Here is a 45,587-nt window from a genome sequence, read left to right as displayed (position 1 = left end):
TGCAAGGTCAAGAACAACTTCAAAGGTGGCTACGCCTGCAACGTCAGGAGCAACGTCAAAGGTGGCTGCGCCTGCAAGGTCAAGAACAACTTCAAAGGTGGCTACGCCTGCAACGTCAGGAGCAACGTCAAAGGTGGCTGCGCCTGCAACGTGACAACAGCTAAAAAATCAGCGAGAAAATTGGTGTTATGACGGAAGTATTTTTTAAAAATCTTTCCTTTCCGGTCATTGTGATTAAGTTGCAGTAGATGTTGTCATTGCAGATGCAGCCACCTTTGACACTGTTCTTGACGTTGCAGATGCAACCACCTTTGACGTTGTTCTTGACCTTGCAGGCGCAGCCACCTTTGACGTTGCGGTTGTTTTTGAATTGGTTCTTGACGTACCCGTCATGGACGCTGCCAAGTATTTCAGCTGTCAGTCGGGAATTGTTGGAAGACATGTTTGAGCGAAGCGAGTTGGTCTTTCAACCCGACTGGCGGCTGAAATGCTTGGAAACCCGAAGGGCAGCGTCAGTTGCGGTCGCCTTTTCTTTGGTTACTGTTCTTTTGGCGAAGCAAAAGAAAGTAACTAGCTGTCGGGCTACCCCCGACCAGCATCCACGGAGTAATAACCGTGTCAATAAACCAAAGCCGTCGACTAACACTATCCACCTAACGCCATATCAATCAACCACCCCTCTCATTAAGCACCGCCACAGCAGCCAACTCCTTCCCCTCCAAAAACTCCAAAAACGCCCCACCAGCAGTAGAAATATAATCAATCCGATCTGCAATCCCAAAAGCATTAATCGCAGCAACAGTATCCCCACCCCCAGCAATCGAATAAGCCGGCGACGCCGCAATCGCCTCCGCCACCACTCGCGTGCCGTCCGAAAACGCCGCAAATTCAAACACCCCAACCGGCCCATTCCACACAATTGTTCCAGCGCCCTGCAACGTCTTTGCCAGCGCTGCCGAGCTATCAGGGCCAATATCAAAAATCAGATCATCCTCCGCGACATCTCCAATTGCCTTAATCGTCGCAATCGCATCAGGTGAAAACCGTTTAGCACATACCACGTCACTTGGCAGTGGCACCGCCGCTCCTCGCGCCTGCATTTTGGTGATGATGGAGCGTGCTTCATCCACCAGATCAGGTTCCGCTAATGACTTGCCAATTGCCGAACCTTGCGCCAAAAGGAAAGTATTAGCAATACCGCCGCCGACAATTAACAGGTCCACCTTCTCAGCCAACGCATCCAAAATCGTCAGTTTGGTAGAAACTTTTGAACCGGCGACAATTGCTACGAGCGGCCTTTTGGCGTTCGCCAGCGCAGTGGTCAGGGCATCCAACTCTGCCGCCATCAAAGGTCCGGCGCAGGCGATCTTGGCGTGGTGCGCCATGCCTTCTGTGGTGGCTTCGGCTCTGTGCGAAGTGCCGAAGGCATCATTGACATAAATATCGCAGAGTGCCGCCATGGTTTTTGACAACGCTGCGCCGTTGCTTTTCTCACCAACATTACCGCGACAGTTTTCCAATAAAACGATCTCGCCATCCGCTACCGAAAACTCTTCACTAATCCAATTTTTCACTAATCTGACGGATTGGCCCAAATACTTGCCCAGAGACTCAGCCACCCGCGCGAGTGATTCGATGGGCTTTAGTTCGCCCTCAGTCGGCCGTCCCAAATGCGAGGTCACCATCACGCGAGCGCCAGCTTCTGCCGCGAAACGTATTCCCACTAACGCAGCGCGGATACGGGTGTCGTCCGTTATATTGCCCGCATCATCAATCGGAACGTTTAGATCGGCGCGAATAAATACGCTTTGCCCGGATAGCTGAACGGGTGAAAAATCGGTCAATTTCTTGAATTGCATAATGCGATATTCTCCTTGCGAATGTCTTGGTTAGACCATCCGGCGCTTCTTTGAGAGCGTCGGATGGTGCAGCTGCAAACGCTACCGCGACTATCTGACCATCTCATTTACTTCACTTACACAAAGTGAAGCCGGATTGGTGATTTGCTGGGCTAATTGCAATAACGAATCGATCAAGCCATCACACTCCAGCGCATCCAATCCTGCTGGCCCTGGATAGCCGTAACGGACAACGTAGACTCGAATATCCGCAGCGCGGGCGGCAGCGACATCGACACCAGAATCGCCGACCATTACCGCATTTTCCGGGCGCGTCTTCAAATAGTCGCAAGCGTGCAGAAGCGGCTCTGGTGCGGGTTTCATGGTCGGCAGTGAATCGCCGCCGACCAGAATGTCAAAGTAGCCATCAAGTCCGGCAATCTGCAATAACGATTCGGCCAGTTCAAAAGGCTTATTGGTGATACAACCCAATTTGTATCCGGCCAATTTAAAAGCGGTTAAACCTTCCCTGACCCCAGGAAAAACAAAACCAAAATGACCATTTGTCTGCCTGTAATGCCGATAAAAATGTGCGATTAAATCCTCTTCCGAAAAATCGACGATACCCTTAGTTTCTCGCACCCGACGAACAAGGTTCGGCACTCCCTTACCGATAAAATCGCACACTGTCTGATATGGCAATGGCCCGACCTGCAGATCGCCCAGCATGCGGTCGACCGCTGCAAAAATATCCGGTGCCGTATCCACCAACGTGCCATCAAGGTCGATCAGGGCCGTGCGTTGAGATGTATTAGTGCGTCCCATCATGTGCTCCTCATGACGGACATCGCACAGTCAACCATGCGCTCCGCGGTCAGTTTAAAGTGGTCATACAATTGTTCAGCGGGTGCCGACTCACCGAAGGTATCGATACCCATGGCGATGCCCCCTTCTCCAACGACAGCGCGCCAGAACCAGGTGATGCCGGCTTCGATGCTGACGCGTGGAATGCCGTCTGGTAGAACGCTCTTTTGGTAACCGCTATCTTGCGCATAAAATACCTCAACACATGGCATCGACACTACGCGAACTGCAATCCCATCTTGACTTAAACGCATCGCTGCCGCGGCAGCAATCTCTACTTCTGAGCCGGTCGCAATAAGCACAACTTGTGGCGCTTTAAGGTCCGCTAGCGACTCGCTCAATATATAACCGCCGCGAGAGATGTCGCCGATTTGCGTCGCATTGCGTACAAATGGTGTCAATGCCTGCCGCGAGAAAATCAGACAGGTCGGACCATCCGTACGTATGATCGCGGCTTGCCACGCCACCGCAGTTTCCACGCCATCGCACGGTCGCCAGAGTCGGTTATTGGGAATTAAACGCAAGCTGGCAGCGTGCTCAATCGGCTGATGCGTTGGACCATCTTCACCCAATCCGATAGAGTCATGCGTGAGCACATGAATTACCCGTTGCTTCATCAATGCAGCCATCCGAATCGCATTGCGCGAGTAATCGGAGAACGTCATAAATGTACCGCCGTACGGAATAAATCCACCATACAATGCCATGCCGTTCATCATCGCAGCCATGCCGAACTCGCGCACGCCATAACTCAGATAATTACCAATGCCATCGCTTTGATGATTGACCCACACCGATGCTTTGACATTGGTAAGGTTCGAGCCGGTCAAATCTGCCGAGCCACCAAAAAACTCGGGCAGCGTCGCACTAATCGCTTCAAGCACAATTTGCGAAGCTTTACGCGTTGCAATTTTCTTGTGAAGTTCGCCTTGCGTATTAATAAGCCGATCAAATACCGCACCTAAATCTGCGGGCAACGTTCCCGCTATCCGGCGATTCAATTCCGACGCCAATGCCGGATGTTCCGCTTGATACTGCGCAAACTGAACGTTCCATTCAGCCTGCCGCGCTTGACCAGCGGTGCGCGCATCCCACGCTGTCGCCATCTCGTCCGGAATCTCAAACGGCGCAGCAGTCCAGCCTTTTGCTGCGCGCATCGCCGCAATCTCCACAGCCCCCAATGGTGCGCCATGTACATCGTGACCACCGGCTTTGTTCGGTGCGCCCATTCCGATGATGGTTTTACAGCAAATCAAAGTTGGTTGACTACTCTGCGATTTAGCCTGACGAATGGCCCGATCAAGCGCCTCCACATCGTGACCATCGACTGCGGCAATCACATTCCAGCCATAAGCAGCGAAACGTTTTGGCGTGTCGTCAGCAAACCATCCTTTGACGTTACCATCGATAGAAATCCCGTTATCATCGTAAAAGCAGATCAACTTTCCCAGACCCAGCGTGCCGGCTAGTGAGCTGACTTCGTGACTGATGCCTTCCATCAGGCAACCGTCACCAACGAAGACGTAGGTATGATGGTCGATGATCGCGTGGCCGGGACGGTTGAAATTAGCGGCCAGCATTTTTTCTGCCAGCGCCATGCCAACCGCATTCGACAAACCCTGACCGAGTGGACCAGTCGTTGTTTCTACACCAGGAGTGACATCCACCTCGGGATGACCGGGCGTCTTGGCATGCATCTGGCGAAACTGTTTCAATTCCTCTATCGGCAAATCATAGCCAGTCAAATGCAATAATGCGTAGAGCAACATCGAGCCATGGCCATTGGACAAAACGAAACGGTCGCGATTAAGCCACTTTGGATCAGCCGGATTATGACGTAGATGGCGACGCCACAGAACATCTGCTATTTCCGCCATTCCCATCGGCGCACCGGGATGGCCGGACTTGGCTTTTTCCACCGCATCGGCGGCTAAAAATCGTAAAGCATCCGCTGGCGTTGCCGTCGTTACCGCTAATTTTTCTGGAGCGTTCATGTTGGTCCCCGGTCAGAGTAAACTTGCTGCGCGTTTTTTACGTTCCATCATACGCAGGATGAATGGTGTGAATATCAACTGCATCGCCAACTCCATCTTTCCGCCAGGTACAACGATCGTATTGGCACGCGACATAAACGAGTCATGCACCATATTGCGCAGATACTGAAAATCGATGCCCTTTGGATTGGCAAATCGAATCACCACCAAACTCTCATCAGGTGCAGGAATTTCCCGCGCGATGAAAGGATTCGATGTATCCACGCAAGGCACGCGCTGAAAGTTGACATGTGTATGCGAAAACTGCGGGCAAATATAATTCACATAATCCGGCATACGGCGCAGGATCGTATCGGTCACAGCTTCTGTTGAATAGCCACGCTTCGACTTGTCGCGCCATAATTTTTGGATCCATTCAAGGTTGATGACGGGAACAACACCAATCAGCAAATCCGGATGTTGGGCGATATTGACTTTCTCGGTCACCACCCCGCCGTGCAAACCTTCGTAAAACAATAAATCATTGTTGGGATCCAAATCTTCCCAAGGCGTAAAAGTGCCTGGCTCTTGTTTGTATGGTGCTGCTTCTTCTACGTCGTGCAAATACTTGCGACGCCGTCCGTTACCGGTTTTTGCATAGTTCGAAAATAGCGCTTCGAGCTCAGGAAAAAGATTGGTGTCAGGGCCGAAGTGACTGAAATTATTGTCACCACTCGCCTCGGCAGCAGATAGTTTTACTTTCATTTCCTGACGATCATAGCGATGAAAACTATCGCCCTCGACGATCACCGAACGGACGTTCTCACGACGGAAAATATTCTCAAAAGTGCGCGTGACGGACGTCGTTCCCGCCCCCGAAGAACCGGTAATCGCAATGATTGGATAGCGTTCGGACATGGTGATCTCTCAAAGTATTGGTGAGAATTACGTGATGCGGGTGCGGGGAAAATCCCTGCTATACATCAGAATAGTTGCGCTGCGGCTAAGTAAAAAAAATGAAACCGCACTATCGATAACTATTAAGCAGGAACCCGAAACAAACTGCGCTCATTGAATAACGGACTCGACAGCTCGTCCCTCACTGGCGCATGGTGATAAGCCTCTATCCGCTCGACCTCATTACGCGATCCAAAAATGAGACCAATACGCTGATGTAAAGAGGTCGGTTCAACTGACATAATCGCTTCACGCCCGGTGCTGGCTCTGCCACCCGCTTGCTCCATGATGAAGCCGATTGGATTGGCTTCATACAGCAGGCGCAAACGACCGGATTTACTCGGATCTTTGGTATCACGCGGGTACATGAATACGCCACCGCGCATTAAAATACGGTGCGCTTCCGCGACCATTGAGGCGATCCAGCGCATATTGAAATCTTTATCGCGCACACCGCTCTTACCGGCAACACATTCGTCGACGTAACGTTTAATCGGTTCTTCCCAAAAGCGACTGTTGGATGTATTGATCGCGAATTCATTGGTGTCGGGTGGGATTTGCAAATCCGGATGGGTGAGCATGAATTCACCCAGGTTAGGATCAAGCGTGAAACCGCTTACGCCAGTTCCAACCGTCAACACCAACATCGTTGCGGGGCCATAAATTGCGTAACCCGCAGCAACTTGTTGCGATCCGGGTTGCAAGAAACTGTCTTCGGTAACATACTCAATACCGTCCGGTGCACGCAGCACAGAAAAAATACTCCCCACCGCGACGTTGACATCGATGTTGGATGAGCCGTCCAGCGGATCAAATACGAGAAGATATTTTCCCTTTGGGAATTGCTCTGGAATCTGATACGGAAGTTCCATTTCTTCAGATGCCATTCCCGCCAATTGACCGCCCCACTCCGTCACATGCAAGAAGGTATCGTTGCTCATGACATCCAGTTTCTTTTGCGTCTCGCCCTGTACATTGACCGAGGCGCTCGTGCCATCAGATCCTGCAGCGTTACCTAGTACGCCACCTAACGCGCCAAAAGCAACCGCGCGCGCAATACTTTTGCAGGCCAGCGCGACGTTCAAGATCAAGCTATTGAAATCGCCGTTGGCTTCCGGAAATTGACGCCGCTCTTCAATTAAGAATTGGGTCAGTGTCGTGCGATGGTGGGTTAAAGGCATGCCGGTCTCCTATATATACTTACATTATTTTTTTAGATACGATTGTATTTGTAGTTGCATCAATTTTTACATCATCCGTTCTGCATTAAGCTGTGAACGCAGTTGCTGCATGATGGTGCGATAACCTTGATCAGCATCCGGCGCGCCGAACACGGCGCTGCCTGCGACGAATGTGTCTGCTCCCGCACGCTGAATCGCAAGGATGTTGTCTGCCTTGACGCCGCCGTCGACCTCCAGCCAGATCTCCTGACCACCAGCAGCCAAATGGGCATTAATGCGTGCACGCGCTGCTTTGAGTTTGGTGAGCGTACTGGGAATAAATTTTTGCCCACCGAAGCCCGGATTGACGCTCATCAATAGAATAATGTCAATTTTATCCATGACGTAATCCAGCACATCCAGGGGTGTCGCTGGATTAAAAACCAATCCAGCCCGACAACCGTGCTCGCGAATCAAGCTCAATGTACGATCAACGTGACGACTCGCCTCTGGATGGAATGTAATAATATTCGCGCCCGCTTTAGCAAACAGCGGTATCAACGCATCCACCGGCTCGACCATCAAATGGACGTCAATAGGTATCGTCACATGTGGGCGGATGGCTTCGCACACCATCGGTCCCATGGTCAGATTTGGTACGTAATGATTGTCCATCACATCAAAATGAATCAAGTCTGCTCCTGCAGCTTCAATGGCGCGGACTTCCTCGCCCAGTCGCGAAAAGTCTGCGGACAAGATTGATGGTGCAATACGAAGTCCCTGCGTTGTCGACATGGAAGAGATGTGTGGAGTAGTCATGTTATGCCGCTTCAAATAGAGTGCCGTAATGCCAGCGGCGCAGTGCCGCCAGGTCGACCCAACGCTGGTCGGCGCCGGGAACATGTTGATGCATGGGTTGATCCGGATCGCCAAGATGCGGCACTATCAGCAATGCGCCTGCAAACTGCTGACCAGCGGTAAAAGTACTCGGCGTGATCAACGTAGGAATCCCAGCCGCAACGGCTGCACGCAGCCCGTTCTCGGAATCTTCGAAAGCCAGACAATCAGCGCCGGGCAACCCAAGCGCTTCCAGCGCAGCCAGATATACATCCGGTGCAGGCTTTTTATTTTTGACCGTCGAGGCATCGCAGACCGCGACAAAGAACTGTCGCCAATCGTCGCCTAAAGACGTCCGCAATAGTGCATCGATGTTGGCCGGTGTGGTGGTGGTAGCAATCGCCATCGGCATACCCGCTGCGTGCGCCTCATGTATCAATCGCAAGATTCCAGGCCGTAAAGACAATTTGCCGCCACTCACCAGCGCTGCATAATGTTGCGTCTTAATGGCGTGTACGGCGTTGATGGTTTCCTGCACTTTGTAACCACTGGATTCGTCGGGGTCGATAATATTCCAGTAGTGCAGCAATCTTTCCTTACCGCCGGTCACGTCAAGGAGGCCGGCATAAAGTGATTCATTCCAATGCCAGTCAAGCCCGACTTCAACAAATGCCGCATTGAAGGCATTGCGGTGAGCGGTTTCGGTATCGGCTAACGTACCGTCCACATCAAAAATTAGCGCGCGTAGTGTCCCTGCGGTACTCATGCTGCTGGCAGTTTCGGCGGCTGCAACGTTATTTGGAATAGTTACCTGCGACTGCGTTTGCATTGTTAGTGCTCCTTTGTGTCAATCAGCGAAGGTCCCTGCGCAAATACGCGGCTTGCCAATAAATCGGGAGCGGTAATAGTGGTCAACGTCACGTCATTCGCTGCAGAGTCGGCATCGTTCATCAAGCGCGAAGCATGTCGCAAACGTGCACGATCCAGCGCATTACGTACACTGCGGGCGTTAGCAAAATGCGGCAACAACATACGACGATTCAGATAGTCAGAAAAGACTGCAACCGCCTCATCATCGAACCGATACTGCATCGTCTGCAACATTAGATCGGCAATCTGGGATAGTTCTCCCGTACTGTAATCAGGAAAATCGATGTGATGAGCAATGCGCGACGACATGCCAGGATTGGACTCAAAAAATTTATCCATCCGGTCTTTATAACCGGCCAGAATCACCACCAGATCATCGCGACTATTTTCCATCACCTGTAATAAAATTTCGATTGCTTCCTGCCCGTAATCACGCTCATTTTCAGGGCGATAGAGATAGTAAGCCTCGTCAATAAACAACACACCGCCCATCGCCCGTTTCAGCACTTCCTTAGTCTTAGGTGCGGTGTGACCGATATACTGGCCGACCAGATCGTCGCGTGTGACGGCGATCAGATGACCTTTTCTGACGTAACCCAGGCGATGCAATATCTCCGCCATTCGTAAGGCAACGGTGGTTTTACCCGTACCGGGATTGCCCGAAAAACACATATGCAGACTCGGTGCCCCCGCCGAAAATCCTCGTTCTGCGCGTAGCTTGTCGACTAGCAACAAGGCGGCAATATCGCGAATACGCTGCTTGACAGGTGCAAGACCAATCAATTCGCGATCCAGTTGCGCTAACAATTCGGTAATACCAGAAGCTGCCAATGCTTGTGCAAAGGGGTTTCCTGATGCGACCGGATCAACTGGCACGGCAGATAAGATATTCGGCGTTTGCATAATTCACTCGCTCTTAAAAAAATAACGGACTAGTACCGCGCACCTTCCGGCTTGGCTTGCACCGCATAACTCTCAATGCTGTAACGAATCGTCCGCCCCGCTTCCTCGTGCCGCACCAATCTGAAGCCAGGCTCGACTTCAGGACGATTGACGATGAACGCCATCACCAGCGACTCTACACCCTGACTCGAATCAAACGCCGTCAGGCGGATGTAATACTGGGGAAACGTCTTCCGACAATTGGTCAGTTCCTGCATAATGCCTGCCGGATCACGCAGATCAAACATCGGCGGTCCAAACATTTCCCAATAGGTGTTGCGTGGATGGGGATCGTCGGTATATTCAACCGCTAACGCCCAGCCTTTTTCGAGACAATAATCGATTTGCTTAGTGATTTGTGCGTCGGTCAGATCGGGCAAAAATGAAAATGTGCCTTGAGTAATTCGCATGATGATCCTCTTCAATTCTATAATTAACGTGATGCGCGGATGAACGATTTTTTACCGTAAATTCAGGTTTATGAAACCGAAGCAGTCGGTGCAAAATCAGACGTATCGGTTGATGCATAGTTGAATGAAATCTCACCCCATGTATCAAGCGCCGCTTTCAATGGTGTACACCACTTGGCTGCATCACGCAGGATTTGTGGTCCTTCATTTTTGATATCGCGGCCTTCATTACGCGCCAATACCATCGTCTCCAACGCCACGCGGTTAGCAACTGCGCCTGCCTGGATGCCTTGCGGATGACCGATCGTACCGCCACCGAACTGCAATATCACATCATCGCCAAACAGGTCCAGCAACTGGTGCATTTGTCCCGCATGAATGCCGCCGGAAGCGACCGGCATCACCTTGCGCAATGAGCCCCAATCCTGATCAAAAAATATTCCGCGCTCCAAGTCCATCTTGGTCTGTGTATCGCGGCAAATATTGTAATAACCCTGCACGATCATTGGATCGCCTTCAAGCTTGCCAACTGCTGTACCTGTATGCAAGTGATCGACACCGCACATACGGAGCCATTTTGCAATCACGCGGAACGAGACGCCGTGGTTCTTCTGACGTGTATAAGTGCCATGACCAGCACGATGCATGTGCAGCATCATGTCGTTCTGACGACACCAGTAAGACATCGATTGGATCGCAGTCCAGCCGACTACCAAATCGACCATGACGACCACCGATCCCAACTCCTTAGCGAACTCGGCACGACGATACATTTCTTCCATCGTTCCAGCAGTGATATTCAGGTAATGACCTTTGACTTCACCGGTTGCTGCGGTGGCGCGATTGACCGCTTCCATCACGAACAGAAAACGATCGCGCCAATGCATGAACGCTTGCGAATTAATGTTCTCGTCATCCTTCATGAAATCGAGTCCACCCTTTAAACCTTCGTAAACAACGCGGCCGTAGTTACGTCCTGACAAACCCAATTTAGGTTTGGTCGTCGCACCGAGCAAAGGGCGTCCAAATTTATCCAGGCGTTCACGCTCAACGATGATCCCGGTCGGTGGACCTGGGAAGGTTTTGATATAGGAAACCGGAAACTTCATGTCTTCCAGACGTGCTGCTTTTAACGGTTTGAAACTAAATACATTACCGATAATCGACGCGGTAACGTTGGCAATGGAACCGTCCTCAAACAATGACAAATCGTAGGCGACCCAACAAAAATATTGACCAGGATTGTTCGGTACCGGATCAACCCTATACGCTTTGGCACGATACATATCACAAGCGGTCAGGCGATCAGTCCATACGACGGTCCAGGTCGCAGTCGATGATTCCCCGGCGACTGCGGCAGCGGCCTCAATCGCATCAACGCCATCTTGTGGCGTGATACGGAAGAGGGCCAGGATATCTGTTTCCTTCGGCACATAGTCTGCATCCCAATAACCCATTTGGGCGTATTTCAAAACACCTGCTGAATAGCGCTTCTTTGAATCCATGATCTGACCTGCGTCGTTGCTTCCCATCGTGCTCTCCTCAGTTGGGCCGATACCCGTTTAACAACCTCAGGACTTTGTGTAAGTCCTTTTTAAGTGTCACCAAAAAATCGTGCAAATCAGGTGTATCGACGCAGGCATCACGCAGGTACGACAAGAAATTTCAACAACATCTACACGAGACTTTGGTTGCACTTGCCTATGGACTTCACTATATAAAACGACTAGCATCAGGTCTAATAAATAAAACTAAAATGTGCATCAGAAAATACTTATAGGTAAATCTTAATTCGAGGTTTTTTATGCGCCGCTACACTCTTCGTCAGCTGGATACTTTTCTTTTGGTCGCACGCGAACTATCGGTCTCCGGCGCGGCAGAAAAAATGCACGTCACGCAGCCTGCGGTATCGATGCAAATGCGGCAACTTGAGGAAGCCATCGGCATCCCGCTGTATGAACAGATTGGTCGCAAGATTCGCCTGACGGATGCGGGCCAGGATTTCCAACAATATGCGATTGGGGCCATTGCACAATTGAAACAACTAGAAGATGCGATGGCAGAAAGGCGTGGCCTCAAGAAGGGACGCGTGGAACTGGCAATCGTCAGCACGGCGAAGTATTTTGTGCCGATGCTATTGGTATTGTTTCGCAAAAAATTCCCTGCAATTGAAGTCGTACTGCAAATACACAATCGTGAAAGCATCATGAATTTGCTTGCGCGCAATGAGATTGATCTGGTAATCATGGGCCATGCGCCGGATACGCTGGATTGCACCGCCAACATATTTGCTACCAACCCGCTAGGTGTTATCAGCGCACCGCAGCATCCGCTGTCGCGCAGACGAAATGCGCCGCTGTCTATCCTCGAACACCATGAATTTGTCGTACGAGAAAAAGGCTCGGGAACGCGCCAATTGATGGAACGCCTGTTTGCGGAGTACAAGATCAATCCACCCATCGTGATGGAAATGCCGAGCAATGAAACGATCAAACAGGCGGTCATGGCGGGCATGGGACTGAGTTTTTTATCGTTGCGGACGATCCGGCACGAACTGGCATCCGGGCATTTGGTTTTGTTGGATATTGAAGGATTACCGATTGTGCGACACTGGCACGTGACGCATTTAACGTCAAAAAGGCTCTCACCAGCGGCCCACGTATTAAAAACATTTCTGATCGAAGAAGCAGCGCCGTTAATCAATCTTTGGGCTTAATCTCGATGGAGCACCAACGGCGTTGCGCCGTCCAACCATGTTATGTGGTGCGACGTTCAATACCCGCCGCTGAGTTGATTTTGCGTCGGCCCGATTTTAGCTCATTGAAAATGACTACAGGAAAACATTGCTTAGTTCCAACTGAGTTACAGACTAAGTTAGAACCCGAGCTGCGCAATTTATTCAATGCAACATCGAACCAATATTATGGCCGTAATATGCGTTGAAAAATGCCATCCCGATCAATCAGCAGATGCTTGAAAGCGGCCAAAACATGCAGCACGACCAGTGCCGTAAATACCGCACCTGCCACATAATGGATAAGGCCAAAAAGATCGCGCAAACCCGGATCTTCCCAGCCCCATTTAGGTAGAGGAATGCCAAAAAACTTCACACCATATTTGTTGAACGACGACGATATATAACCACTCGTCGGCTGCACAATCATGCATAGATACAACAGGCGATGACTCCATTGCGCAGCGCGTGCTTCCCAGCGCGGCATGGCGTTCGGCAACGGCGGCGCACGGTGTGTAAGACGCCAGGCCAAACGTATCAATATCAATACGCCGGTCATCACTCCGATGGATTTATGCAGGTTAAAATAAAACGCGCGCCCCGGCGTGCCTTTGGGTACATTGATCATGTAATAGCCCAATATAAGCATCCCGATGATTAACAATCCAACCAGCCAATGCAGGGCGATCGCAGGCAAGCGGTAACCGGCTAACCTGCCGCCGAACGTGCCTCTTGACCTGTCGTTAGACGCGTACTTGGTTGGCGTGGTCATCTGATAGCGACGCCCCAAGGTAATTCACCGACAGGGATTTCTTTACTCACCAGATTGGTATCGGTATCAATGACTGATACCGAGTTAGAGCGACCGTTGGCAACATACAATTTTTTGCCATCCGGTGTGATCGCCATATTCCACGGACGTTTGCCGACCGGAACAGTCGCCACCACGGTATTGGTCGCAGTATCGATGACCGACACTGTATAGTCTTTTCCGTTCGAAATATAAACACGTTTGCCATTTGGAGCCATGGTGACGCCGTTCGAGAACGTGCCAGCCTTTACCTGCGCGATCACTTTGTGGGTCGCAACATCGACTACATAGACCATGCTTTCAAGTTCCGCTGCGATGTAAGCACGCGTGCCGTCGGGCGTGAAGGCGATGCCGCGAGGACGTTTTCCGAGCTTGACCAGATCAACTTGCTCACGCTTGGTCATGTCAATGATATCGATCGAGTCTGCCTCTTCAGCGCTGACATAAAGCCATTTACCATTCGGGCTAAATTCCGCATGTTCCGGATTCTTACCCTTCGTCTTGATGATGAATTCTTGTTTGTTTGTCGCCGTGGAAATGAAATTCACCGAGTTGGTAATTTCACTTGCTGCCACGATCCAATCACCAGCCGGTGAAATCCCCACACCTTCAGGCGACTCTCCGACTGCTACAGAGCCGACAACTGCTCGGCTACCCAAGTCAACGATTGATAACGAATTGGTCGGTTGGTCACTGACGTATAAGGCTTTTCCATCATGGCGCACTGCCAGACCGCGTGGCTTGGTGCCTGCCTTGATTTCGCCAACGACGGTATCGTTGGCGGTATCAATAATAGAAATAGTGCCCGATTTTTCGTTAGGTACGTAAGCAAAAGGACTGGCGCTGGCAATGCCTGGCAACAGTCCGAGTGAAAAAACTGATAACACTGCACCGATCAAGATCGCGCCACGCACCGCGCCGAAAGCGGCGCCAGAAGTATGCGATGCACAGATAGGAAGACCATTGAGGGCAACGCTTGAAGAATTTTTACGCAGAAAATGACACTTCATGATGGTGATACCTTTAAAAGAATTTAGCAGAATAATCAGATGGAAGATTCAGACGACTTTGACATGAAGCCGCCATTAGCTCCACGAGTATCTCAAACCGATCCAACCACCACGCGGTGCGCCTGGGCCGATAAATTGCTCGTTGGAGATACTGCCACCGTCAAACGAATGCCCTGGCCCATTGAAAAAATTTTGACCGATAACGCCAAAATTTGCATATTGACGATTAAATAAATTATCTATCCGAGCAAAGATTTGCAATTGCTTGGTAAGCGAATACGTGGTGTCAAGATTAACCATTGTGTAGCCAGGAATCTTGCCGTTCGTATCCTGATTATTTTCGTCGCCACGCGCATAAACATTACTGCGGTAGACCACATTAGTACCAATGTTCCAGCTTGACGTTGGTGCATAGTCAAAGCGCAGCTTGAGGGTATTTTCTGGAATACCCGGCAACTTGTTGCCGCGATTGACGGTGATAACACCCGCTGCACTGGCGCTTGAATTACTGGCGCTGTGCTCGTCGAAGCCGGTCTGATAGGTTGCATCGATATAGCTATAACTCGCTGTCACGCCGACTGGTCCGACCATCGTATGGGCTGCAACTTCTGCTCCTTGCCGACGGGTCTTGCCCACATTTTGAAAGTATCCGGTGCTGGCAGATGCGCCGCTGCTGCTGATAAATTGGATGTCGTTATCCAGTGCGGTTCTAAATATCGAAGCACTCCAGCTGGATACGGGACCCAATTTTCCACGTAGACCAAATTCACCCGTTCTGGCGATAACCGGCTTTAATGCAGGGTCGGCGATGAAATCGTTCGGTAACGAACAAGGAGCGTTTGGATCGGCGCAAGCCAGTTCGATCGCAGTTGGGGTGCGCATGCCTTCGTTATAGGTGGCGTAGGCAGTGATCGCCGGGCTCGGATTGTACGTCAGGCCAACGCCGGGATTAAAACGAGTAAACGTATTTTTCCCGTTCAATAATGGCTGATTACCCGTTTGATCACTAATATTCACCCGTGCATAGTTATAGCGACCAGAGCCGGTCAATGACCATTGGTCGTTGAGCGCTAATGTATCGGAAATAAAAATGGCGAGATTGCTATTATGGGTTTTGGCGTCAGTTCCAGACATAAAGGCGTCCAGACCAATCGTATCCCGGCTAGCAGTGAAATCAGCATCCTGTCTTGATTGCTTGAAGCGTGAATTAGCAAAATCGCCGGATACACCAACCACCAGTTGGTTATTCATGTTGCCCAGCTTACCCAAATAACTTAGTTGCGCCCCGAAACCATAACTGCCTTGGTCAATGACCGAACGGGTATTATTAGCCGGCACCGGATTATTAACGGCGTCGTAGTCCCCATTGACGTTACTACTAATATTATTGTTATGGTAGTTTTTATAATACGCATTGGTCGACAACTGCAATTTTTCATTGAAGAAGTGGCTCGCCGACAAATTCCAAAGCTGCGCACGGTTGATGTTTTCGTCCGGGAAGGTATAGGCCTGACGGCGATTATTTAAAAATGCGCGCGGGATAGTTTGCGTACCCTGCAAGTCATTGTCAGCCGCCGTCAAACTGAGCGCGACCCTTGTGTCAGCGTCCTGATAACCGAGCTTACCGAAAAATTGCTTTACGCTACTCGGATTGTGATCGCCCCACCCTTTATCTTTTGAGTCGTTGGCAGTCAGAAAATAATCGATATTGCCAACCGTTCCGCCCTGCTCCACTTCTACCGTCTTGCGACCGAACGATCCACCAGAGACTTCGACCTGACCGCCCGGGTTATTTCGACCATCTTTGGTTGTGATCGCGAGCGCACCGCCGAGCGTATTTAAGCCAAATACCGGGTTCGAACCCGGCATTACTTGCAGGTTCGCAATAGCTGATTGTGGCAACAAATCCCAATTGACAACATCGCCAAACGGCTCATTGATACGCACACCGTCCTGAAACACAGAAAGACCTTGTGGCGTGCCTAAAAGTGGCGATGCGGTGAAGCCACGATAATTGACGTCGGGCTGGTACGGATTGCCTTGCGCCGAATTGATCGTGACGCTATTCAGGTTTTGCTCCAAAAATTCGGTGATATTGCCAGCGTGTTGACGCGTAATCTCTTTTCCCGCGACTGTTTGTATATTTGCGGCAACGTCGCGCAATGGCAAACCGAGGCCAGGAAGCGGCGTGGTTCCGTTAACAACAATCTCGGATAACTTCTCATCGGCTACAACTGCACCACCAGCGGCAAAAACGGGGCCTTGTAACATCAGCAGGACGCTGCCGAGTGCAAGTTCACTTGCGCCGGGTAAAGATTTCCAATGCGCCATCTTTTAATCTCCTATTTGTCTTTTTTTTAGTTGTGTTTTCGACCCACAATTGTATAACGTGAGCCAACAATCATTCTTTTATGCAATATCCATGCCGACCAGATAACGTTCGGCAGAAAAGCTTCATAACGGTGAAGTGGGGGATACTGCTGGGCTAAGCAAAAGTATTCAAAAAAAAGCAACACTTTCAATCGCGTACCCCATCTTCATTACGTGACTAATACGTGACACATTAGTCGGTAAAAAATGTGGAATGCGCGTTGGATACGGAAGAACTGCGCTGCGCTCAAGAAGTATTGGAACGCCAATACTTCCGGTAATGCGTACGCAACCCAATGAGAGTTGTTTACAGTGGTTTTAGCAGTTTGACGACATCCAGCTGGCTATTTTCATCTGCCATCTGCAATGCGGTTTTGCCACGGTTGTCGACCATGTTCACGTCTGCACCCTGATCCAGCAGTGCTTGAACCGTCGCTAGGTGACCGGCACCGCTAGCCCACATCAGCGCGGTAAGCCCGTTTGGATACACTGTATTAACTTTAATGCCGCTGGTAGCGCCGGTCTTTAACAGCATGTTTACGATCTCGGTCTGTCCGGTACCGGCCGCGTAGACCATGGCGGGTTTGTGCATTTGATCGACCGCATTGACGTCGGCTTTTTTGTCGATCAAAATCTGCGCCATGGCAGGCCGACCATAATAAGCGACAGCCATTAAAGGCGTCACCCGCGCAACGTTTGCCAGATTAACGTCCGCCCCGCGCTCTATCAGCATTAGAAGGATGTCCGTTTGTCCGTTTTTGATGGCACTCATCAATAGCGAGTCGCCGATTCTATTGCGCGTATTGGGCGATGCCCCAAGTTCGATAAACTCTTTGAACGTTTTTGCATTTCCGCTTCGAGCGGCAGCTAAAGCCTGGCGATTCAAGTCCACTTGCTCGTCGTTGGCATGGACGGCGTTCAGCCATCCCGATCCTAGTATTAAAAAAATGATTGAAAAAGTGATTGATCGAACTACGCGCATGTTTTGTTCCTGTTAGTTGTATCGGATGCATAGAATTTAGCTATTAAGCTCATCATTCTATTTTTAATACATTGCAATATGAAATAGGGATATTATGCCAAAACAGAATTAAGAACTAGGCAAATCACTGTCTGTTTTTTGATACTCAAAATGTTTTAACAAAAAAAAAGCATAATCAAAAGTAAAAATTTGTGTTGCATAGGCAACCTTACCAAGGGGATAGTAATGCGTATTTCAAGTTATAAAACAATAGGGCAATTCGCTCTGGCAGCAAGCATGATAGTTGCCGCAGGAATGTCCAGCGGGCAAGAAACCGAAGGCGGTGCCGGTATCAAAATACCGCCAATGTCGCAAGCGCTGGCTCCCGTCAGTCAAGCGATGCTGGATGGTGCTGCGAAAGACAGCAAAAACTGGTTGCACACGAATGGCGACTACGGCCAGACGCGCTTTTATCCATCTGCGCAAATCAATTCGAAAAACGTTGCAACACTGAAGCCTAAATTTATTTTCCAGACTGCTGTTGTTGAGTCGATGGAAACTGCGCCAATTGTGGTCAATGGCGTCATGTTTCTGACCACCGCCTATAACCACGTGTACGCAGTTGATGCAGTCACCGGTCAGGAATTCTGGCATTTCAAACATAAGATGGGGCCAGTGACGACGTTCTGTTGCGGTCCAAACAATCGCGGCGTCGCGGTCTCAGACGGTAAGCTCTATATGGGCACACTAGACTCCAAGCTAATTGCGCTGGACACCAAGACCGGTAAGCTATTGTGGGAAACTGAAATCGCTGATCCTGAAAAAGGCTATAGCGAAACAATGGCACCAACTGTTATCGACGGTAAAGTCCTGATCGGCACAAACGGTGGTGAATATGGTATCCGTGGCTTCGTCAAAGCATTCGATACTAATACCGGCAAGCTGGTCTGGACGTTCTACACCATTCCAGAAAAAGGTCATGAAGGCGTATGGGCGAAAAACGACGCAACCGGCCGTGATATGCACCGTGACATCGCTGCTGAAAAAGTCGCGTTTGCCAAGAAATCCAACTTCCATGAAACCTTGGGCGGCGGTGTCTGGACTACTCCGGCAATTGATCGCGCCACTAAGACGGTGTACTTCGTAGTCGGCAATCCATCGCCTGACCTATACGGTGCAGAGCGCCCTGGCGACAACTTGTATACTGATTCACTGGTCGCCATCGACCTTGATACCGGTGCATACAAATGGCATTTCCAGTACATCGCGCACGACGTATGGGATCTGGATGCTGTAAGCCCACCGATTCTGGTCGATGTTAAAGACAAGAGCGGCAAGATGATTCCTGCAATCGTACACGCTGGCAAAACTGGTCACGTCTACGTGCATGATCGTCGGGACGGTAGTTTGATTCGTTTTTCAGATGCGATGATTCCACAAGAAAACATGTGGACTTTGCCTACTGCCACCGGTGCACGCATGTTGCCGGGCGCAAATGGTGGTGTTGAATGGTCGCCAATGGCCTACAACGCAGGTGCACGTTTGACCTATGCGCTGAATCTGAATCAACCGATGACTTATCAGGTTGATGGATCGAACTATCCAAACGGCAAGCTATGGCTTGGCGGCGCGTTCAAAAACGCAGCTGGCGAAGAGCAATCGGGTAACGTAACGGCTGTGAATATCGATACCGGCAAGATCGCATGGCAAGCAAAAACCGACCAACCAATGATCGGTGGCGCGTTGGCAACTGCTGGCAATCTGGTGTTTGCAGGCGAAGGTAATGGCTGGTTCAAGGCCTACGACGCAAAAACCGGCAAACTGCTCTGGAAGTTCCAGTGCGGCGCGGGCGTGAATGCACCACCAGTATCGTACTCAGTCAACGGTAAGCAATACATCGCCGTTGCTGCAGGCGGTAATTCACAAATGGATTTCAAACGCGGCAATAGTATTTTTGTGTTTGGTCTGTAATCTGTGATCTGTAACAGGCATTAGGCACGACAATTGCTGTTGAATAACGGAAATAGAGACCGCATCCACCCCTGGCCCGGTCTCTTTTCCTTCTACAAGATCATTTTGGATACGAAACACATGAAAGCTTCCCATATAATTTTTGCGGTGTTGACCACGCTTTCCATTCAGAGTCACGCCGTTGATATCGAAGCGGGTAAGAAAAAAGCCGAGACCTGCATGGCCTGTCATGGAGCAGGCGGCAATTCGGTTATGCCTCTGATTCCAGTGCTTGCAGGACAAAATGCGCGTTACTTGTATCTGGAACTACGAGATTTTAAAGAGGGTGCGCGTGTGAACCCGATGATGAGCCCAATGGCGGCAAATCTATCGAAGGAAGACATGCAGGATTTGGCAGCCTATTTTGCGGCGCAAACACCGACAGCGATTAAATTCACCGCTGATCCGGCTCGGGTAAAACTGGGTTTTGCCAAAGCAGAACAGGTGTTGTGTTCCATGTGTCACTTGGGCGGAATGAAAGGACAAAATGAAATTCCAAAACTGTCCGGACAGCACTATGAATACATAGTGAAGCAATTGACGGATTTCAGAGCACGCAATCGCACCAATGATGCGGGCAATATGACGGCCGTAAGCAAGAACCTGACCGACGATGACATCATCAACCTGTCGCAGTACATTGCTAATATCAACTAGGAATCGTCGATCGGTCGGTTAAGATCGACAACATTGCTTATAAAACCATTCGAGACGGCGGAACTGCCAATCGCCTGACTTTAAGATGGTCGGATAGTGTCATGTTTCTGGTCCGATAATTGAACAGTTGGCGGAACGACTGTGTCAATTTCGAACATATGAATATTATTTGTGCGCAATTGAATAACCACTTGTTGTCATATCGTTACGTGGTAATTACGCGTATTCGATACAGTTTGAGACAATACCGTACCGTATCAAATAGGCGAGCAGTTCAACTCCTATTGATAACATTTACGCAAGACTAGTGATATCAGACAATCACCGATTTCTGCTAGAAGGAACAAAGTTTTGGGCATGAAAATTGCTCTAAATTTAGATGATTGCCTTAATATCAGCGTCCCGCTGAGAGTGAATGGAATAAAGTTTTACCGTAGCAACCACAGTAGCAACCCGTAGTATTTTTTAATAACAACTGGAGATTAAACATGAACTGGACTACACCTGCTTTTACAGATATGCGTTTTGGCTTTGAAATCACGATGTACATTGCAAATCGTTAATTGAGCCTTGCAACTTAGGCTTTGCGGCGATTGTTAACGCAATCGCCGTTCTTCACCCCAACTTTGTATTACTTTGTATTGCATAGTACGTATCACCAGCATCAAGACAGCCAATTTAGCTATTGAATTGCTTCCCTATTAAATCCTCGCTTAATACCTTCTCCACATGAAAATCATCGTATTAGGTTCGGCAGCTGGTGGTGGTTTCCCGCAATGGAATTGCAATTGCCATAATTGCAACGGCCTGCGTAACGGCACCATCAACGCAACAGCGCGTACGCAATCTTCGATTGCTGTCTCAGCCAACGATACCGATTGGGTATTGATCAACGCATCACCCGATATACTGACTCAAATTCGCAACACACCAGCGCTACAACCGAACCGTCACAAACGTGATTCCGGTATTGCAGCGGTGGTGTTGATGGATGCACAAATCGACCATGTCACCGGATTATTGATGCTGCGCGAGGGCAAGCAGCTACCCATTTATTGCACACCATCTGTCTGGGACGACCTCACGACAGGACTGCCGTTAATGCATGTGTTGTCGCATTACTGCGGCGTCCAATGGCATCCATTGCCAACCAACAATCAGTTCACGCACTACCCAGCGATACAAATTCCAGGCATCGAAGGTATTAGCTTTACGCCGCTGCCACTCAAAAGCAAAGCACCGCCTTATTCCCCGCATCGCGAGCAACCGCAAGTAGGTGACAATATCGGGCTGTTGATCGAAGAGATCGCTACCGGGAAAAAATTGTTTTACGCACCCGGTTTGGGCCAGCTGGAACCACACATCAAGGCGGCGATGCATAGCGCAGATTGCGTATTGGTCGATGGCACTTTATGGACAGAAGACGAAATGATCACGCTGGGATTTTCTAAAAAGAAATCAGCTGATATGGGTCATTTGCCGCAATCCGGTCCCGGCGGCATGATTGAAGTGCTGGATGCTATCGGAGCGCCCCGCAAAATTCTGATTCACATTAACAATACCAATCCTATTCTGGATGCAGACTCGCATCAGCGCGCAACTTTGACGCAACACGGAATCGAAGTGGCATTTGACGGTATGGAGATTACGCTATGAACGCCAACACGCGAGAAGCCACTGCGGCAATAGTCGCAGCGCCCTGGAACCGTACAGAATTCGAGGCGCAATTACGCGCCAAAGGTGCTGGATACCATATTCATCATCCGTTCAACGTCAAGATGACCAACGGCGAATTATCCAACGATCAGATCCGCGGATGGGTCGCCAATCGGTTCTATTATCAGATCATCATTCCGCAAAAAGACGGCGCAATTATTTCAAATTGCGATGATCGCGAAACCCGACGTAAATGGGTATTGCGGATACTTGATCATGATGGATGGGAAGAGAATGAAGGCGGCATCGAAGCATGGACCGCGCTTGGCGAAGCGGTTGGCATTTCACGCGAAGATCTGTGGTCGTTGAAATATGTGGTTCCGGGCGTGCGTTTTGCGGTGGACGCTTATCTCAACTTTGCCCGCCGATCACCATGGCAAGAGGCGGTATGCTCTTCGCTGACAGAGATGTTTGCGCCGAAAATCCACAAGGACCGGTTAGCAAATTGGCCGCAACACTATCCATGGATAGAAACGACTGGTCTGCAATATTTCCGTAGCCGGATTTCGCTGGCCGAACGCGATGTCGAGCATGGGCTTGAAGTCACGCTAGATCATTTTACTACCCGCGTGCAGCAAGATCGTGCGCTGGATATTTTGCAGCTGAAGCTCGACATTTTATGGTCAATGCTGGACGCGATTGATAAAGCCTATCCATCACTGCCTTGATTTCCGTAAAAATATATCGGCAGTCAATCCAACCGATTAAGCAACCTCTGTCATCACCATTGATATCACTATGAACACTTTTCCCGAGAAGCCAAAGTTATCCAAACTGTTTCGATTGCAATGGGAAGAGGCGCAGAACAACTATGTGTTGTTGTACCCGGAAGGCATGGTGAAGCTGAATCAAAGCGCTGCCGAAATATTGAAGCGGTGCGATGGTGAGCGTGATTGTGCCGCTATTGTCAGCGATCTGGAGACAACTTTCGGCATGCAAAATTTGCTAGCCGATGTAGAAAATTTTTTACATACAGCTGATGCACAAGGCTGGATAAGGTGATCAACATGACCGAATTAACGCAGCAAACCGAGCCAGTTCAGCAGGTCGAAAATATCGTCGTAACGCCGCCCTTATGGTTGCTGGCAGAACTCACCTATCGCTGTCCGCTGCACTGCGTGTTTTGTTACAACCCGTTGAATTACGCAGAAAATCGCAATGAGCTGACAACCGAACAATGGTTCGACGTCATGCGTCAGGCGCGTAAATTAGGCGCGGCACAATTGGGATTTTCGGGTGGCGAACCATTGCTGCGGGACGATCTGGAAGAACTGATTGGAGAAGGTCGTCGGCTAGGCTTTTACACCAATCTGATTACTTCCGGAGTCGGTTTGACCGAGCCGCGTATTGCCCGCATGAAGGAGTTGGGACTGGACCATATCCAGTTGTCGTTTCAGGATTCGACCAAGGAAATGAACGATTTCCTGACCAGTACCAAGACTTTTGATCTAAAATCAAAGGTCGCAAAACTGATCAAGCAATACGATTATCCGATGGTGCTCAACGTCGTATTGCACCGCTATAATCTGGATCATGTCGACCGTATTATCGAGATGGCGATCGAGATGGATGTTGAATATCTTGAACTGGCCAACACCCAGTATTACGGTTGGGGTTTAGTCAATCGCGCCCATTTGCTGCCATCGCGCGAACAACTCGAGCGCGCCGAGGCAACGGTCAATGCCTATCGCGCCAAGATTGGCAATAAGCTGCGTATTTTGTTCGTGGTGCCCGATTACTTTGAAGAGCGCCCGAAGGCGTGCATGAATGGTTGGGGATCCGTATTTTTGGCTGTAGCCGCCGATGGCACGGCATTGCCTTGCCATGCCGCAAAATCATTGCCGGGTTTTGATTTCCCTAACGTGCTGCAAGACAGCGTGCATGACATCTGGCATCACAGCGATGCGTTCAACCGCTATCGTGGCGACGGATGGATGAAAGAGCCATGCCAAAGTTGCCCGGATAAAAAGAAAGACTTCGGTGGTTGCCGCTGCCAGGCATTGGCCCTGACTGGCGATGCGACCAATGCAGATCCCGTGTGTAGCAAATCCCCGCATCATGGCGACTTACAAAAAATCGTCCTGCACGCGCAACCCAACCAAAAGATCGGCGCACCGCAACATACAACGCAACCGATCCTGTTTCGTACCGACGCCAATTCGCTACGCTTTGCCAATGGCACGCCAAGCGGCAAAGCGCCCAACGCCCTGACAATCGAAAAATAACATGACCACCTCGGCCTGATAGCCGAGGAATTTGCCGCCCAAACGAGTGCGCAGATTACAGCCGCCATCGTCCGACGCTGAACATCGTTTCCGATGCCTTCACATGAGCACGATGCTCAAAAGGTGGAGTCGCCCCTTCGCTCTCCCCGCGTCCAGCCCGACCATTACATGATCGCCAATACCCGCTAAAATAGCGAGGCCGTCACAACACATCAACTCTTAGGACTTTTGCAAGACCGTCCCAGTCAAGGCTGTTTTGAATAAACCACCAATTATGCGCAATGACGTACCGATTTCCAAAACACGCACCGTCGACATTATTATTTATCCCGGTTTTAAAGCGCTCGAAGCCATTGGGCCTTTGAAGGTTTTTGACTATACCAATACTTGCCTGCGTCAACGTCAATTGTCGGGGGGATATGAAGTCGCGATTGCGTCGACCAAAATCGGCATGATCGTGTCCGACACGCTCATGTCGCTCGAGGCGACAAAAGCCATCAGCACGCTTGCATTGCCGGATCTTGCCATCATCGTTGGTGCGCCTGATATCGAAAAATCGTTGCAGGATTCGCCGGAGATTGTCGAATGGGTGGCCAATGCTGCACCAAAAATTCAGCGCTTGGCGGCATTATGTACGGGCAGCTTTTTCCTGGCTGAAGGCGGCGCGCTAGATGGTCGACGTGCCACCACGCATTGGCGCTTTTCGGAACGATTGGGCAAAAAATATCCGGCTATAAAAGTCGATGCAGATGCGATATTTATTCGAGAGGGAAATATCTGGACTTCCGCTGGCGTGACCGCAGGAATGGATCTGGCATTAGCCATCGTGGAAGAAGATTTTGGCCGTGAGATTGCGCTCGAAGTCGCACGTGATCTGGTGATCTACTTAAAAAGACCGGGCGGTCAGTCACAGTTTAGCGTGCATCTTTCGAGCCAGATGACAACCCATCCAACGATCCGCGAGTTACAAAGCTGGATTATGTTGCATCTTGATGACGATCTGAGTATTCCTAAACTGGCAGCGAGAATAGCCATGAGCGAACGCAATTTTGCGCGTGTATTTCAGCGTGAGACGGCAGAAAGTCCGGCAGAGTTTATAGAAAGTGCACGCTTTGAAGTGGCACGAAGAATGCTGGAAGAAAACACATCTGCATTAAAGCAAATCGTGCTGAAGACCGGCTTTCGTACAGAAGAAAAAATGCGCCGCGTCTTTCAGAAAAAAATCGGCGTGACACCAAAAGTCTATCGCGAACGCTTTTCAACTACGGTATAGATTCAGATAGTGAGAGGCCGCTCGGTTTGCTTAACTTAACTCAAACCAACTTAACCAAGCAACTCAGCCGAGCACTATTTCACCATGCTGGTAATGCATCACCCGCACAACCGCGCATGGTGATGCAAACCCAGGATGCTGCCGCAGCAGGACGCGCCTGCAGCAATCAAGATTATTGCAGCAAACCTTTAGCTTTGGCGGTATGCGTGGCGATAGCATCCATCAATGGCGGTGACAGGCAATCATAAGGAGGCAAGCCTAGTTCAACCAATCTGGCTCTGACCGCACCCATTGTCTCTGGCTTAGCGCCGGCTTCGATAATCGACGACACAAATGCCGCAAATTCCGGTGGTGCCCATCCGCTTGCTGTCGAGCGCTCGGTGTGAACAAAATCCAGGCCATGGAACGGATGTCCCGTATTTTCAATGCGACCGTACATGTGCACGCCGCACTCTTTACAAGCATGCCGCTGAATAGCAGCACTTGCATCGACAACGGCTAGTTTGTCGCCATTTGCTGTGACGCTTACATTGTCGCGGGAGATGACCGCAATTTGTGCAAACAGTGCACCGTCCGGCTTCCAGCACTTCGAACAACCGCACACATGATTATGCGCAACCTGACCTTTAAGGGCAACTTCCACCTTGTTGCTCGAACAGGCGCAAGAAATGGTGCCACCATCGAAACCAGCTGCAGCTGGCTTAAGTCCGTTATCTACGGCTGGATGGATCTTGACTGAAGTATTCATGAAGCTTCTCCTAGTGGATTTTATGGTTGTGAACAGCTTGTTAATAAATGGGATGGATATCGTTTTGCCGTTTACCGGGCGGCTCCATTTAGTTGTCGGTGGTGAAATCGCAGATGGTCCTCGACGAATGTCGAAATAAAGTAATAGCCGTGATCGTAGCCAGCTTGCCTGCGCAGCTCCAAAGGCTGGCGCGCCTTTTCGCACGCTGCTTCAAATGCTTCGGGAAACAGTTGGCTCGGCAAAAACTTATCGTTCAACCCTTGATCTATTAAAATTCCGCCAGGAAACGGCGCGGTCTGTTGTTCCATCAATAGGCTAGCGTCGTATTGCCGCCAGGTATGTTGATTGCTTCCGAGATATCCTGAGAATGCCTTCACGCCCCATGGACACTGTATCGGTGCGCAAATCGGTGCGAATGCCGATACCGATTTGAACAATGTGGGATTGCGCAGCGCCAACACCAGCGCGCCATGGCCGCCCATTGAGTGACCAGTAATACCAATACTGGAAGGCTGCACCGGAAGGTTCTCCTTGATCAATTCAAGCAGTTCCAGCACGTAGCTGTACATCCGATAGTGCTGCTTCCACGGCGTTTCTGTAGCATCCACATAAAACCCCGCGCCGAGACCGAAGTCCCAGCTTTCTGCCTCACCCGGAAAATTGGCGCCACGCGGACTGGTATCCGGCGCAATCAGCATCAAACCCTTTTCTGCCGCCACCCGCTGCGCACCGCCCTTGGTCATGAAAGTTTCTTCAGTGCATGTCAGGCCCGCTAAATACATCAAGGCGGGAACCTTGCCGTCACGCGCCTGTGGCGGCAGGAATACTGAGAACCGCATAGACAAACCGATTTCTTTAGAGTGATGGCTATAGAACCGTTGCACCCCGCCAAAACAGGCGTGTTCGCTGACGATCTCAAGTGTTGAAGTAGGCATTTGCGCTTCTTTCGCCACGATCAATACAACACAACGGATCGAATCGATTCACCGCTTTTCATCAGATCGAAGCCCTCATTAATCCGCTCAAGCGGCAAGGTATGCGTGATCAAATCATCAATGTTGAGTTTGCCTTCCATATACCAGTCAACGATTTTCGGTACATCTGTACGTCCGCGTGCACCACCAAAAGCGGAACCTTTCCATTCCCGTCCGGTAACCAGTTGGAACGGACGCGTGCTGATTTCTTGCCCTGCTGCTGCAACGCCGATGATGTATGACTGCCCCCATCCCTTGTGACAACATTCCAGCGCTTGCCGCATAGTGGTCGTGTTGCCGATGCACTCAAAGGAGTAATCCGCGCCGCCATCGGTTAATTGGATAATATGATCAACCACGTTGGCGACTTCTTTCGGATTCACGAAATGGGTCATACCAAACTTACGCGCCATTTCTATGCGACCCGGATTGATATCGACCCCGATAATTTTGTCAGCACCGACCATCTTGGCACCCTGAATCACGTTCAGCCCAATACCGCCAAGTCCGAACACGACCACGTTTGCGCCCGCTTCGACTTTAGCTGAGAAAACCACCGCGCCGACACCGGTTGTCACACCGCAGCCGATGTAGCATGCTTTATCGAATGGCGCATCTTCACGGATTTTTGCCAATGCGATTTCTGGTACGACGATGTAGTTGGAGAAAGTCGAGGTTCCCATGTAGTGGAAAAGCGGTTTTCCATCCATCGAAAAACGTGATGTCGCATCCGGCATCAAACCACGACCTTGGGTCGAGCGAATCGCCTGACATAGGTTCGTCTTCCGTGATAAACAAAATTTGCATTGACGACATTCCGGGGTGTATAGAGGGATAACGTGATCATCCTTCTTTACCGACGTAACACCGGGGCCGACATCCACCACAATTCCTGCACCTTCATGGCCTAAAATGGACGGGAAAATTCCTTCAGGGTCTGCGCCTGAGAGCGTGTAATAGTCAGTATGGCAAATTCCGGTGGCCTTAATTTCGACCAGTACTTCACCCTCTCGCGGTCCAGCCAGATCAACTTCTTCAATCGTGAGCGGCGCTCCGGCTTTCCATGCGACTGCGGCTTTCGTTTTCATCAGGTGGCTCCAATATATTCAATAGACGTATTCTGCTGTCCGCAAAAGGAGACAAATGGAAATCGGCTAAATGTTGGCTGAAAATGCCGCAATTCCGTCCGCATTTGCGTCCCATCCTTTCCAGCAGTTGGTTTTACTCCATACTGCAGGCAATTCAACGCGGTAACGACTATACGACGATATTAAATCGCTACGCGCAATCCACATTCAGTGGCAAGACGTCTTCTGACTGCGCAAGACGTCCTCACCATTGTATGCAACTTGATACTAATTGCTACGCTTCTGCATCAATAAATCCCCGCACTGCTCCGTAATTTGCACATCCCAGTCTTACAACTTAAAAACACTTCGCCCCTGCTTACCCCGTAGTTAGGGTAGTATTCAGTGACAAATAAAAAATTGCGATGACACATACGGGTTCGTTATACCCGACATAAGCAAAAAACAGTCCACAAAAAAAATAGGCATCTGACGGAAAGAATTCCGAAGCCGTCATCAGATGTTTGTAAGAGGAGACAGCATGACAGTAGTTACCGCAAGCCACGTTAAACACGTGCGTTCGGTTGTCCAAAGAGGCATGCAACCGGATGGCCATATGATCGGAGATCCGATCGTTAATTCGTGGATACGATGTCTGAACGAATACAGTCTGGACCCGGATAACTGCGACGAACCTGTCGTCATCGGCAATGTTGAATTGCAGGAGCGACAGGCACGCTTAGCTGATGTTCAGCAAGTCGCAAAAATAGAAATGGCGAACCTCTATCAGCAGTTAGCGGGATCTGGCTACGCGATCATGCTGATGGATTGCGATGGCGTACTGCTCAATTATTTTGGTGATCCGAGCTTCACCCATGCGGCGTCTAAAACTGGCCTCATGCAAGGCGCAGTATGGAGCGAACGCTTGCAAGGTACTAACGGCATGGGGACGTGTCTGGTCGAAAAAAAACCCATTATCGTGCATCAAAACGAACACTATCTGGTGCGGAACATCGGTATCAGTTGCGCCGCTGCGCCTATTTGTAATCATCAAGGCGATGTGCTGGCGGTACTGGATGCTTCGGGCGAATCGCGATTGGCGCAACAACATACGTTGGCGCTGGTCAACATGTCCGTGCAGATGATTGAAAATCGTGTATTCCTGCAACAGTTCAATAAAGAATACATCGTACGCTTTCATAACCGGCCTGAATTCGTCGGCACATTAAGCGAAGGCGCTATTGCATTCGATGGCGCGGGCACTATTTTGGCCGCGACCCGCTGTGCGCAATTCCAGCTTGGCGTTCGCTCGCCTGCCGATATCTACGGCCGCAATATTACGGAATTGTTTAATGTGTCGTTATCGGGATTGCTGGACAGCAGCCTGAAAAAAGCATTCCACCCGACACCTATTTTTGAAGTTCGCAGCGGCGCACGTTATTTCGCGGTGATCTATCCACCGGAACCGACGCATGGCGCATCGCGCATGGCGACCCTAAAGCGCGACGCATGCAAAGAGGCTTCCAGCGCCCGCTGTGCGCTCGATGAGCTGCATTTTGGCGACCAGGTGATGGCCACCAACGTTCAGGCCACCAAACGCGTCCTGGAGCGCGATGTGGGCGTGATACTGTGCGGTGAAACCGGAACCGGTAAGGAAATGTACGCCAAGGCCGCCCATCTGTCAGGCAGTCGGGCACAGCAACCTTTTGTTGCCATTAACTGTGCGTCGATTCCAGAGTCCTTGATAGAAAGTGAATTGTTCGGCTATAAATCCGGCGCATTTACAGGTGCGAGCAAAGACGGTCAACGCGGCAAGATTTTTCAGGCGAATGGCGGAACACTTTTTCTCGATGAAATCGGCGACATGCCGATGTCCCTTCAAGCGCGGTTGCTGCGCGTTTTAGAAGAGCGAGAAGTCATGCCGCTCGGCGCGGACAAACCCATCAAATTAGATATCCGGCTGATCAGCGCTACGCATTGTGATCTTCAGGAAAAAATTGCCCAGAATCTTTTCCGTGAAGATTTATATTATCGACTGCTTGGCTTGACCATTACGCTTCCACCGCTGCGCGAACGCACTGACCGACATGCGTTAATCAAACATCTTTTGGTTAAAGAAGGTGGTGGCGACGACAATGTCGAAATAGATGACGCACTTTTGTCGGTATTTGATCACCATCGCTGGCCGGGAAATATTCGCCAAATGCGCCACCTTTTACGCACGATGATTGCCTTGCGTGAAAGCGACGTGCTTTCCATCTGCGACCTGCCAGCGGGATTTTACACGGGACCGCTGCGTGTTCCAGGCTGCGATTGCGACTTTGCTTGTGATTGCGCGATGAGATTGGAAGTCGTCCGCAACCCCTTGGAGAATGCGGAAAGAGATGCACTTATCCAGGAGTTGGAACAACATAACTGGAACATCACCACATTGGCAAAACAACTCAAGATGAGCCGTAATACCCTGTATCGAAAAATGCGTCGACTGGACGTCAAGGATTTGGACAAAATATCGCTATAAACACTCCACACCAAGACTTATGATCATCAAAATGTAGTCGGATGCGCTTTAACGCAACCGGCTATTTTTTTAAACAGAGCAAATCTGCCTTGAGAATAGTATAGAACTAGTGAACATCGAATGCAGCGACATCAATACTCACGGCATCCGCTTTAAGCGTCGTCCTTAATAACGACTCCGCCCCAGTTTCGTTCAATAAATCAAGAATAAGTGCCACCGGATTACAACCAATTGATGCATGCAATCCGGCACATGAGGTAGTCATTTGGGGATTCACCTCAAGCACTATCGGCCCCGTATCCGTGAGAATAAAATCAACACCGACAAAGCCCCACAAACCGGGAATAGCAGCCGCAATCCTTTGCGCTAATCGGTCCAACTCTCCGCTAATATCCGTGAAACTATTGATCGTGCTACCAAGAAAATACAATTGGTTATCTCGTACGGCGATTCGCTGCTTGTTGTAACTTAACACCCGCGCTACGCCGTTGCAGCAAATCAACGAAAGACTGCACGGTTGTCCAGAAATGAAGGGTTGCATGATAAAGTCATCCTCGCTATTTTCTCTGATCCATGCGAGCGCCTTGAGAGGCGAGCTTAATATCCGGCTATTTCGGCAACCAGCGCCTTTGTCAGGCTTAACTACCCAGGCCGAAGGCACGATCTGCGTCGGAAAATCATCGCTTATCGTATAAGTATCAACGGTTCGAATACCTGCTTCGGCCAATATCTGGACAGTACGTAACTTGCTGGCGGACACATGAACAGCTTCCGGCGTGCACCCCAATAAAATACGATTATGCGACAACACTGAACGCGACAGGGTTTCCAATATATCGTCGGCTTCCGGCGCAATCAGCCATACGGCATCAGCGTCTTCTACACAATCGTTGAAATGCGATTCGACCTGTCCTGATATAGGAATGACGTTGGCGGACTGCGCCAGATCGATTTCCAGTAAACGGGCATCCAAGGTAGTGGTGACGTTGATGCCAGGAAGTGTGGAAAGATCAGTCATCAAAGCGCGCACTATTATCTCGCTCTGATGCATGTGAGTATGTTCCAGAGCGCGGTGCGCGAGGCCACCGCCTGACGCATAGTCAAACAAAAAAACTTTCATGGGGACACCGTTTTTTTAATTGTAGAGGGCTGGTCCATGCGCGGCCATTCAAAGATATCTTGTTTGTAATCGATTGTAGATCGATCAAAAACGCGTTAAAAGATTTAACGTTTACTTTTTTCTTCCTTAACCAAGGTTATGGATTCCTCCATTTGGCCGACTTTTCGCTGGGTCGATACATCAGTCAGAACCCCCGACAAAGACGATCCTATCTGATACACGCCACCTGCGATCTGGCTACTTAATATAAATACATAACGCTTGTTGACGTACTTTTCAAAGCGCGCATGCATGGGATCGTTGCGGTACGGCTGAATACTAATCTCCTGGCCATCCAATTTTTTTCCGTGGTACATAAACGTGATCGGGCGAACTTGTGCGGTATCTGCCAGCGCCATTCGAATCCGCTTACGGAAATAGTTTGTCGAACCGCCAGTCTCTTGTTTCATCTGGCCGATATCCCATTCTAAAAAACCCAGTAATAAAGGATTTCCTCTTGAATTTTCCACCTTCGGAATTTCCAGTTTCCGGGTTCCGGTTAAGAACCGCAGCGATACTGTCGACGATCCATCGGGATTGATTTTGGTCACATCCACGTGAATCTGATCATCCACAGCAGATCCGCTTTCATTCACTTTCCTGTAGGCATAAGTGAGGTCGACGGGCATGCGTATATTTTTTAAATGATCGGTTTGGAACAGCATTACCTCAGCAGGAGAAATCTCTTGCACCGGCGCTGAGGGCCTCGATGTTGCCGCGGTTTCTGCAGGTGCGGCCAATGACACTGACATTGACATTACAAGGACTGTGGGGACAAAAAAGGCCACGCACATCAGTTCTCGGATTGCGCTAAGCCGATGTCCGAAAAAAATTTGCATCTGTGAGTCCTTAACAATTAACGCTGATCGGAGCGCACGTAACATAAACAGCCCGCCTGCTGATTCATTCATCTTCATATCCACACGCCAGCACATATGAATCAGAGAATCAATAGCGGTTATTTCACCGTCATCAATAAATTACCCTGCGTATCAAGTAACGGCACGCCATACTGCTCAAGAATCGCTGTAATTTGTTTCTGATCTTTAATAATTAATTGATCGATACGGTCCTTGAATTCCTTTTCACCATAACGCGTCCCCATGGCAATACTGAAGTCCATCCGCAAATTCGGTTGCGATTTCAGTGGCACTGCTACGATCGGTACGAGCGATTTTTTCGCAAAATAACCGGCAATGGGTCCCCAAACAAAAGCAACATCAATCTTGCCGCTTGCCAAATCTTTTTCCACGATCTCTCCAGGATATTGATCTGGATCGCCGGTTTGGGTCTGATAAGACACCATCTGATCCGCTAGCCCATTTTTGAGCAACCAGTCCACCACCGGTGAACGCCCGAAAACGCCTAACTTCAGCGATTTGAGTTTAGTCGGGTCGAGCTTCAGTAAGTCATCCGGCGACTTGATGTCATCAAATCCCTTGCCCTTAACGTAGGCCATCGCATAAGTCGAGTGATAATAAGCCTGCGTGGTTGCCCCCATGTCAAAACCAACGGCGACCCCGGTCACCAGATCACACTCAAATTTATCCGAATCCGGCACCTTCTTTTTCAACGTATTACGTATGTAGCCCATCCGCTGCGGATACCACGTGTATTCAATTTTCCAGCCTAAGTCCTTCGCGAAAAGTTCCGCAATCTTGTTCTCGAACCCCTTTAAATCGCGGTTAGAAAAAGGCATGTTGTTCGGGTCCTGACAGACCCGCAACACTTTATCTTGCTCCGGCTCCGGATCGGCGGCATGCGCCGGAATCACGGCAAAAGCCGTTACCAAAAGAGCGCCGACCGCACCCAAGCGCCAGAATTTGGCGGGACGACCGATCACAGATATCTGGTCTGCTAGACCTGAACCTTGGGGGTTTTTCACTTTGGAATTTCCTTCAAGCTACCTGTATTAATAGCACCGTCGGAACGCCCTTTGAGGAATGCGTAAAGATTATCGATATTATCGACAACTTGTTTACTGCCATTGAAGTTGGGCATGCCTTTTTCCATTCGGCCAAGCAGCACCGTGGTTTTGAAGTCTTCCTTAGTCATGGTTTTAAGGCTATCCACCAGCGCCGGGCCGACCAGACCTTGTTGATTGGCGCCATGGCAACGTTCACATGCCATCGCTCTCCATGTATGCCAGCCTTTGAGCGTATTACTATCGACTTGATTGCCATTTACCACTGTATAAGGAGGCGCATCGGCTGCGCTTGCGGTGCCAACTGCACCGGCCAGTACCACGCCGACAATGGTTACCTGAACCACTGCATGAGAAGCTGCATAGAAGGCTGAATGAAGCGCTACTTGTATGGTGCGTATAGTCATTAAAGTCTTTCTAATCGGGAATTATCCTGGCACTGTACTGACATTCCGGCATGCCTGAATGTCAGTACCAATGTCCAGATTTGTCAATAGAACGATGCTACGGTAATCAAACGCCAGGTACGGCAAACACTGTCAAGACACCACCCAATTCAGTGTATTTGGCCAGATCTCTATAGCCGCCCACTGCGCCCAGACCTTCAGTGTCTTTTTCAAGACCTGCAGCCAGACCAATACCAGCCCAACCGCCGATGCCGGACAACACGCCGACGAACTGCTTGCCTTTATAAGTCCAGGTATGCACGTTGCCGATAATGCCGGAAGGCGTTTTGAACTTCCATAGTTCCTTACCGTTGGTATCGACCGCTTTCAAATAGCCTTCTAATGTGCCGTAGAAAATCACATCACCAGCAGTTGATAAGGCACCGCTCCATACCGAAAATTTCTCAGGCTTGGACCAGACAATTTTGCCCGTACCGGCATCCCAGGCGATGAAATTGCCCATGTGACCATTGCCCTTATCCTTCTCAGCCGGATACATCGAAAGCGTTGCACCAACATACGGTTGACCAGCTGTGTAGTCGACTGCAAACGGTTCGTAGTCCATACACACATGGTTAGTTGGTACATAGAACAAACCGGTTTTAGGTGAGAATGAAGCCGGTTGCTGATCTTTAGTACCGAGCGCTGTAGGGCAAATGCCTTTGATATTGACGTCAGGTCCTTGCTTATCGGTGCTGTATTTAGCATCAAGAATTGGACGGCCTGTTTTCATATCAACACCTGTGGCCCAGTTAACCGTTGGATCATATTTTTGCGCGACGAGCAATTCACCCGTAGAGCGATCCATCGTGTAAGCGAAGCCATTACGATCCATGTGCACCAGCGTCTTGCGGTCCTGACCCTTGACTTTGATGTTAGCCAGAATCATTTCATTGACACCGTCATAGTCCCACTCATCATGCGGCGTCATTTGGAACACCCACTTCGCTTTACCAGTATCCAGATCGCGTGCAAAAATCGTCATAGACCATTTGTTGTCGCCGGGACGCTGGCTTGGATTCCAGGTACTTGGATTGCCGCTGCCGTAGTAGACAAGATTTAGGGCTGGATCATAGCTATACCATCCCCATGTTGTGCCACCGCCGAGTTTCCATTGATCACCTTTCCAGCTTTTTAGCGACGAATCCTTGCCCACTGGCGCCATCTTGCCATCGGTCCAGGTCATAGTCTTCGCAGGGTCCATCAACATTTCATCATCCGGACCTGTGCTATACGCTTTCCAGACTTCTTTGCCGGTGTTGATATCAAAGGCAGCCAAACGGCCTCGTACACCAAATTCGCCGCCGCTGATGCCGGTGATCACTTTATCCTTGAAAATATGCGGTGCATTTGTCGTCGTCTCACCAATCTTTGGATTGCCTACCTTGACCTTCCAGAGTTCTTTACCAGTCTTGGCGTCAAGCGCTACCAAGGTGGTGTCAGCCTGTTGCAAAAACACCTTGCCGTCAGCGTATGCAACACCACGATTAACCGTGTCGCAGCACATTACAGGAATGACGCTGGCATCTTGCTTTGGCTCGTATTTCCACTTAATCGTCTGGTCGCCGAGATTCAGTGCGAACACTTTATTAGGAAACGGACTATGGACATACATCGTGTCACCGACCACCAACGGACCACCTTCGTGCCCACGCAGAACACCGGTAGAAAAGGTCCAGGCGACTTGTAAATCCTTCGCGTTGCTCTTATTGATCTGCTTCAATTCACTATAACGCTGATTGGCGAAATTACCCGACTGCATAGCCCAGTTATTGGGATCTTTAGTGAGCGCTTCAATATCTGAGTTAGCGAACGCAAAAACCGGTACCGCGAGCAAAATGGCGCATTGCCACCAGCTTTTTAAGCTCTTTCGGGATGCCATGTGTAATCTCCTTGTTGATTTTTTTTAAGTAAAACTTCAACGAACCCACTTGCTGCCAATGTGCTGCCTGGCGATGAAATAGGAGGATTCGTTAGGGATCAAACTTCTACTTCCAAACGCATTTCTCTCCAAATTTCGAGTTACTCTCAGCATAGAACGTGCCAACAACCCGCAAAAAAGTCACTCCGTCGGGCGTATCCGACGGCGGCTCGCTCCAAACTCGGCGTTAGGCCTACAAAGAACAAACGATGTTGCAGAGCACCATGTTCTGGTTGATGAACAGTTGGAAAATCAGTTTGCGTCACTTCCGTGTCATACCCTGCCGGCCGAACTGTCGATACCGCGTTTAAAACACAGTGGCGAAGCATTTGCCAATGAAACCAATAAAAAATGCGGAGACGTATAAGCCATGCATCGCTTATAGAGCTGAAATGAATTGGAGTGGAGTGGAGTGAAGAGTAGTGGAACAGACCCGGTCCCGGCGATGATTGCTTCGCAGACGTAGCGGGAAACTATCTATCAAATACGCCCGGAAAATTGCGCCTAACGATTTACCAGCGGCAAATATCGTCTTTTGTTTCGCGCAGATGCCAGCAAAGAAACTACATCGTCGTGTTTAAACAACAGCGGCGGACACCGTTAATTGCCCCCGAGCGCTATTTCGCCAGGCGGTAATGAATTTGGTCGCAGCCCACTATAAAATGCCGAAACCGAGAGTGCACTAGTCGTCTGCCATCAGATCGTGGGCGATCAGAAATTGTCCATGCTTATGGTTGCCCATCATTGAGCGACGATCGTCTATGAATCGCCGACGATCAGCCTCACGTATAGTGTTTACGCGGTCGCATCAGCTATTGAACAAAACAGGCCTGATTAGCAGTTGCTTGAATTGTCTTGTATTTTTTTGCCATGGTTTTAACAATTTCTGGATCACGAAACTCCGACCCGCGCGCTCCACTCGCCATTTGCGGTCGCGCCGCTAGTGATATCTCGACGTATTCATCGTACTTGACCGCCTGCGCAACATTATCTATGGCACAAGAACATTTATATAAATACTCGTATTTTCCGGCATGATTTTTCATGCATTCAAGCACATATTCCATCCGGTCCGTGGTCGGAAAATCGTTGGCGTAAGCACTGATCGGAGCAGCAACCGAGGCGGGAATTGTCAGTAGTAAAAACAGGCGTAAAACCTTCATTTCATCTCCATTTATTTTATATTTCCATCTCAGGAAACAAAAAATATGCATATATCATGCCATGAGCTGATCTGTTGTGATGAGAGCTCAATCCATCGATCAAATAATTGTCACGCAGCTTTACCGAACAACTATCCATCAGGGATCGAATAGGAATAGGAATAGGAATGAGAATGGGGCCGAGAAAGGAAAATGAGAAAGGGAGCTAAAAAAAGCAAAATTGAGGTGATGGAACCGCAAATACCGTAGCCGTTCCATCACTTTTGAAACGTTAATCAGCCAACAACCACACGGCCAAAAAATGGATAACCAGGATCGGTATAGCCAGGTGTTGATGCATGGCCCGGCGGCACCAGGCTATCGACTAAAGCCTCATCATCCATCGAAATTTTGACATCCACCGCTGCGTAATAATCGTCCATTTGGGCTAGCGTGCGGGGGCCGGCAATCACCGAGCTGATATGCCGATTTGCCAGTACCCAGGCGGTGGCAAACTGTCCCAACTGAATACCAAGTTCGTCGCTATGTTGCTTGAGGCGCTGTGCGATTTGTAGTGACTCTTCTCTGAATTCAGTTTCCATGATGCGCTTGTCGCCGCGACTTGCCCGCGTGTTTTCGGGTGGTGTCTGCCCCGGCAAATATTTGCCGGTCAATACGCCGCGGGCAATCGGGCTATAAGGCACAACGCCTAGTCCGTAATGCGCACAAGCTGGCAATATTTCAACTTCAGGCATGCGATTGAGCAGGTTGTAATACGGCTGGCAGACGATAGGGCCTGGGATGCCGTTTTTTTCGCACAGGCGCACTACTTCGGCAATACGCCATCCGCGAAAGTTGGAGAGACCGAATCCGCGAATCTTTCCCTGGCTAATCAAATCGCCAAGGGTGCGAACCGCTTCATCCAGATTTTCTTCGTGATAATCGCGGTGGAGATAAAGGATATCCAGATAGTCGGTCGATAAGCGCTTCAGGCTGTTCTCGACTTCACTGATGATCCAGTGACGTGAGTAATGCGATTGATTGGGCTGGCTGCTCATCGGATTGCCGAGCTTGGTGGCAAGCACCCAGTTAGGGCGATCGGCAGCTAGCACCTTACCGACCATTTCTTCTGAAGCACCTTTGGTGTAGACATCAGCGGTGTCAATAAAATTAACACCATGCTCACGGGCTGAAGCGACAATCCGCTCTGCTTCGCCGATGTCGGTTTGGTCACCAAACATCATGGTTCCCAAACAAAGTGCGGAGACCTTCAGGTTGCTGTTGCCTAGGCGTCGATATTGCATCATGTTGTATCCTGTTTTGAGAGTAAGGAAAATCGGGGGCATCCGATTCATTTGTATAAATCGGACAAAAATCGTATACGCATCTCGTATTATGCCGAAAAGACGCCAATACCGTCATTTCCCATCAAATCCAGTACCTTCATTACAGCTGTTTACACCCAGGATAACGGCGTGACCGTCACCTCAACATCCAAGGTCTGTTCACCGCCACCGAGCACGATGCCGCGCATCGGTGTGACGTCGCTAAAATCGCGGCCCCAACCCAAGGTAATATGCTCGGACTGTACGAGACAGCGATTCGTCGGATCGAAATCTATCCACCCAAGATCCGAACAGAAGACCGAGACCCAGGCATGGGAAGCGTCTGCACCGATCATGCGCGGCTGTCCGGCAGGCGGATGCGTGAGTATGTAACCGCTGACGTAGCGTGCGGGAAGGCCGATACTTCTCAAGCAACCGATCATCAATTGCGCAAAGTCCTGACAAACACCACGTCGCCCCTTTAGAACCTCATCCAATGGCGTAGAGATTTCAGTGGCTTTATCGTCGAATTCAAAGTCATCAAAAATACGCTGCGTCAAATTCAATGCGGCATCGAGCAATGCTCTGCCCGCCGTGTAACTAACGCGCGCGTACTGCTCCAACTCGGTGCTGAACTGAACATGCGGCGATGAGAACAAATAACGACATGCATCAAGCGCAGCAGCCGATTTATCTTGCCCGACACTATCGCGCAAACTTTCCCACGGAAGCGTGCCCTGAAGCTGCGCGAATTGGTAGCGCGGCTTCAGTACGACAATCGACTCAGCGCGCACCGACAGCACTTTATGCGGCACAGTGATAGCAATATGACGCGTAATATTGCCAAAATAATCGCGGCCTTCGGAAACATCTTCTTCCCGTGGCTCAATATCGATCTTATGAGATTCAATGTGCTGATATAGAAACGTGCGCGGCGTCAAATGCAGGTATTGCTGCGACAGCGTCACCAGACTTTGATAGGTATAGCGCGTTTCGTGCACGACGCGAAAACGTGCGCCGGGAGCGCCGGGAGCGATAGTCGCTGGTGAATCGCTCATTATTTCTTCGTCCTGTCTTGATAGCTATCCGTGTAACTAAAAAATTTTACGCTGATTTGTTCCGACATGGCTTCGCTGGCGACTTGCATACGATGTAATAAATCGATCAAATGTGCATTGCCGCAATACAAATCAGTTTCCGGTGCCAACGTCAACAATTCGTCTTTTAGCGGAATTAATCGCTCTGCACCGCAAGGCCCGTAAGTGACCGCAATTTTTCTCAGACTTTTTAAGATGCCCTCAAGCTGAAACAGAATGGAACGTGGATTGGTCTCATCGAGTAACAACAAATCAAGCACCGGCAACCACTCTGGTTGTGCGCGATAACGGGAGCGGTAAGTAACAATACTGTCCGACAACTCAAGCAACCAATCGAGACTGCCGTTTGCATCCATCTCCAGCGCGCGCTGCAAAATAACGCTTTGAAACTGCAAGCGTTCGAGACGACGACCAAGAGACAGAAAACGCCATCCAAGATCGCGCGTCATACCATCCAAGGCAAAGCCAGCCATAGTCATCAAGGATGCTGTTGCGTCGTCCAGAATGGTCATCGCCTCCGCCTGAGACAACCTATGATCGTCACTGGTCTCACGCGGCACCATCCGGTTCAGGGCACGCCAATTGTCAACCGACAATCTCTCACGCAAGTGACTGGCAATACCATACAGTTGTTGCTGCTGTCGGGCCAGACCGGGAACATCTGGTGATATGACAGCACGTAATAAAGTGGATTCAATTTGCGCATCGCTGTAAATCGCTGTTGGCTTACTGACTACACTTTGGATTTGGCTTTGACGTTGACTTTGAATCTGGCTTTGGCTCTGCGTCTGGATTTGAACCTGCGTTTGAACCTGCGTTTGCATTTGACTATGATTCAAATCCGCTATTTGGCTTGCTGCCGCAATGGCAACTGCCTCGGACTCCGATTCTTTCATGGGAATCAGATGGAAATAAATACACAATGATTCCACAGTCGGCCATTCAGCGCCGCGATAGGCGGGTCGAACATTGAACAAAATATTCAGCGTAACGCGCAACAGGCGAGCGACATTATCGCAGCGGTCAGCGTTGCGCCCAAACCAAAACAGATTTTCTGCCATGCGACTCGACAGGTGCGTATCATCGCGTACCAGATCATCAATGGTAGTCGTTCTTCTGGATAGACTTTGTGTTGCAATCTGCTCATTGCCTTGCACCCAGGTATCTTTGCTTCCGCCGCCACGTTGCATGGTGATAATACGTGCATCCGTTCCCGTCGCCGCGCGCGTCAACCCACCCGGCATGACTACATAACCCTGCGGCGTAGCGCAAGCATAAACCCGAAGACCAATGGCGCAAGCACTCAGTCCCTCCGATTTCCACACCGGACCTTGCGATAATCGCACCATTTCCTGTGCCACGTAATCGTGTGGTTTAGCACGCATTTTTGCGATAAAAGCAATTCGTTCGGCACCTTTAAGGTCTTGCCCAAACACTGGAAATTGGCGCGACTGCGGAAAGCTTGGCTTGATAATCAGCTCATCCATTTTTTCAATCACTTCCTCCAAAGCCGCTGGTTCGCCACACCACCAGGTCGCCACTGACGGCATTTTTAATGATTCACCGAGCAGGCGCTCACATAATCCCGGCAAAAATCCGAGTAGCGCACCGGACTCCAGCAAACTTGATCCAAGGCTGTTCGCAATCAGCACATTGCCGCGCCGCGCCGCCTCGGTTAACCCCGCCACACCCAATCCGGAGTCTGGCCGTAACTCAAGCGGATCGCAAAAATCATCATCAACTCGACGCATGATCACGTGCACACGCTGCATACCGGACAAGGTTTTAAGCCAAACGACACCGTTACGCACGGTAAGATCGCCGCCCTCGACCAGCGGCAAACCCAGATAACGCGCCAGATAGGCTTGCTCGTAATAGGTTTCGTTATAGGGTCCAGGCGTTAGCAGTACGATTAACGGTGCTTCACTGTTACGCAACGCCGGACCATTTTTGCCGCCATTGCCATTTTTTGCGCATAGCCGCCCCCAATGCGCAAGACTGTCGCGCATGGTATTAAAAAATTCAGTCAGGTGTTGAACCTTGAGGTCACGCAGCAAATCAGGAAAAGTACGCGCGATGATGGCGCGATTTTCCAGTGCATAACCGGCACCGGACGGTGCTTGTGTGCGGTCTGCCACTACCCACCAGTTGCCATTGGGCGCACGTGCAAGATCAACCGCGTAAAAATGCAAGGCGACCCCGTCGGGGTGCTGCATGCCGTGGCAAGGGCGAGAAAAGCCAGCATGACCATGGATCAATTCTGGCGGCAACAAGCCCTCTTCCAGCATTTTCTGGTCGCCATAAACGTCGCCCAGCAGCTGATTCATCAGAGTGGCACGTTGAATAACGGCCGCTTCAATGCCGCTCCATTCATCCTGCGGCAGAATTAAAGGTAAAACATTTAGATCCCAGGGACGTTGGATACCCTTGGAATCGGTATAAACGTTGTATGTAACACCATTTTCGCGCACCTGCTCTTGCACCGTTTCGATGCGTTCGCGCATCATGTAGGGTGCTTCTGCTCCTAAACCATCCAACAAAGCGCGCCAATGTGGACGCGGATGATGAGACGCATCCAGCATTTCATCGAAACTGTCTGGCGGAGCGCGGTAGCTTGCGAGTATTTGATTTAACATTTTGTCGCTTTTTCCTCTTCGAGCGATTCAATCGGTGTGCGGGGTCGCACAATAACACTATGCGCCCCCACACACCCGAATCTTAAGGATACGACCAATTGATTTTTTTCGTAAGCTACTGCGCAAGATGAATTCTGCGTTGCGCACTGGGCACAATCCTCATGCAGATCTTTACATGAGGATTGTTGTTCTCAAGGCTTCACCACCGGATGACTTAAGCACATGTCGCGTTCATCCAGCCTTCTGACACGGCCCTGCACTAGTTACGCTAAAAATGTATTAGTCATGCCAACGCAAATCCAACGTCATTGGGAAGCTTGGATTAGTTTCCTCTTTGTAGACGGTCATGGGTCCTGGCGTGTGGCCATGCGCCCAAAATCGTGCAAAGCGGCGTGCTTCGGCAGCGTTAGCATTCACTGGTGCAGTTGCTTCACTGCGACCACCCGGATGGACCACGTGATACGTGCAACCGCCAATGGCGCGGCCACTCCAGGTATCGACCAGATCGAAGGTCAACGGCGCGTGGATCTTGACCGTTGGATGCAATGCTGACCACGGACTCCAGGCGCGGAACCGTACACCGGCGACATATTCGCCGGGAATACCAGTTGGATGCAACGGCAACATGCGTCCGTTACAAGCGATAACGTGACGTCCGTCGGTCAGTCCGCGTACCAGCAACTGCATGCGTTCGACCGAAGAATCAACATACCGTGCGGTGCCACCAGCAGCCATTTCCTCACCCAGTACGTTCCATGGCTCAATCGCCTGACGCAGTTCCATCTCTACGCCTTCATAGACAACCGTACCAAAGCGTGGGAAGCGGAACTCGATAAACGGGTCAAACCAGTTTTCCTCGAACGCGTAGCCGGCAGCACGTAGATCTTTAGCAACATCACGAATATCTTGTGCCACAAAATGCGGCAACATCCAGCGATCATGCAATGCCGTGCCCCAATTGACCAATTTAGCCTGATACGGTTGCTTCCAGAAACGCGACACCAGCGCGCGCAGCAACAGCATTTGCAGCAAACTCATGCGTTCATGCGGCGGCATTTCAAATGCACGGAATTCGACTAGTCCTAAGCGGCCAGTCGGACCATCCGGTGAATACAGTTTATCAATCGAAAATTCGGAACGATGGGTATTACCAGTCAAATCGACCAGATGGTTACGTAACAAGCGATCAACCATCCACGGTTTGTCGCCCGGATGCAAGGTCGGCAACACTTTGTCCATTTGCTGGAAGGCAATTGCCAACTCGTATAAATTGTCATCACGCGCTTCATCCACCCGCGGCGCCTGACTTGTAGGTCCAATAAACGTGCCCGAGAACAGATATGACAAGGCGGGGTGATTTTGCCAGTACGTGATCAGGCTTTTCAGTAGATCAGGACGACGCAGCATCGGGCTATCTTCTGCCGTGGCACCGCCTAACGTAGCATGGTTGCCGCCGCCAGTGCCGGTATGGCGTCCGTCAACCATAAATTTTTCCGTACCAAGACGTGTCAGGCGCGCCTCTTCGTACAGCGTGGTCATGTTGTAGACCAGTTCCTTCCAGCTTGCGGCAGGATGAATATTCACCTCAATCACACCAGGGTCCGGCGTCACGCTAAGCAACTTGACCCGTGGATCGCGCGGTGGCGGATAACCCTCAATCCATAGCTTCAACTTCAGCTTGGCCGCAGTATTTTCCACCGCCGTCACCAAGGCCAGATAATCCTCAACGCGTTTGACCGGCGGCATAAAGATATGCAAACGCCCCGCCCGAACCTGAATGCACAAGCCGGTATGAATCACTTCACGCGGTGCGGGTTTAGGATCGACACCCGGAACAGGTGCCGCTTTGGTCGCTTTTTCAGGGTCCAGACTCAGCGTAGGACGCTTTCCATTTTTTGCCGTAGGCAAAGCGCCGCGAGGAGCAAACGGATCAACGTCAAATTCCGGCGGCACTTCGTCCGGCAACACCCAAGGCAACGCGTTCAGAGGCAAACGCAGTCCCATCGGCGAATCGCCTTCGGTAAGATACAAATGCTCGCGTTTGAGCGGCCATGCTGAAGTACGCCAGACTGTCCCTAAAGACGTAGCAGGATCAAAGTCTTTTGGCTTCAACGGCAAGACATAACCGACTATCTCGCCCAAGCCGGTTTCCAGCAATCGCGCTAACCGACGACGCTCTTCCGAAGCCTTTAAATTGGCTTTTAACGGATCAACGTTGACCGGCATTCCCTGCTCACGATGGACCTGAAGCATGACATCTTCATAGGCCGCGATGGCACTATTGGCAGGAAGGCCGAGCGCTTTTACCAGTTCGGCAGTGAAGCGCGCTGCTTCGTCGCCGACATAACCATCCGGCTTGTTCTCGTCTGAGAACAACGTTGCGTCTAGCCACATTGGTTGACCGTCAACACGCCAAAAAATATTTAACGCCCAGCGTGGCAATGGCTCGCCAGGATACCATTTTCCTTGACCATAATGCAGCATGCCGCCCGGCGCAAAATGGTTCTTCAGGCGGTGCATCAACTGCCCCGCTAATTCACGCTTTTCGTCGCCGTGCGCTAAAGTATTCCACTGCGCGCCGTCCATATCATCAACAGACACAAAGGTTGGTTCGCCACCTTGAGTCAGGCGCACGTCCTGGCGCTTCAAGTCAGCGTCGACCTGATGTCCAAGCTTATCGATTTTTAGCCAGTCTTCTTCCGAATAGGGCTTGGTCACGCGTGGATCTTCATGAATCCGTGTGACGGTCATTTCATGGAAGAACGTTACTTCGGCCTTGTCGGTAAAGCCGCTCACCGGCGCTGCCGAGGATGGCATCGCGGTGCAAGCGAGCGGAATGTGCCCTTCACTCGCCAGCATGCCTGACGTAGGATCCAGGCCGATCCAGCCTGCGCCCGGGATATACACTTCGGTCCACGCATGCAAATCGGTAAAATCGACTTCGGTGCCACTTGGGCCGTCGAGTGATTCCTGATCGGGACGCAATTGAATCAAATAGCCCGACACAAA

General features: G+C 50.3%; 37 protein-coding genes (1 of these 37 cut by a window edge). 10 read left to right on the top strand and 27 right to left on the bottom strand.

The window, feature by feature from the left end; all coding sequences use genetic code 11:
- Nucleotides 1–668: 668 nt before the first annotated feature.
- The 10 genes from QN379_RS05505 to QN379_RS05460 form a co-directional block, all read right to left on the bottom strand.
- The gene (locus QN379_RS05505) at nt 669–1,862 is read right to left on the bottom strand and encodes a phosphoglycerate kinase (protein ID WP_323506180.1); all 1,194 of its coding nucleotides are present in this window, start codon (nt 1,860–1,862) and stop codon (nt 669–671) included.
- 87 nt (nt 1,863–1,949) lie between these two features.
- Entirely contained in the window at nt 1,950–2,663 is a 714-nt protein-coding gene (gene gph / locus QN379_RS05500) for a phosphoglycolate phosphatase (protein WP_323506179.1), read from the bottom strand.
- Nucleotides 2,663–4,696: a transketolase gene (gene tkt, locus QN379_RS05495; protein ID WP_323506175.1), complete on the bottom strand. Its 2,034-nt coding sequence runs from the start codon at nt 4,694–4,696 to the stop codon at nt 2,663–2,665. Before tkt ends, gph begins: the two co-directional genes overlap by 1 nt.
- 12 nt (nt 4,697–4,708) lie before the next feature.
- A complete protein-coding gene (locus QN379_RS05490) occupies nt 4,709–5,593 on the bottom strand; it encodes a phosphoribulokinase (RefSeq protein ID WP_322233725.1) in 885 nt (294 codons plus the stop codon).
- 122 nt (nt 5,594–5,715) lie between these two features.
- The gene (locus tag QN379_RS05485) at nt 5,716–6,813 is read right to left on the bottom strand and encodes a class 1 fructose-bisphosphatase (RefSeq protein ID WP_322233727.1); all 1,098 of its coding nucleotides are present in this window, start codon (nt 6,811–6,813) and stop codon (nt 5,716–5,718) included.
- Between the two features lie 66 nt (nt 6,814–6,879).
- Nucleotides 6,880–7,611 (bottom strand): ribulose-phosphate 3-epimerase, encoded by a 732-nt coding sequence (gene rpe / locus QN379_RS05480; protein WP_322233729.1) that lies wholly within the window; start codon nt 7,609–7,611, stop codon nt 6,880–6,882.
- 1 nt (nt 7,612) lies between these two features.
- Nucleotides 7,613–8,395, bottom strand: a complete 783-nt coding sequence (locus tag QN379_RS05475; RefSeq protein WP_322240273.1) for an HAD family hydrolase — start codon at nt 8,393–8,395, stop codon at nt 7,613–7,615.
- A gap of 65 nt (nt 8,396–8,460) precedes the next feature.
- Nucleotides 8,461–9,402 carry a CbbX protein gene (gene cbbX, locus QN379_RS05470; protein ID WP_322233732.1) on the bottom strand — a complete coding sequence of 314 codons (942 nt, stop codon included), beginning with the start codon at nt 9,400–9,402 and terminating at the stop codon, nt 8,461–8,463.
- A 29-nt stretch (nt 9,403–9,431) separates the two neighbouring features.
- A complete protein-coding gene (locus QN379_RS05465; protein WP_322233735.1) occupies nt 9,432–9,851 on the bottom strand; it encodes a ribulose bisphosphate carboxylase small subunit in 420 nt (139 codons plus the stop codon).
- Between the two features lie 68 nt (nt 9,852–9,919).
- Nucleotides 9,920–11,383: a form I ribulose bisphosphate carboxylase large subunit gene (locus tag QN379_RS05460; RefSeq protein WP_322233738.1), complete on the bottom strand. Its 1,464-nt coding sequence runs from the start codon at nt 11,381–11,383 to the stop codon at nt 9,920–9,922.
- Nucleotides 11,384–11,655: 272 nt separating this feature from the next.
- On the opposite strand from QN379_RS05460, the gene QN379_RS05455 reads away from it, so the two are divergent.
- Entirely contained in the window at nt 11,656–12,567 is a 912-nt protein-coding gene (locus QN379_RS05455; protein ID WP_322233740.1) for a LysR family transcriptional regulator, read from the top strand.
- Nucleotides 12,568–12,772: 205 nt separating this feature from the next.
- Here the strand turns inward: QN379_RS05455 and QN379_RS05450 are convergent, their stop codons facing one another.
- The 4 genes from QN379_RS05450 to QN379_RS05435 all read right to left on the bottom strand — a co-directional run bounded on the left by QN379_RS05450 (nt 12,773) and on the right by QN379_RS05435 (nt 17,758).
- Nucleotides 12,773–13,357, bottom strand: coding sequence for a cytochrome b (locus tag QN379_RS05450; protein ID WP_323506174.1), 585 nt, complete (start codon nt 13,355–13,357; stop codon nt 12,773–12,775).
- Nucleotides 13,354–14,406, bottom strand: coding sequence for a beta-propeller fold lactonase family protein (locus tag QN379_RS05445; RefSeq protein WP_323506173.1), 1,053 nt, complete (start codon nt 14,404–14,406; stop codon nt 13,354–13,356). The genes QN379_RS05450 and QN379_RS05445 overlap by 4 nt, the downstream gene beginning before the upstream one ends.
- A 75-nt stretch (nt 14,407–14,481) precedes the next feature.
- Nucleotides 14,482–16,677, bottom strand: coding sequence for a TonB-dependent receptor (locus QN379_RS05440; RefSeq protein WP_322240275.1), 2,196 nt, complete (start codon nt 16,675–16,677; stop codon nt 14,482–14,484).
- Nucleotides 16,678–17,083: 406 nt separating this feature from the next.
- Nucleotides 17,084–17,758: an ankyrin repeat domain-containing protein gene (locus QN379_RS05435; RefSeq protein WP_322233746.1), complete on the bottom strand. Its 675-nt coding sequence runs from the start codon at nt 17,756–17,758 to the stop codon at nt 17,084–17,086.
- A 225-nt stretch (nt 17,759–17,983) separates the two neighbouring features.
- Between QN379_RS05435 and QN379_RS05430 the strand changes: the two genes are divergently transcribed.
- The 8 genes from QN379_RS05430 (at nt 17,984) to QN379_RS05395 (ending at nt 25,618) form a co-directional block, all read left to right on the top strand.
- Nucleotides 17,984–19,708, top strand: a complete 1,725-nt coding sequence (locus QN379_RS05430) for a pyrroloquinoline quinone-dependent dehydrogenase (protein WP_416348522.1) — start codon at nt 17,984–17,986, stop codon at nt 19,706–19,708.
- A 120-nt stretch (nt 19,709–19,828) separates the two neighbouring features.
- Nucleotides 19,829–20,404, top strand: a complete 576-nt coding sequence (locus QN379_RS05425; RefSeq protein ID WP_416186850.1) for a c-type cytochrome — start codon at nt 19,829–19,831, stop codon at nt 20,402–20,404.
- A 488-nt stretch (nt 20,405–20,892) separates the two neighbouring features.
- Nucleotides 20,893–20,967, top strand: coding sequence for a pyrroloquinoline quinone precursor peptide PqqA (gene pqqA, locus QN379_RS05420; protein WP_322240279.1), 75 nt, complete (start codon nt 20,893–20,895; stop codon nt 20,965–20,967).
- A gap of 166 nt (nt 20,968–21,133) precedes the next feature.
- Nucleotides 21,134–22,060 (top strand): pyrroloquinoline quinone biosynthesis protein PqqB, encoded by a 927-nt coding sequence (gene pqqB, locus QN379_RS05415; protein WP_322233750.1) that lies wholly within the window; start codon nt 21,134–21,136, stop codon nt 22,058–22,060.
- Nucleotides 22,057–22,788, top strand: coding sequence for a pyrroloquinoline-quinone synthase PqqC (gene pqqC, locus QN379_RS05410; protein ID WP_322233752.1), 732 nt, complete (start codon nt 22,057–22,059; stop codon nt 22,786–22,788). The genes pqqB and pqqC overlap by 4 nt, the downstream gene beginning before the upstream one ends.
- 70 nt (nt 22,789–22,858) lie before the next feature.
- Entirely contained in the window at nt 22,859–23,122 is a 264-nt protein-coding gene (gene pqqD, locus QN379_RS05405; RefSeq protein WP_323506172.1) for a pyrroloquinoline quinone biosynthesis peptide chaperone PqqD, read from the top strand.
- A 5-nt stretch (nt 23,123–23,127) separates the two neighbouring features.
- Entirely contained in the window at nt 23,128–24,345 is a 1,218-nt protein-coding gene (gene pqqE, locus QN379_RS05400; RefSeq protein ID WP_323506171.1) for a pyrroloquinoline quinone biosynthesis protein PqqE, read from the top strand.
- A 274-nt stretch (nt 24,346–24,619) separates the two neighbouring features.
- A complete protein-coding gene (locus tag QN379_RS05395; RefSeq protein WP_322240281.1) occupies nt 24,620–25,618 on the top strand; it encodes a GlxA family transcriptional regulator in 999 nt (332 codons plus the stop codon).
- 172 nt (nt 25,619–25,790) lie between these two features.
- Here the strand turns inward: QN379_RS05395 and gfa are convergent, their stop codons facing one another.
- From gfa to QN379_RS05380, 3 genes are all read right to left on the bottom strand, one after another.
- A complete protein-coding gene (gene gfa / locus QN379_RS05390; RefSeq protein WP_322233758.1) occupies nt 25,791–26,366 on the bottom strand; it encodes an S-(hydroxymethyl)glutathione synthase in 576 nt (191 codons plus the stop codon).
- A gap of 71 nt (nt 26,367–26,437) precedes the next feature.
- Entirely contained in the window at nt 26,438–27,301 is an 864-nt protein-coding gene (gene fghA, locus QN379_RS05385; RefSeq protein WP_323506170.1) for an S-formylglutathione hydrolase, read from the bottom strand.
- 20 nt (nt 27,302–27,321) lie between these two features.
- Nucleotides 27,322–28,428 (bottom strand): S-(hydroxymethyl)glutathione dehydrogenase/class III alcohol dehydrogenase, encoded by a 1,107-nt coding sequence (locus tag QN379_RS05380; RefSeq protein WP_322233762.1) that lies wholly within the window; start codon nt 28,426–28,428, stop codon nt 27,322–27,324.
- 520 nt (nt 28,429–28,948) lie between these two features.
- Between QN379_RS05380 and QN379_RS05375 the strand changes: the two genes are divergently transcribed.
- Complete coding sequence (locus tag QN379_RS05375; protein ID WP_323506169.1) at nt 28,949–30,928, top strand: sigma-54-dependent Fis family transcriptional regulator; 1,980 nt, start codon at nt 28,949–28,951, stop codon at nt 30,926–30,928.
- Between the two features lie 106 nt (nt 30,929–31,034).
- Here the strand turns inward: QN379_RS05375 and QN379_RS05370 are convergent, their stop codons facing one another.
- The 10 genes from QN379_RS05370 to QN379_RS05325 all read right to left on the bottom strand — a co-directional run.
- The gene (locus QN379_RS05370) at nt 31,035–32,048 is read right to left on the bottom strand and encodes an ATP-grasp domain-containing protein (RefSeq protein WP_322233768.1); all 1,014 of its coding nucleotides are present in this window, start codon (nt 32,046–32,048) and stop codon (nt 31,035–31,037) included.
- Between the two features lie 104 nt (nt 32,049–32,152).
- Nucleotides 32,153–32,926, bottom strand: a complete 774-nt coding sequence (locus QN379_RS05365; protein WP_323506168.1) for a hypothetical protein — start codon at nt 32,924–32,926, stop codon at nt 32,153–32,155.
- 119 nt (nt 32,927–33,045) lie between these two features.
- Nucleotides 33,046–33,972: a substrate-binding domain-containing protein gene (locus QN379_RS05360; RefSeq protein ID WP_322233775.1), complete on the bottom strand. Its 927-nt coding sequence runs from the start codon at nt 33,970–33,972 to the stop codon at nt 33,046–33,048.
- Nucleotides 33,969–34,418, bottom strand: coding sequence for a cytochrome c (locus tag QN379_RS05355; protein ID WP_322233778.1), 450 nt, complete (start codon nt 34,416–34,418; stop codon nt 33,969–33,971). The genes QN379_RS05360 and QN379_RS05355 overlap by 4 nt, the downstream gene beginning before the upstream one ends.
- Before the next feature lie 106 nt (nt 34,419–34,524).
- Nucleotides 34,525–36,339, bottom strand: a complete 1,815-nt coding sequence (locus QN379_RS05350) for a methanol/ethanol family PQQ-dependent dehydrogenase (RefSeq protein ID WP_322233780.1) — start codon at nt 36,337–36,339, stop codon at nt 34,525–34,527.
- Nucleotides 36,340–37,190: 851 nt separating this feature from the next.
- A complete protein-coding gene (locus QN379_RS05345) occupies nt 37,191–37,592 on the bottom strand; it encodes a hypothetical protein (RefSeq protein ID WP_322233782.1) in 402 nt (133 codons plus the stop codon).
- Nucleotides 37,593–37,816: 224 nt separating this feature from the next.
- A complete protein-coding gene (locus QN379_RS05340; RefSeq protein ID WP_322240283.1) occupies nt 37,817–38,824 on the bottom strand; it encodes an aldo/keto reductase in 1,008 nt (335 codons plus the stop codon).
- Nucleotides 38,825–38,976: 152 nt separating this feature from the next.
- Nucleotides 38,977–39,903: a transglutaminase family protein gene (locus QN379_RS05335; RefSeq protein ID WP_323506167.1), complete on the bottom strand. Its 927-nt coding sequence runs from the start codon at nt 39,901–39,903 to the stop codon at nt 38,977–38,979.
- On the bottom strand, nt 39,903–42,578 hold the full coding sequence (locus QN379_RS05330) for a circularly permuted type 2 ATP-grasp protein (RefSeq protein WP_323506166.1): 2,676 nt from the start codon (nt 42,576–42,578) through the stop codon (nt 39,903–39,905). The genes QN379_RS05335 and QN379_RS05330 overlap by 1 nt, the downstream gene beginning before the upstream one ends.
- A 279-nt stretch (nt 42,579–42,857) precedes the next feature.
- Nucleotides 42,858–45,587, bottom strand: the 3' portion of a protein-coding gene (locus tag QN379_RS05325; RefSeq protein ID WP_322233792.1) for a transglutaminase family protein. It continues 609 nt past the right edge of the window; only the last 2,730 of its 3,339 coding nucleotides appear in the window; its start codon lies beyond the right edge, outside the window; the stop codon is at nt 42,858–42,860.

This window comes from Glaciimonas sp. Gout2, from assembly GCF_035018905.1.
Classification (GTDB): domain Bacteria; phylum Pseudomonadota; class Gammaproteobacteria; order Burkholderiales; family Burkholderiaceae_D; genus Glaciimonas.
Note: the sequence above shows the minus strand (reverse complement) of the source record. Positions and strands in the feature narration are given on the sequence as shown.

What these genes read in the sequence shown, in the direction of transcription:
- gph (WP_323506179.1), bottom strand. Translation starts at nt 2,663, where the DNA reads ATGGGACGCACTAATACATCTCAACGCACGGCCCTGATCGACCTTGAT.
- tkt (WP_323506175.1), bottom strand. Translation starts at nt 4,696, where the DNA reads ATGAACGCTCCAGAAAAATTAGCGGTAACGACGGCAACGCCAGCGGAT.
- QN379_RS05490 (WP_322233725.1), bottom strand. Translation starts at nt 5,593, where the DNA reads ATGTCCGAACGCTATCCAATCATTGCGATTACCGGTTCTTCGGGGGCG.
- QN379_RS05485 (WP_322233727.1), bottom strand. Translation starts at nt 6,813, where the DNA reads ATGCCTTTAACCCACCATCGCACGACACTGACCCAATTCTTAATTGAA.
- rpe (WP_322233729.1), bottom strand. Translation starts at nt 7,611, where the DNA reads ATGACTACTCCACACATCTCTTCCATGTCGACAACGCAGGGACTTCGT.
- QN379_RS05475 (WP_322240273.1), bottom strand. Translation starts at nt 8,395, where the DNA reads ATGAGTACCGCAGGGACACTACGCGCGCTAATTTTTGATGTGGACGGT.
- cbbX (WP_322233732.1), bottom strand. Translation starts at nt 9,402, where the DNA reads ATGCAAACGCCGAATATCTTATCTGCCGTGCCAGTTGATCCGGTCGCA.
- QN379_RS05465 (WP_322233735.1), bottom strand. Translation starts at nt 9,851, where the DNA reads ATGCGAATTACTCAAGGCACATTTTCATTTTTGCCCGATCTGACCGAC.
- QN379_RS05460 (WP_322233738.1), bottom strand. Translation starts at nt 11,383, where the DNA reads ATGGGAAGCAACGACGCAGGTCAGATCATGGATTCAAAGAAGCGCTAT.
- QN379_RS05455 (WP_322233740.1), top strand. Translation starts at nt 11,656, where the DNA reads ATGCGCCGCTACACTCTTCGTCAGCTGGATACTTTTCTTTTGGTCGCA.
- QN379_RS05450 (WP_323506174.1), bottom strand. Translation starts at nt 13,357, where the DNA reads ATGACCACGCCAACCAAGTACGCGTCTAACGACAGGTCAAGAGGCACG.
- QN379_RS05445 (WP_323506173.1), bottom strand. Translation starts at nt 14,406, where the DNA reads ATGAAGTGTCATTTTCTGCGTAAAAATTCTTCAAGCGTTGCCCTCAAT.
- QN379_RS05440 (WP_322240275.1), bottom strand. Translation starts at nt 16,677, where the DNA reads ATGTTACAAGGCCCCGTTTTTGCCGCTGGTGGTGCAGTTGTAGCCGAT.
- QN379_RS05435 (WP_322233746.1), bottom strand. Translation starts at nt 17,758, where the DNA reads ATGCGCGTAGTTCGATCAATCACTTTTTCAATCATTTTTTTAATACTA.
- QN379_RS05430 (WP_416348522.1), top strand. Translation starts at nt 17,984, where the DNA reads ATGCGTATTTCAAGTTATAAAACAATAGGGCAATTCGCTCTGGCAGCA.
- QN379_RS05425 (WP_416186850.1), top strand. Translation starts at nt 19,829, where the DNA reads ATGAAAGCTTCCCATATAATTTTTGCGGTGTTGACCACGCTTTCCATT.
- pqqB (WP_322233750.1), top strand. Translation starts at nt 21,134, where the DNA reads ATGAAAATCATCGTATTAGGTTCGGCAGCTGGTGGTGGTTTCCCGCAA.
- pqqC (WP_322233752.1), top strand. Translation starts at nt 22,057, where the DNA reads ATGAACGCCAACACGCGAGAAGCCACTGCGGCAATAGTCGCAGCGCCC.
- pqqD (WP_323506172.1), top strand. Translation starts at nt 22,859, where the DNA reads ATGAACACTTTTCCCGAGAAGCCAAAGTTATCCAAACTGTTTCGATTG.
- pqqE (WP_323506171.1), top strand. Translation starts at nt 23,128, where the DNA reads ATGACCGAATTAACGCAGCAAACCGAGCCAGTTCAGCAGGTCGAAAAT.
- QN379_RS05395 (WP_322240281.1), top strand. Translation starts at nt 24,620, where the DNA reads ATGCGCAATGACGTACCGATTTCCAAAACACGCACCGTCGACATTATT.
- gfa (WP_322233758.1), bottom strand. Translation starts at nt 26,366, where the DNA reads ATGAATACTTCAGTCAAGATCCATCCAGCCGTAGATAACGGACTTAAG.
- fghA (WP_323506170.1), bottom strand. Translation starts at nt 27,301, where the DNA reads ATGCCTACTTCAACACTTGAGATCGTCAGCGAACACGCCTGTTTTGGC.
- QN379_RS05380 (WP_322233762.1), bottom strand. Translation starts at nt 28,428, where the DNA reads ATGAAAACGAAAGCCGCAGTCGCATGGAAAGCCGGAGCGCCGCTCACG.
- QN379_RS05375 (WP_323506169.1), top strand. Translation starts at nt 28,949, where the DNA reads ATGACAGTAGTTACCGCAAGCCACGTTAAACACGTGCGTTCGGTTGTC.
- QN379_RS05370 (WP_322233768.1), bottom strand. Translation starts at nt 32,048, where the DNA reads ATGAAAGTTTTTTTGTTTGACTATGCGTCAGGCGGTGGCCTCGCGCAC.
- QN379_RS05365 (WP_323506168.1), bottom strand. Translation starts at nt 32,926, where the DNA reads ATGCAAATTTTTTTCGGACATCGGCTTAGCGCAATCCGAGAACTGATG.
- QN379_RS05355 (WP_322233778.1), bottom strand. Translation starts at nt 34,418, where the DNA reads ATGACTATACGCACCATACAAGTAGCGCTTCATTCAGCCTTCTATGCA.
- QN379_RS05350 (WP_322233780.1), bottom strand. Translation starts at nt 36,339, where the DNA reads ATGGCATCCCGAAAGAGCTTAAAAAGCTGGTGGCAATGCGCCATTTTG.
- QN379_RS05345 (WP_322233782.1), bottom strand. Translation starts at nt 37,592, where the DNA reads ATGCATATTTTTTGTTTCCTGAGATGGAAATATAAAATAAATGGAGAT.
- QN379_RS05340 (WP_322240283.1), bottom strand. Translation starts at nt 38,824, where the DNA reads ATGCAATATCGACGCCTAGGCAACAGCAACCTGAAGGTCTCCGCACTT.
- QN379_RS05335 (WP_323506167.1), bottom strand. Translation starts at nt 39,903, where the DNA reads ATGAGCGATTCACCAGCGACTATCGCTCCCGGCGCTCCCGGCGCACGT.
- QN379_RS05330 (WP_323506166.1), bottom strand. Translation starts at nt 42,578, where the DNA reads ATGTTAAATCAAATACTCGCAAGCTACCGCGCTCCGCCAGACAGTTTC.